At 40.4% G+C, this 57,671-nt stretch carries 51 protein-coding genes and 1 tRNA gene (1 of these 52 running past the window's edge); 32 read left to right on the forward strand and 20 right to left on the reverse strand.

The window, feature by feature from the left end:
* Window positions 1-80 precede the first annotated feature (80 nt).
* From DTW91_RS12990 to DTW91_RS05695, 8 genes are all read right to left on the reverse strand, one after another.
* Window positions 81-1,334 (reverse strand): RHS repeat domain-containing protein, encoded by a 1,254-nt coding sequence (locus tag DTW91_RS12990; protein WP_125202426.1) that lies wholly within the window; start codon window positions 1,332-1,334, stop codon window positions 81-83.
* Window positions 1,335-1,522: 188 nt separating this feature from the next.
* Window positions 1,523-1,858: a hypothetical protein gene (locus DTW91_RS05665; RefSeq protein ID WP_125202427.1), complete on the reverse strand. Its 336-nt coding sequence runs from the start codon at window positions 1,856-1,858 to the stop codon at window positions 1,523-1,525.
* A gap of 71 nt (window positions 1,859-1,929) precedes the next feature.
* Window positions 1,930-2,274 carry a hypothetical protein gene (locus DTW91_RS05670; RefSeq protein ID WP_125202428.1) on the reverse strand — a complete coding sequence of 115 codons (345 nt, stop codon included), beginning with the start codon at window positions 2,272-2,274 and terminating at the stop codon, window positions 1,930-1,932.
* Window positions 2,271-2,654: a hypothetical protein gene (locus DTW91_RS05675; protein WP_125202429.1), complete on the reverse strand. Its 384-nt coding sequence runs from the start codon at window positions 2,652-2,654 to the stop codon at window positions 2,271-2,273. Before DTW91_RS05675 ends, DTW91_RS05670 begins: the two co-directional genes overlap by 4 nt.
* Window positions 2,655-2,738: 84 nt before the next feature.
* Window positions 2,739-3,236 carry a hypothetical protein gene (locus tag DTW91_RS05680; RefSeq protein ID WP_125202430.1) on the reverse strand — a complete coding sequence of 166 codons (498 nt, stop codon included), beginning with the start codon at window positions 3,234-3,236 and terminating at the stop codon, window positions 2,739-2,741.
* 9 nt (window positions 3,237-3,245) lie between these two features.
* Window positions 3,246-6,896 (reverse strand): DUF6443 domain-containing protein, encoded by a 3,651-nt coding sequence (locus DTW91_RS05685; RefSeq protein WP_125202431.1) that lies wholly within the window; start codon window positions 6,894-6,896, stop codon window positions 3,246-3,248.
* Window positions 6,897-6,906: 10 nt separating this feature from the next.
* The gene (locus tag DTW91_RS05690; protein WP_125202432.1) at window positions 6,907-10,266 is read right to left on the reverse strand and encodes a hypothetical protein; all 3,360 of its coding nucleotides are present in this window, start codon (window positions 10,264-10,266) and stop codon (window positions 6,907-6,909) included.
* A 7-nt stretch (window positions 10,267-10,273) separates the two neighbouring features.
* Window positions 10,274-11,926 carry a T9SS type A sorting domain-containing protein gene (locus DTW91_RS05695; protein WP_125202433.1) on the reverse strand — a complete coding sequence of 551 codons (1,653 nt, stop codon included), beginning with the start codon at window positions 11,924-11,926 and terminating at the stop codon, window positions 10,274-10,276.
* A gap of 842 nt (window positions 11,927-12,768) precedes the next feature.
* Between DTW91_RS05695 and DTW91_RS05700 the strand changes: the two genes are divergently transcribed.
* The 24 genes from DTW91_RS05700 (at window position 12,769) to DTW91_RS05815 (ending at window position 39,782) form a co-directional block, all read left to right on the forward strand.
* A complete protein-coding gene (locus DTW91_RS05700; protein WP_125202434.1) occupies window positions 12,769-13,563 on the forward strand; it encodes a hypothetical protein in 795 nt (264 codons plus the stop codon).
* A 23-nt stretch (window positions 13,564-13,586) separates the two neighbouring features.
* On the forward strand, window positions 13,587-13,937 hold the full coding sequence (locus tag DTW91_RS05705) for a hypothetical protein (RefSeq protein ID WP_125202435.1): 351 nt from the start codon (window positions 13,587-13,589) through the stop codon (window positions 13,935-13,937).
* Window positions 13,934-15,403, forward strand: a complete 1,470-nt coding sequence (locus tag DTW91_RS05710; RefSeq protein WP_125202436.1) for a relaxase/mobilization nuclease domain-containing protein — start codon at window positions 13,934-13,936, stop codon at window positions 15,401-15,403. Before DTW91_RS05705 ends, DTW91_RS05710 begins: the two co-directional genes overlap by 4 nt.
* A gap of 2 nt (window positions 15,404-15,405) precedes the next feature.
* Window positions 15,406-16,059, forward strand: a complete 654-nt coding sequence (locus DTW91_RS05715; protein ID WP_031504716.1) for a ParA family protein — start codon at window positions 15,406-15,408, stop codon at window positions 16,057-16,059.
* A 62-nt stretch (window positions 16,060-16,121) separates the two neighbouring features.
* Complete coding sequence (locus DTW91_RS05720) at window positions 16,122-16,655, forward strand: hypothetical protein (protein ID WP_024565588.1); 534 nt, start codon at window positions 16,122-16,124, stop codon at window positions 16,653-16,655.
* A gap of 35 nt (window positions 16,656-16,690) precedes the next feature.
* On the forward strand, window positions 16,691-17,014 hold the full coding sequence (locus tag DTW91_RS05725; RefSeq protein ID WP_024565589.1) for a DUF4134 domain-containing protein: 324 nt from the start codon (window positions 16,691-16,693) through the stop codon (window positions 17,012-17,014).
* A 1-nt stretch (window position 17,015) separates the two neighbouring features.
* The gene (locus DTW91_RS05730) at window positions 17,016-17,330 is read left to right on the forward strand and encodes a hypothetical protein (RefSeq protein WP_031502054.1); all 315 of its coding nucleotides are present in this window, start codon (window positions 17,016-17,018) and stop codon (window positions 17,328-17,330) included.
* Window positions 17,302-20,376 carry a TraG family conjugative transposon ATPase gene (locus DTW91_RS05735; protein WP_125202437.1) on the forward strand — a complete coding sequence of 1,025 codons (3,075 nt, stop codon included), beginning with the start codon at window positions 17,302-17,304 and terminating at the stop codon, window positions 20,374-20,376. The genes DTW91_RS05730 and DTW91_RS05735 overlap by 29 nt, the downstream gene beginning before the upstream one ends.
* The gene (locus DTW91_RS05740) at window positions 20,363-21,082 is read left to right on the forward strand and encodes a hypothetical protein (RefSeq protein ID WP_228412662.1); all 720 of its coding nucleotides are present in this window, start codon (window positions 20,363-20,365) and stop codon (window positions 21,080-21,082) included. The genes DTW91_RS05735 and DTW91_RS05740 overlap by 14 nt, the downstream gene beginning before the upstream one ends.
* 40 nt (window positions 21,083-21,122) lie before the next feature.
* Window positions 21,123-21,839, forward strand: a complete 717-nt coding sequence (locus DTW91_RS05745; protein WP_228412663.1) for a hypothetical protein — start codon at window positions 21,123-21,125, stop codon at window positions 21,837-21,839.
* A 2-nt stretch (window positions 21,840-21,841) separates the two neighbouring features.
* Entirely contained in the window at window positions 21,842-22,507 is a 666-nt protein-coding gene (locus DTW91_RS05750; protein WP_125202438.1) for a hypothetical protein, read from the forward strand.
* 4 nt (window positions 22,508-22,511) lie between these two features.
* On the forward strand, window positions 22,512-23,342 hold the full coding sequence (locus tag DTW91_RS05755) for a hypothetical protein (RefSeq protein ID WP_125202439.1): 831 nt from the start codon (window positions 22,512-22,514) through the stop codon (window positions 23,340-23,342).
* Between the two features lie 2 nt (window positions 23,343-23,344).
* Window positions 23,345-24,595 (forward strand): type IV secretion system protein, encoded by a 1,251-nt coding sequence (locus DTW91_RS05760; RefSeq protein WP_125202440.1) that lies wholly within the window; start codon window positions 23,345-23,347, stop codon window positions 24,593-24,595.
* Window positions 24,596-24,631: 36 nt separating this feature from the next.
* On the forward strand, window positions 24,632-25,246 hold the full coding sequence (traK, locus tag DTW91_RS05765; protein ID WP_076782002.1) for a conjugative transposon protein TraK: 615 nt from the start codon (window positions 24,632-24,634) through the stop codon (window positions 25,244-25,246).
* 2 nt (window positions 25,247-25,248) lie between these two features.
* On the forward strand, window positions 25,249-25,602 hold the full coding sequence (locus DTW91_RS05770) for a hypothetical protein (protein WP_125202441.1): 354 nt from the start codon (window positions 25,249-25,251) through the stop codon (window positions 25,600-25,602).
* A gap of 34 nt (window positions 25,603-25,636) precedes the next feature.
* Complete coding sequence (gene traM, locus DTW91_RS05775; protein WP_125202442.1) at window positions 25,637-26,845, forward strand: conjugative transposon protein TraM; 1,209 nt, start codon at window positions 25,637-25,639, stop codon at window positions 26,843-26,845.
* A 2-nt stretch (window positions 26,846-26,847) separates the two neighbouring features.
* The gene (locus DTW91_RS05780) at window positions 26,848-27,717 is read left to right on the forward strand and encodes a DUF4138 domain-containing protein (protein WP_125202443.1); all 870 of its coding nucleotides are present in this window, start codon (window positions 26,848-26,850) and stop codon (window positions 27,715-27,717) included.
* 2 nt (window positions 27,718-27,719) lie between these two features.
* Entirely contained in the window at window positions 27,720-27,959 is a 240-nt protein-coding gene (locus DTW91_RS05785; protein ID WP_125202444.1) for a hypothetical protein, read from the forward strand.
* 6 nt (window positions 27,960-27,965) lie between these two features.
* Window positions 27,966-29,960 (forward strand): type IV secretion system DNA-binding domain-containing protein, encoded by a 1,995-nt coding sequence (locus DTW91_RS05790; RefSeq protein WP_125202445.1) that lies wholly within the window; start codon window positions 27,966-27,968, stop codon window positions 29,958-29,960.
* Between the two features lie 13 nt (window positions 29,961-29,973).
* Window positions 29,974-30,798, forward strand: coding sequence for a M23 family metallopeptidase (locus DTW91_RS05795; protein WP_228412664.1), 825 nt, complete (start codon window positions 29,974-29,976; stop codon window positions 30,796-30,798).
* A complete protein-coding gene (locus DTW91_RS05800; protein WP_125202447.1) occupies window positions 30,788-31,510 on the forward strand; it encodes a hypothetical protein in 723 nt (240 codons plus the stop codon). Before DTW91_RS05795 ends, DTW91_RS05800 begins: the two co-directional genes overlap by 11 nt.
* A 12-nt stretch (window positions 31,511-31,522) precedes the next feature.
* The gene (locus DTW91_RS05805) at window positions 31,523-33,895 is read left to right on the forward strand and encodes a JAB domain-containing protein (protein ID WP_125202448.1); all 2,373 of its coding nucleotides are present in this window, start codon (window positions 31,523-31,525) and stop codon (window positions 33,893-33,895) included.
* 75 nt (window positions 33,896-33,970) lie between these two features.
* Window positions 33,971-34,651 (forward strand): hypothetical protein, encoded by a 681-nt coding sequence (locus DTW91_RS05810; RefSeq protein WP_125202449.1) that lies wholly within the window; start codon window positions 33,971-33,973, stop codon window positions 34,649-34,651.
* Complete coding sequence (locus tag DTW91_RS05815; protein WP_125202450.1) at window positions 34,644-39,782, forward strand: helicase-related protein; 5,139 nt, start codon at window positions 34,644-34,646, stop codon at window positions 39,780-39,782. The genes DTW91_RS05810 and DTW91_RS05815 overlap by 8 nt, the downstream gene beginning before the upstream one ends.
* 74 nt (window positions 39,783-39,856) lie before the next feature.
* Here the strand turns inward: DTW91_RS05815 and DTW91_RS05820 are convergent.
* The 8 genes from DTW91_RS05820 to greA form a co-directional block, all read right to left on the reverse strand.
* A tRNA-Met gene (locus DTW91_RS05820) sits at window positions 39,857-39,930 on the reverse strand.
* Window positions 39,931-39,978: 48 nt separating this feature from the next.
* A complete protein-coding gene (locus tag DTW91_RS05825; RefSeq protein WP_125202451.1) occupies window positions 39,979-41,259 on the reverse strand; it encodes a peroxiredoxin family protein in 1,281 nt (426 codons plus the stop codon).
* Window positions 41,260-41,319: 60 nt separating this feature from the next.
* Entirely contained in the window at window positions 41,320-41,544 is a 225-nt protein-coding gene (locus DTW91_RS05830) for a hypothetical protein (protein ID WP_228412665.1), read from the reverse strand.
* 9 nt (window positions 41,545-41,553) lie between these two features.
* The gene (locus tag DTW91_RS05835) at window positions 41,554-41,976 is read right to left on the reverse strand and encodes a hypothetical protein (RefSeq protein ID WP_125202452.1); all 423 of its coding nucleotides are present in this window, start codon (window positions 41,974-41,976) and stop codon (window positions 41,554-41,556) included.
* Window positions 41,977-42,007: 31 nt separating this feature from the next.
* Window positions 42,008-43,495 carry a hypothetical protein gene (locus DTW91_RS05840; RefSeq protein ID WP_125202453.1) on the reverse strand — a complete coding sequence of 496 codons (1,488 nt, stop codon included), beginning with the start codon at window positions 43,493-43,495 and terminating at the stop codon, window positions 42,008-42,010.
* A gap of 73 nt (window positions 43,496-43,568) precedes the next feature.
* Entirely contained in the window at window positions 43,569-44,753 is a 1,185-nt protein-coding gene (gene clpX, locus DTW91_RS05845; protein WP_125202454.1) for an ATP-dependent Clp protease ATP-binding subunit ClpX, read from the reverse strand.
* A 48-nt stretch (window positions 44,754-44,801) separates the two neighbouring features.
* A complete protein-coding gene (locus tag DTW91_RS05850) occupies window positions 44,802-45,191 on the reverse strand; it encodes an HIT family protein (RefSeq protein ID WP_125202455.1) in 390 nt (129 codons plus the stop codon).
* Between the two features lie 56 nt (window positions 45,192-45,247).
* Window positions 45,248-45,715: a transcription elongation factor GreA gene (gene greA, locus DTW91_RS05855; protein ID WP_125202456.1), complete on the reverse strand. Its 468-nt coding sequence runs from the start codon at window positions 45,713-45,715 to the stop codon at window positions 45,248-45,250.
* A gap of 99 nt (window positions 45,716-45,814) precedes the next feature.
* On the opposite strand from greA, the gene DTW91_RS05860 reads away from it, so the two are divergent.
* The 4 genes from DTW91_RS05860 to DTW91_RS05875 all read left to right on the forward strand — a co-directional run bounded on the left by DTW91_RS05860 (window position 45,815) and on the right by DTW91_RS05875 (window position 48,927).
* Entirely contained in the window at window positions 45,815-46,267 is a 453-nt protein-coding gene (locus tag DTW91_RS05860; RefSeq protein ID WP_125202457.1) for a hypothetical protein, read from the forward strand.
* Window positions 46,268-46,303: 36 nt separating this feature from the next.
* Window positions 46,304-46,753, forward strand: coding sequence for a D-aminoacyl-tRNA deacylase (gene dtd, locus DTW91_RS05865; protein WP_125202458.1), 450 nt, complete (start codon window positions 46,304-46,306; stop codon window positions 46,751-46,753).
* A 45-nt stretch (window positions 46,754-46,798) separates the two neighbouring features.
* Window positions 46,799-47,314, forward strand: a complete 516-nt coding sequence (locus tag DTW91_RS05870; RefSeq protein WP_125202459.1) for a TlpA family protein disulfide reductase — start codon at window positions 46,799-46,801, stop codon at window positions 47,312-47,314.
* 155 nt (window positions 47,315-47,469) lie between these two features.
* Entirely contained in the window at window positions 47,470-48,927 is a 1,458-nt protein-coding gene (locus DTW91_RS05875; RefSeq protein WP_228412666.1) for an alpha-amylase, read from the forward strand.
* Window positions 48,928-48,958: 31 nt separating this feature from the next.
* Here DTW91_RS05875 and deoC read toward each other — a convergent pair whose 3' ends face one another.
* Both deoC and DTW91_RS05885 read right to left on the reverse strand, forming a co-directional pair.
* Window positions 48,959-49,702, reverse strand: a complete 744-nt coding sequence (gene deoC / locus DTW91_RS05880) for a deoxyribose-phosphate aldolase (protein ID WP_125202461.1) — start codon at window positions 49,700-49,702, stop codon at window positions 48,959-48,961.
* 102 nt (window positions 49,703-49,804) lie between these two features.
* On the reverse strand, window positions 49,805-50,275 hold the full coding sequence (locus DTW91_RS05885; RefSeq protein WP_125202462.1) for an Lrp/AsnC ligand binding domain-containing protein: 471 nt from the start codon (window positions 50,273-50,275) through the stop codon (window positions 49,805-49,807).
* 409 nt (window positions 50,276-50,684) lie between these two features.
* On the opposite strand from DTW91_RS05885, the gene DTW91_RS05890 reads away from it, so the two are divergent.
* Complete coding sequence (locus DTW91_RS05890) at window positions 50,685-53,498, forward strand: alpha-amylase family glycosyl hydrolase (RefSeq protein ID WP_125202463.1); 2,814 nt, start codon at window positions 50,685-50,687, stop codon at window positions 53,496-53,498.
* 55 nt (window positions 53,499-53,553) lie between these two features.
* On the opposite strand, the gene DTW91_RS05895 is transcribed toward DTW91_RS05890, so the two are convergent.
* Complete coding sequence (locus DTW91_RS05895; RefSeq protein WP_228412667.1) at window positions 53,554-54,084, reverse strand: SRPBCC family protein; 531 nt, start codon at window positions 54,082-54,084, stop codon at window positions 53,554-53,556.
* A 177-nt stretch (window positions 54,085-54,261) separates the two neighbouring features.
* Between DTW91_RS05895 and DTW91_RS05900 the strand changes: the two genes are divergently transcribed.
* Complete coding sequence (locus DTW91_RS05900) at window positions 54,262-56,301, forward strand: M3 family metallopeptidase (RefSeq protein ID WP_125202464.1); 2,040 nt, start codon at window positions 54,262-54,264, stop codon at window positions 56,299-56,301.
* A gap of 81 nt (window positions 56,302-56,382) precedes the next feature.
* On the opposite strand, the gene DTW91_RS05905 is transcribed toward DTW91_RS05900, so the two are convergent.
* On the reverse strand, window positions 56,383-56,619 hold the full coding sequence (locus tag DTW91_RS05905) for a VF530 family DNA-binding protein (RefSeq protein WP_125202465.1): 237 nt from the start codon (window positions 56,617-56,619) through the stop codon (window positions 56,383-56,385).
* A gap of 80 nt (window positions 56,620-56,699) precedes the next feature.
* On the opposite strand from DTW91_RS05905, the gene DTW91_RS05910 reads away from it, so the two are divergent.
* Both DTW91_RS05910 and hutH read left to right on the forward strand, forming a co-directional pair.
* A complete protein-coding gene (locus DTW91_RS05910) occupies window positions 56,700-57,353 on the forward strand; it encodes a GDSL-type esterase/lipase family protein (RefSeq protein ID WP_125202466.1) in 654 nt (217 codons plus the stop codon).
* Window positions 57,354-57,452: 99 nt separating this feature from the next.
* Window positions 57,453-57,671 carry the beginning of a histidine ammonia-lyase gene (gene hutH / locus DTW91_RS05915; RefSeq protein WP_125202467.1) on the forward strand. It continues 1,269 nt past the right edge of the window, so the window shows 219 of its 1,488 coding nt (coding positions 1-219); its start codon is at window positions 57,453-57,455; its stop codon lies beyond the right edge, outside the window.

The raw sequence follows: 57,671 nt of genomic DNA on the forward strand, positions 1-57,671 counted from the left end.
TTGTTCAGATAATATCTTAATAATCTGAACTTCTGAAAATTTACTGTTTTTCATAGTCTTCCAAATTAAAAACTATATTTTTAAATATTCCTATTTTTGGGGAAGATTACAATACTACCATTTGCATTTCCGGAAATATTATTGTTTTCTGTTCCTAACCTAGCCGATAAGTTTGAAGATAAGACAGAAGCTTCACCACCTAAGTCAAAAGCTAAAGGAAGCGCTCCTGTTCCTGTATTATTTGTATATGACGCATTAATTAACGTGGCATTACTTTCAAATCCTGCATACTCTCCATTTTTATTATATCCTGTACTTAAGAATTTATAACCTGCAGTATTTTCATTATTATAAGTTAAGTTCATATTTGCATATCCTCCATTTGCCTTTCCTAAAATTGAAACTTCCTCAATATCAGTCTGTCTTAACCATTCCAATTGAGAAGAGCCCTCACTAATACTAGCAGCACCATAGGTTTTTCCATCAGAACCAACCATTGTTTCACCTTCATAACCTGGCTTAGGACAATCAGGACAATCAATAGCAAACATGCCATCCGGATCAATAAATCTTATTGGATTGTTGTAAGCGTACGTGTAAGTAGACCATCTTCTTGATTTCTCCGCCAGTGGATCAACAACACCCCATCTTCCCAAGTCCGGCATATACATCCTTGCGCCATAATCATACATTCCTGTTTCTTGTAGCTCCTTTCCGTTGTACTTGTAATTATACGGGATCGCCATCGGATCATACACAGAAGACTGACCAACAGGTTTTAAAAAGCTCATCCCGAAAGGATAATAATCGTTTCTGTCCCTTATTTCAAGAGCGCCTGCGCTGTTCTTTACATAACTTACTCTCACGTTGCCTAAGTGGTCTTTGTACTGGTAAATGTAACGAAAATTCTCAAAATCGTAATAGCCTTCCGCGGTGGGGAAAAAGGAAAGTATCATATTGTCTTCCACAGGCGGGTTTCCTGTATCGACAAGGGCGATTTCCCTATCCTCATCCCAAGAGAAGGCTTCTTCCTCGCCTGCCTTGGATGCGGACATTGTTTCATCATCCGGCTCTTCCAACGCCATACGGATGGGTTCGGTATTCGGGGTAGAATACTGGAAGCCGTCCAGATATTCGGTATTGATGGTGGTCGTACCCGAGGCGTTGCTGAGGACGAATTTCTTTTTAATTTTTACGCCGTCTGCCCTGTAAAAGTAATTGGTCACATTGGCATTCTGGGAGATCTGTTTCGGAAGATTCAAAAAGTTGTATGCAATGGCAGAGATCTTCTTGTCCGGCATTGCCGTCATATTTCCGTTGGCATCGTAGGTCATCGTTTGCCCGCCTCCTTCGTAACCGCTACTATTGCCCCAAGGTCATTTGTTCTTGACATAATTTTGCCAATTTAAGATTAATAATTATATCTTAAATACTCCAAAAAAATTGTACGGTTTTTGGGGAGCAGCATACTGGAGCGCCAGATGCATCAGGCAAATACTGTTGCTCTGGGGATTTTTATTCGCTACTCTTCCATCAGATAGTTTTTATAAAATTCATATTTGCCTAATTGGTTTTTCCTGTAAATTTTAAAAGATTCCGTATTTGCTTCTTTGGATATAGAATCACCTATCTTTAAAGTATCTCCTTTCGTATCTGTGTTAGTTATACAATAATCATCAGTATAATAAAATTGCAATGACTTATTTTCATAGTTATATACTTTAATAATTTTTGAATTTATTTTATTTTGCTCAAAATATTTACTGTTTAAATAAACATATCTGTATAAATAAAAATAACAAAATGCTATCATCCCTAACAAAATAGGAATAAATCGATAATATTTCAACGCCTTCATTTCTATTTTATATTATTTGATTTGGAAAATAGGTTTCACAACAGGTGTATACTGGTAATTTAATTGGGCATTTATTGCTGTAAATGTACTTCCTTGTTCATCGATCCTCTTGTTGCCGCAGATGCTCTTGCAACAGATGTTCCTTTGAACAGCTTTGAGAACTGAGATGCACTCAAAGGTAATGACTTTGATATTTTAAGACTATTAGCAGGTAGCAGGTTTGCTTTCACTGGATTAAAAGTTGTTGCAAATGCTACCGACCTATCACCTGCATTATATTGTCTTGTGCCATCCAAATTAGAATACACTTGAGATCCGGTTACTCCTGAAATACCTTTACCGCCTAATGCATTAAATGTGTCGATGGATTGTAAAGCTAAATAGTAATTGTTGGCTACATTATAGCCTAATTTCAATACAAAACTATTAGAATCAGCCCAATTTCCAAAAAACCTTTATCTCCATCCCATTGAGAAATTGTAGGAAGTGATTTATCTGGGCAACAATCATTGAGATTGTCAAGAGCAGCAATTCCTGCTTGATGTATATTAGAAAAGTTTGTTTCTGAGTTTTTAGTATTGTTGCTGCCACTATCCGAGCTATCTCCAAAATGAGTAACATTAATAGCAGCAGTTCCAGCAGCTATTTTTATACCCGCCAACCCAATATCCGCCAATTCATTTCCATTAGCATCCCTTTCTATTCCATCACCACCACTACTTCCTGAGCCAGACTCTCCACCTACTCCGCCACTGTCACCACCTGCAGATTCTCCACCTCTAAAATCCGGATTCATAAAACGGATAAAAGCGTATAATTAAGAATTTAATCTTCTTGATTTTTTCGAAAACAGAACAACAGTAAACCATTTTATTTATAATTATTTAATATTTTCTAGATAATATTCAAACGCATTTAAATAATCATTATTGAAAGAAAGTATTCTAATTTTATCGTAATCAATCCTTTCTTCTTTAATAAATTTTGCTTTTGTACTTAACAGATTTAATATAAAGGATTTTTCATTTAATTTTAAAATGTTTCCTATTAAAGAATAAGAAGAACTCTCCAAACCAATTTCTATTAATTTAGATTTTTGTACATAAAAGTATTTTATTATATCATGTATCTCGGTAAAATTATCATATTCTAAAAAATAGTTGCCTGAACTAACTTTATAGTTCAGAATATCAAGTTTCAAAACATCTTCTTTTTCTTCCTCAATGACTTTTATATATTTTTTATTGATAATATTAATCCCATCTAAAACATAATCTACAGGATTATATAAAATTATTATAATATTGTTATTTTCATATAACTTGATACCACTGACAGGATTTGGGTATCTACTGATTTTTATATTTACTAGTTTCATATTTTTATATTATTTATATCTTGTTCTTCTAGCATCTCCTTTTTCTCCTCCTTTGTCACGGCCTTTTCTTGATTGCCCTTTTTCGTGTTTAGTTTTTGTGCTAGGTCTTGCTCCTTTAGTATGTTCTGCTTCGTCTCCATAGGTTTTCTTTGCTTCTAGCACTTGTGCTGGGGTTGTAGCACTTCCATCAATAGGCGTTACTGTGCCACTACCAGGAACAGCAACACCATTTGTATCACCGTCATCATCTTCTTGAGTTTTAGCTAGTGGTGGAGCTACAAAAGAATCATCGCTTTTTTGCATATCCCCATTTAGTATTAAAGGGAGTGCCCATAATGATCTTGTAAGAACCGTTGTTAAGGCTGTTGTACTAATTTGTGGAATAACTACAGATTTTAAGGCGTCATTAAGTGTTAGAGCAAACACAGTAACAGTCGCAACTGTTGATGATACCACAGGCCTGCCCATAGCAATAAGTTTAACTTCTTCTATTACGTGTGGATTATTCTCTCCTCCAGGTTTATTGGGGGCAATTTCACCTGGGCAACACCCGGTTGTGACTTGGCTTCCTTTGCCTGAATCCACGCCTGATCCTTTCCCTGTACCTCCCTGTGCAAAGCTATCTCCGCCACCAGCTTCGCCCATTCCGCCACCGCCTTCTCCAGTTTCTCCGCCACCACCGCTGTCGGAAGATTCGCCCTCCATGCCAGTCGGATCTAAGAATTTAATAGGATTATTCCATACATAACTATAAGATTCTTTAGTGTATTCACCTCTTGGGTCTATTGTTCCAAACCGTCCCAAATCGGGCATATAGAATCTTGCCCCATGGTCATACATTCCCGTTTCTTGGAGTTCTTTTCCGTTATACTTGTAATTATATGGAATTGCCATCGGATCATATACAGAAACCTGCCCAAAAGGTTTCAGGAAACTCATCCCGAAAGGATAATAATCATTCCTGTCCCTTATCTCCAGATCGTTGCCATTTTTAACATAGCTTACTCTCACATTTCCTAGGTGGTCTTTGTATTGATAAATATAACGCAAATTCTCGAAATCATAATAACCTTCTGCTGTTGGGAAAAAAGAAAGAATCATATTGTCTACCTCCGGTGTTCCAGGGTCTACAACTGCCACAACTTGTCTTTCTAGATCAGGCGCAAACGCTTCCTCTTCTCCTGCTTTAGAAGCCGCCATGGTAGCATCATCCGACTCTTCAAGTGCTTTTCTTATTGGATCCGTATTCGGGGTAGAATATTGAAAACCGTCCAGATACTCAGTATTGATAATCTCTGTCCCCAATGAGTTGGTCAAGACAAATTTCTTCTTGATTTTCATACCGTCTGCCCTGTAATAGTAATTCGTAACATTCGCGTTCTGATTAATCTGTTTCGGAAGATTCAAAAAGTTATAGGCGATTGCAGAGATATTCTTGTCTGGCATTGCTGTGGTATTTCCGTTGGCATCGTAGCCCATCAGTTGTCCCCCTCCCTCGTAGCCACTGCTGTTGCCGGAAGCATCTGTGATATTGGTCACCCTGTTTCCTGTATACTGGTAGCCCAAATCATCAATGACGGTTGGGGTATAGCGCTTTCCTTGTGGGGAGACCCTGACCAACGTTTTGATATTTCCGTTGAGGTCATAGGTCAACGCTTCATCATTGGCATGGGTTTCCGGCAATGTGGTTCCGGGATCCTGATAATTGCCTTTCAGCAACCTGTTGAGACCGTCATATTGATAGCCATAGCGTTTCAGAGAAACATCCCTTGAGATCCAGTCCACTTCAGCAATGTTGCCGTTATATCTTGCTGCTCCTAATAAAGGATTTTCCGGATTATTATAGCGGATATTATAGCCAAACAACTTTCCACCTGTGAGACTGTAGAATTCATCAGCTTGACTATATATAATATCTCCGCTGTTGATGCCCGTCATCCAGCCCCGGATGTTGTAGGAGAGGTCAACTTTTTGTAGATAACTGCCGGAAACACCGCCTACTTTTTTCCAGTCCAGCTGTCCAATTTCATTGTAATGATTCTCTACCAGAAGTTCCTTGGAAGTTTTTCCAACAACCTCGTGAGTATGAGTCAGGAGACGGTTTTGGTTGTCATATTCGAACTCTTCTTGTATTACTAGCTCCGTATCTGCATTTCTTCTTTTGTGATAGGTATTTGTTTTCTTTGGAACCCCTGCAAAATCAAGCAGATTTTGGGTTTTTGTATAACCTCCCAAATGATTGATAGTGTGAAGGCCAATGATTCTTCCTTTCGTATCATACCAGACGTAATTCTTTGTCCATCCATTATTTTCAACATTGTTGATATAAGAAGCAGTAGGAAGGCCTTTTGGGGTGAGGTTTCCTGTTTGTGGAAGAACATCTTGTGAAAGAATGCTTGTCGGGATAGTTGGAGTTCCTGTAGGATAGGTGTCAAAATAATTAACTGACAATAGTTTTGTGATGGTATTGGGATAATTTTTTGCAGTATCATTATCGTAATATACCAAAACTCCCGGTTGTGCAAAACCAGAGGTTGTTCTTGCAACATTGTTGCTACTCTTACCATTTACCTGTCCTTGCTCAAAATTTCTTCCTGTACTTCCATAATCTTGTGAACTAGTGTAGATACCAGTATAAGCTACTCTTCCAAATTGATCGTATTTTGTGAAAAGCCACTGCTTATCAGCTCCAAGATTGGCATCCTGCGTCATGACCAATCTGTCCTGATTATCATACACAAAATATTCCCAGCCTTTTCCAGGAAGCTTCTTTTCCGCAAGACGACTTTTTTCATCATACCTATACTGATAACAAAGCTCATTGATATCTGTGCTTGTAGTAAGTAAAACATTAGTTGCATTTTTATTTTTATCCGAAAATAATGGAGACAAAACATAAGCTAGGTCGTGATATTCATTGTATACATAATAGGTATCAGCATTTTCCGTAGCACTTACTACTTTCCGTACTAAAACGATTTGTCCCAGTCTGTCCTTAAATTCAACACTGACATTGTTGTCTTCATCCGTTGTTATGGTTTTATACAATTGGTTAGCTGCATAAGAACCGGAAACACTCAAAGCACAACTAGTAGCACCATTTGACCAAGCGGTAACTGCACTGTACTTTTTGACTTCTCCGGCAATATTAAATTTATAATCAGTTGTTACCTTTTTATTGTTTACATTCCAATCGCCTGGTGCCATACTAGATAGCGGACGATTAAGTGGAGAGAATTCGATTTCATTTTTAGAGTAAAATGGTGCTGTCCCCCCATACAAAGGATTTCCTACAAATTCTGTATATGGCGTGGTAGCGGAAGAATATATACCGCCGTTTGTTGTATTTTGCTGAGGCATAGGTAGAAAATCCAACAACTGCCTTCCAAGTGCATCATATTCCACTTTGGTCACAACATCTTTTCCTAAGGGTGAGGCTTTGATATTGATCTTTTGCTTCTCTCTACCCAAACCGTCAAAATAAGTCACAGATTGTACTTGTGGAACAGAATTGCTGCTTACAGAAGTTTCCGCAAGATATTCTCGGGTATAGATATAGTTTTCTGTGTCTGATATATTGGGTGGTGGTATTGTTATATTTTGAGAAAAACCAGATACAAACAAAAAACCTGTGCTGATTAGGATATATATCTTTTTCATGTTTATGGTTTTATGGCTTGTAGTTGTATTTGTATTCTTTAAGGATTTTTATCACATCATTTCCTGATGAATTTTTCTCTTTTATGTATACCGATTGCAGTCTTTTGGAATCATCATATATATAATACTCTCTAATTCCGGATGGTGGGGTAACACTTCTCACTCCAACTAAAGGATCATACGAATAAGTGGTGATTTGATAATTGGCAAAATCAGTTCCCCTCCTTAAGTTGTCTAAAGCATTAATCAATGCTTGCTCGGTTTGTTCGGGAGTCACTCCCTGAACTGCAACATTATCATTTTCGGCAGCATTAACAACGGCTGTTACTAAAGAATTTGCTTTAATATCATAGAAGGAAGCTCCTTCTATTTTAGCTACAGGTGCAGTCTTATTATATCCCCAGATTACGGAAACAGGAGTACCGGATTCTAAAGTATATTGTGTTAAATTTCCTTTTATGTCATAAGAATTATAGGTAATTTTTCTATCTTCTTCCATAGCGTTTTCACCTTTTTTAAGATAGATGTATTTTGGCAATATCATCGCATCGTTTCCGGTATTAAACTGATCGTATACTATTTTAATCTCTGATGTAGGAAGATTATCCGTATAGTTTTTGGTAATAACAGCATCAGAAAGTCGATTTTTAGAAACCAGTCCCTGCATCATCGTATATTGCGGATCACTGCTTGCAATATCTTGAGCATATTTGTAAATCGTTTTTAAGGTTTCTCCTATACTTCCTGTGGTGGTACTTTCTGTACGATAGGTATGCTTGTAATCAGGTATGGAATACTGGAAAGTTTTTACAGTTTCGAGAGCATCCGCTCCATTGTTAGCATACTCTGTAACAGTAGTTTTCTTTTCTGGAATCCAAGAATTTGTCAATGGGAAAGTAGTATATTCGAACGTATAGCTTGTTGTCCCACTTCCAAATTTTGATATAGGGACAATTCCTAAACCATAACCCATTGCCCCATTGTATGGAATATCCGGGGAATATTTAGTGTTGAAATGTGCATCATACAAATACTCGTTGACTGTCTTTTTTACTAAATGATTCGTGGAATCAAATAACAATTCTTCTTCTAACAATCCCCGATCTAAACCACCAACCGGCCAGTTCATATTGAGTGGTGTACCGGGATCATGATATTGGATGATTCTCTCATTTTTAAATTTATATTCTTTACGGTATGAATTCGCAGGTGTTGCATAATCAATATAATGTTCCTGTACATAATCGTACCCTACAGGCTTCCCACGAACAGTAGTTGTCTGCCAACCGGGATTGTTGGAAACAATAACCTCCATTGCATAGTGGCCCTGATCACTTAAAGGATATTTTTGAGTAGATCTTGAAAGAAACATTTCTTCACCTTGATTGACACCACTGGTCTTAGTATAAGGCAGAGTGTAATTAGGGTTGGGTATTTTATAACCATACTCTCTGACAATTTTACCATTATTATTATCAACTGATTCAATTTTGCTTACTCGTATTGTCCCTGCTGTTTGTGTGTAAAGTGTATCAATAGGTGTTTTTATGGTATTTACAATATCATAATATGCAGAACATTTTACAGAAGGATAATTATCATCTCGTGTAATCCACAATTCGTAATTTCCCGGAGGGTCACTTCTTGTAAACGAACCAGACAATTGACCTGATGAAACAGTTGTTTCCCCTACTTTTCTAATGTTCCATGTACATCTGCCAATAGTTGTTGTTGATCCAGCATTAGGATTACCAACAAAACTTAAAATTTTAGTAGTTGTATTATCGGAAATAGTAAACGGAATCTTTGTGGTTGGATACGTATTATCGTTAGCATTGACGATTTGATAATCGTCTTCATAATTGTAGATGATTACAGGATTGTCACTAATGTCATATTCATCTGCTTCGTATTGTATTTCAGAATAGCCACCTGTAGGATAGGTTATCTTTTTCAGATTTCCTAACTTACCGTAGTTGATATCAGGTTCTTTGTTGGCTCCGTAATATTCAGATTGGAGCGTTACATAATCATATTTTGAAACTGATATTGCTCTTTTGCCATTTTCTTTCCCATTATATACTCCCCAAAAATCCTGATCATTAGAAATTCTTATAGGCAATTTTTTTCCGTTATAAGATTCATAATATTCAAGACTGAATGTTCCGTTAGTTAAGTTATCTTTAACACTTACTAACTTTAATCTCTTGTCTAAGCCTTTATTATATGCACTTGTATATAATCCGGTCACTTCTGAAGGAAGGGTTGAAGACAAAGAGGTAAAATAATCATAACTTAATGTAAAATCCTTAATAGTTTCATCTTTTTCATTTTTTACTACAACACCTGTAAGATATACCTCCCCATCAAGATCCAACCTGGGATTTGTGGTTCTATTATTATAGGTAAATAATATTTCCCCCCCTTTGAACTGGATTTCTGATAATGGATTATCTCGTAAATCTGTTTTGTTTATACATTTTTGAGGCAAGGGCATAACTGGTTGACCGGGAGGAAAATATCCCGAAATGCTTACTCTTTCCTGAGTTGTAATTGATGGGATAAACTTTGAATTTACTGTATTTGGATAACCTGCATATATATACTTAATTTCCTGATTCTTTGGAGACTTAATTTTTGAAATCTTAAAATCCGGATCATCAAAATCAAACTCTGGGTTTACTTCTACACAAGTATTTTTAGTTTTCGTTGAAGGGGTCTGATTAAAAAAAGTATACTGGAATCCTTTTTCATCTATAATAGTATTTGGATAACCATATTGGGCTGTAATCTTGGTTTGGTTATATGGCATTGGAATTCCAAAATTACCGCTAGGGTTTAAAATAAATTTTCCAGAGCCATTCAGAAGAGTATAAGTGTATATATCCGGTTGGATATCTCTGGGACCATTGCCGTCCAACCCTAATGCAGCCAAGGCAATTAAAACAGATGGATCATTGCCATTACCGCCGCTATTATTAGGGTAAAATCCTGTTGTAGGAATGATAGGTCTTGGAAATATCCTATCTTGAGTCCCTATTACTTGCTGTGAAAGTGAAGGACCAGTATTCAAAACCCAGCCTAAGCCTACCCTTGTTGCAAGCTGACCTACTGTTACACCAGTTGTGGTATATCGTAATTCAATTGGGATTTTTTCTCCTTCGAATTCAATAGTATATAATGGAATGGAAAAATCCGCAACTCCGGTATAATTTCCCGCAGGAATATCTACAAATTTAGATAGAGCCACGGCTTCCGGCGTCTTAGGATACAAATCGATACTATAATTGACCGGATTTGGATTTGACCCAGCTTGTGCATTCATTGCAATAGTCAATAGTAAGAAGCTTGAAGTAATTATTTTTCTCATAGTGTTTTTACTTTTTCACAATTTTGGTGTTCACGGATTTATTTGAAGTATTTGCAGTCACAATATAAACTCCTTGAGGTAAAGAAGAAGTATTAATTTTTGTTACAGCGTTTTTGGTTTTGATGGATTGCACCTGCTTCCCACTCATATCATGTAATCTGATTTCAGCTTCTTCTCCTTTTTGCAATTCAAAGTCAATTTCAACGTAAGCATAATCTTCAACAGGATTAGGATATATTCGAATGTCTTTTTTTTCTACCAAATCATCCAGTTTCTTATCTCCGAGTTTTAAAATTTTCCAATTTTCTTCGCCTAGTTGTTGCGCACTAGTTCCTGCAAGTAGAAAAGTTCCGTCACTTTGCAGTTTTGCGGAAACCAAACGCTCTTGTTGTTTTTTGGATTTTCCTTCAACATATTTTCTCCATTCCTCCTTGCCATTAACATCGATATAAAGCATCCAGAACTTCTCATCATCGGATTTTACTTTTTCTTCCGCTTGAGTGTAACCACCAAGCAGAAAACCTCTGTCTTCACTAAAATTATCCTTGTTGGTTTTCCTTATCACGTCCAGACTCATCGCCACATCACGATTTCCGAAATTGTAGCTTTTCTGCCAGATCTCATTTCCCGATTTATCAAAATTTATTGCCCATATATCCGTTCCCTCCTTCACATTCTCTTTCTTAGTGCCTGATGATTGACTTCGGCTTTCACCTACCACGATGTATCCATTCAGCGTCTTGGCAACCGTTTTCGGTCTGTCGTCACCACTTCCACCATAGGTTTTCTGCCACTCGACATTGATGTTCTTGTCCAATTTTATGATCCAGTAATCGCCACTCCCAAAATTGTCTTCGGATTTACCGATGAATGTTTTTACGGCTGAAGTTATTTCGGGTATCATATTTTCGTTTTGGGTAGTGCTATTATCAGCATTACCCATGTTGTCCGTTTTTCCGGAAGTGGAATAAACAAGCAAAACTGCACCTCCATCCGGAGTTGGGATCATATCGATGACTTCATCCAAAGCATTTCCGCCAAGTATAGTGGTTTGCTTTAATTTTCCATCTTCATCTAATTTTGATACAAATACATCTTTAGAACCGAAAAGTTTTTTGTTATCGTTGATATTTCCCGCAACAAAAAAACCTAAATCACTAGATTGGACAATTGCAGAAGCTTCATCATTACTCTTAGTTCCTATTGTTTTCTGCCAAAGTTCCTCGCCATTTTCTGAAATGCGAATCAACCAGACATCACTTCCGCCAAGATTGTTCTCTTTTTTATCTCCAGATTGGCTCGAGAACGAAGTTCCTAAAATGGCAAATCCACCTTCTTGGGTTGAAATGGATGACATTAAATAATCATGTCTCGTTCCCCCGAAATATTTTTCCCAAACCTGATTGCCTTGCTGGTCGAGTTTTACAATATGGTAATCATATCCCCTGTTTTGCTGTTGGTTTCCAATTGAGAGCTGCTGGCGTTTTTGATTGATGGAACTTCCCGACAAAAGAATCTGTCTATCGATCGTGGAAGTCACTGTTGTAAGAAAGTCCTGCGTGGAGGATTGGATGTCTTTTTGCCACAAGGTTTTGGTTTGCTGCGCTGTAGCAGTAACGACTCCTAGCAAACAGAATACACCAATAGATATATTTTTCATATTGTTTTGGTTTTTGTTTATTTTCTAAAGTTAACAATTTTTAAGAATTATACAGCAGTTTTATTTTTCTTAACACAAAAATAATTCGTTAAGACGAGAAAACTAATTTGCTACACTAAAAATCAAAAAAATAATCATCTGCAAAATTTTTCAGCCCTCATAAATCTTCCGAACCTTCTGGTAAAAAGTACACTCCCGAATAAACTACTTGAGAAAAATAACCACACGTTCAAAATCAACCTGGGTAAAATAGACCCACCCTCATTTTCCTAAACGATAAGCAACATAACAAAATTTCAATGGTAAAAAAAGGCATACCTTATTTCCCAACCTGCACCAAATAGACTCATTTTTTTCAACTAGGTGGGTAATTTAGCCACAAGTTATAATTCAACCTGCGTAAATCAACCATACCCTACTTTCAAACGTGGGTAAAAAAGTAGCACCTCAATTCTCCCTGTTTTTCGTATTTTTTTCCTTCCAAAGCATTTTATCTTTAAAATCCGCAAAACAACCCTAATATAAGCATTCGAGATAACTTTTCAGACCTCTGAAAAAATCAGTACAATTTTGTTGCAAGATGTGTCTTTGTACCCACAAACCTTTCAAGTTTTGGGACAAAGACGGTCTTGCCTTTTTGCAAAAGGGGAAAAAACGGCGGAACTTGTTTTTTAATTCACCAAATCGGGTTCAAGAATCTAAACTCGTCTAAATTATTCTTTTTTAATCTTCGGAGAATCTAAACTCGTCTAAATTGTTCTTATTTAGCCCACGCCCGATGAACACTATTGTTTTCACGGATTTGATGTCCCAATTTTGCAACAGAAATTTTAATCAAAAAAATGAAAACAACCCTTTATCTTCTGCTGACGCTTTTTGCAATTAAACTCAATGCGCAGGTCGGAATAAACACACAGACACCCGAAACTACTTTTGATGTAGTAGGAAAACCAAACGACACCTCACATTATGACGGGATAATCCCTCCAAGGACAACGGGCGACCAGTTGGCGAACAAGTTTTACACACAGGCAAAAAAAGGTGCGGTTGTATTTGCCACCGATCCGGCTTCCAATCTTTCGGGGCAGGTCATCAATATTTCAGAAGTTGGAATGTATTATTTTGACGGCAACATATGGCAGAATTTCGCAAAGGAGAATCAGCCTGTCGAATATAGAATCGTGCTCACCTTCGATCCGAACAGCACTGCCGCACTTACGGCAACTTCAACTTGGTCTGCCCCTGTAAACTATTCGGGAAATAGCCACGCCTATTTTACCTCCTCAAAATACTATACCATCGGAACCAAAAATTTCGGAGGATTAAAGGGAGCGGTTTTGTTCAGAAAAGTCCATGGAATCGTCAATGTTTGGTTTCAGATGTATAGGTCTTCAGATTCCGCGCCGATTACGGGAAACGCCTTCATCAGCATTGCGAGCATCTACAGCGACATCGGATACATTCCCAACCAGATCGTTTTACTGCATACGGAAAACTCAACGCAATTTTTTCCAGCCCTGTTAGAGAATTACAGCATCCAAATCCCACAAACCTCCCTAAACGCGATGTCCACATCCTACTACACCTACGGAGAAGTTCAGGGATACTCCAACTGGATCAAGCCTTATCTGCCATAATTGATGAATCAACAAAGTCCTTAATGGAAAAAGAAGACTACATAAAATTCAGAATATCCAAAACCAAAAAACAAGACTGGAAGAAAATATGCAAAGAGAAAAACCTCACGTTGACCGACTTACTGACGGCATCCGTTGAGAACAGAATTTTAGACAACGAAAGGAGACAGATACTGGCGTTCATTGAAAAACAAGACAACGTCTTCATCAAGATAGAGACCAACATCAATCAGGTAGCGAAAATTGTAAACGGACAAAAGTTCATGTCGGAATCAGAACTGAAAAACTTCACCGCAAAGCTTTCAGAAATCACCAAATTGAAGAAACATCAAAACCAAATCTTCAAAAAGATTTATGAAATGTTCGCAAAATGATTGTCAAGATTATATCTGCTTCAGGCTCAGATTTTCACGGCGTGCAGTACAACGACAAAAAGGTGGAGAAAGGAACGGGAGAACTGATGCTGATGAAAAACTTTCCCTCGTTCATCAATGGGGAAAGCAGTCCGGAGCAGGTTCGGGACTACTTCAAATCCATCTCAAAAAATGAAAAGGTAAAGAAACCCCAGTTCCACGCCGTGATTTCTGCAAAATATCAGAATCATGGCAAAGAGGAACTCACCGAGATCGCCAAAGACTTCATGCAGGAAATGGGCTACGGAAAACAGCCTTTCATCGTGGTTTACCACAACGACACCGAGAACAACCACGTCCATATCGTTTCCACAAGGGTTGACAAGCAGACTGGAAAGAAAATCAACGACAGTTATGAGCGGCTGAAAGCCCAAAAAGCACTAGCCGACCTACTGGAAAAACGCTACGGATTAAGCTCTGAGAAAAAATTAGAAAAACTGCTGAACTACCAAATCGGCTCACTCAGCCAACTGGAACTCCTGTTTGAAAGAGGCGGGTTCAAACTAACTAAAGACACAAATGATGAAAATGACTTTTCCATTCTGAAGAACGGGGTAAAACTTAAAACCATCTATGGTAACCAAATCAGTTTTACCTCCACTTCGGATAACGGTCGAAAAAGGCAGCTGAAAGCGATATTGAGCAAATATAAAGACCTCTGTTCCAACAAAGTCTTCAAGGTAGAGGACAGAAGGGCGCAGGAATCACTGCTACCGGAGGAAAGACAAAAGGAGCACTGCAAATCCAAGATTGAATTTGAGAGCGAACTCCAGAAAAAGTTGCGGGACATCTTCGGACTGGATGTGGTTTTCCACCACAAAGACGGACAGAAATCATTCGGATACAGCATCATCGACCATAAGTCGGAAAGGGTGTTCAAGGGAAGCGAGATCATGAAGATGAACGAACTGTTTGAGATGACCGATGACAAAATAGACAAGAAACTGTTTGAAAGCCTAAAGGACTACAATCTGGCGGACAATGTTTCAAAACAAATTTTAATGGAGCACCTGAAACACCAAAATCCCGAAAATGCAGTAAAGGAATTTATGCTTTTCGAATCCAAGAAAATAAAAAACAAAGAGGTTTTCAACTCGATAAAAAACGATGTAAAGGATTATGTCGAAACACAGAATAACAAGGATGTCCACCTCATAAAATCGGAAGAAGGAAAATATTATGCCGTCCACTCCAAACTGCACTATGTGGGATCATTGGAAAATGTAATTGGCGAGAAAGCCTATCAAAGATTCCTCAATCCAAGCCAGGAATTGGCATCGGAAAATAGAGATGAAAACCTTGCCAAGGAACTGGACAGAAGCATAGACGACCTGATTTTCCAATTCACCAAACCATCGGGAGGAACAGGGAAAGACCCTGCCGAAGAAGAGTTAAGAAAAAGACGCAAAAACAAAAAAAGAACATAAGAATGATCATCACATTTGCCACGCAAAAAGGCGGAACAGGGAAAACCACCCTCGCCATCGCTTTCGCCAACTATCTTTCCGGAATTACCACAAGGAAGATCAAGGTGTATGATTTCGACTACCAAAAATCCTTTTTCAACAAATGGAGGGAGGATGCGGACTCGGAACTGCCCAAACTGTATGACGTAGAAGTTATCGGCGAAGATGACGATGAACCGCCTTTCGAGGACTTGGAACAGGTTGTCGACCTGAAAGAAAGCAAAGACCTGTTCCTGTTCGATTTGGCGGGAACGCTTGACCAGAGATACAGCGATGTCTTGGTGTACAGCGACTTTATCATCATTCCCTTCGAGTATTCCGATGTTTCCGTAAAATCGACGCTGGTATTCAAAAATCTTCTTGGTTTATTGGAAAGCGAGGCGGAAAGAATCTTCATCCGCTCCAAATACGACAAAGGCTACAAATATCTCAACCAAAAGGAAATGGATATAGAGTTGGCAAAATACGGAACTCTGCTAGAAAATCCGGTGTTCAAAAGAAACTGCCTCCAAACCATCGACACCCGAAAACTCACCTACGAGCAAAAATACGCCGTAAAGAAGCCGTTCGACGAAATTATACAGAAGATCAGCGAGGTCAAAAAAGTTGCGCTTTAAGGGAAGACAAAAGGGACAAGAAAAAAGAATCCAAAAAACCACAAACCTCAAATACAACCATCATGTTAAAATACTCACTCATCCTTTTAGGAGCCTACTTTCTGTACTATGTCGGAAATATCGTGTACGACCTTTTCCTAAAAAAAGAGAAAACCATTCTGACCAATGTTGCAGAAGAATACTCACTCGGCGACTTTGCACAGGCGGAGAATGAGGAACCCACCTTGATCGGCATTGAGGATGTGGAAAATCTCAAAACCCCGAAATCGTTCCTAAAAAGCGAACCCATTCCGATTCCGAGACAGAACAATTTTGAAGACAATCCCAGTCTGGAAGAATTGAGGAAACGGTTTGAGGCGGAAGAGGATTTGGATGAGACGAGTCCAAAACAGCCCGAAACCAAACACCATGAAACTCCTCCACAGGAAACCGAAACCATAAAAAAGCCAGAAATTATTGAACCAATAGTTTCCAAGAAAAAAAATGATGCACAGAACAAGAAAGACCAATGGAAAGAATTTGTGAGCCTCTCGGAAACCAATGTGAAACTGGTGGACAATATTGAGGGACAAAAGGTTTACCATTCGACAATGTAACCAATATACCCATATAACTAACCTAAATTTTAAAAATGATGAAAAATTTTATCAGAAAAAACGTGTCAAAAAAGAAAGTTCTAACCCTTGCATTGGTGATGCTGGCGATGACCCCGATGCTTGCGCAGGGCGGAGCGACCGCCATCTCCAACGCCGCTTCCGACATTAAGGACTATTGGGATCCCATCAAGCTGATATTAAAGGCAGTCGGTGGACTCGTAGGATTTATCGGAGGCTTGAGGGTGTACAACAAGTGGACGAACGGCGACCAGGATGTCAACAAAGAAATCCTCGGCTATGGCGGGGCGATGATCTTCCTTATCGTGGTTCCGGAATTTGTAACCGCATTCTTTGCTTAAGATGGGATATTACCTGTACAAGGGGCTCAAAAAACCCCTTGTATTCTTCGGACTCAAAGGCAAATACATCATTTATGCGGTAGCCGTCATCGGCGCAGGTGTCGTCGCGGCACTCATCTTATCCAAATTCGGATTGCTGGGTTCGCTATTAGGTTTATTGGTAACCGCGGGAGGTGTCTACCTTATTTTCAAGAGGCAGGACAAAAACGGACTCTACGACAAGACCAAAAATTTTGACCAGATATTCATTTTCCCAAAAAGACTCAACAACAAAAGATTTCTAAAAGATGGTAAAGACAAAGAAACAGGCATTTGACATTCCCTTCATCGGCTACGATTACGGAAAGGATTTTGGGTGGGATTTTGATGTCCTCTTCGGACAATACGGAAATCCAATTATCGGCATCAGGATCAAGAATATTGTGGAGCAATATTCCGCCGACCCCGACAACTACCTAAACTTCCATACCGTCTTGAATCAGGTGGTCTCCATTATTGGCGAAGGAAGAATCGTTCAAAAACTCGACATCTTTTCCAAAAAGAGATATACCGCCGAATCCTCCAACCAGTTCCTCCAGCAAAAATATTCCGAGCATTTTGACGGAAGACTATTTAAAACCATCGAAACGGTAATTCTTTTTACAGACATTGTGGAGGACAAACTCAAGAAGAAAAACAAGCACTACCAATTTTCCGAAAAAAGTTACACGGAACTCCGCGACAAATGCCAAAAGGTGTTGATGCTATTAAAGCAGAGCGGCTGCGAACCCCAATTCTTATTCGAGAAAGAATTTGAATACTACATTTCGGGCGTATTGTCGATGCAGTTTACAAAAACCCCGGTGTTTGACAATATTAAAAGCACCAACGAATATCTCCAAATCGGAAACCGCTTCGTCAAAAATATTTCCTATGTGGATGTCGAAAATATCGACCTGCCTTCAGAAATAGATCCTTTTTCCATATTGGGAGGAAACGGAGCAGCCTCGGAAACGGCGGTGGACAACTTCACCTTCATCAACGAATTGGAGGATTACGAAACCATCATCTACAATCAGGTCATCACCATTCCTCTGCAGGCGCAACAACAGCGGGAACTCGACAAAAAGAAAAAGAAGCACGAGGGAGCGGCAAACAATTCGCCATCCAACGCCATTATTGCTGAAGAAATACAGACGCTACTCCACAATATCGCCATCGACGGACAACTCGTGGTCAATGCCCACTTCTCCTTAATATTTTCAACAAATACGCTGGAAAAAATGGAAGGGATACAGTCGATGATCGAGAACAAACTCTTTACGAAGGGGATTATCGTTTCCAAGAACGCCTACAACCAGTTGGAACTCTTTCGCTCCGCCATTCCGGGCAATGCCACGGAACTTCGGGAATACGATTTATTTATGACGACAAGCGAAGCGGCCTTGTGTTTTTTTTTTAAAGAAAGTTACCCCGTGAACGAGGAATCCAATTTTTATCTGCGTTTTACCGACCGACAAGGCGTTCCCTTGAAAGTTGACCCGGCGGACTTACCGATGAAGACGGGAAGAATCAACAACCGGAACAAGTTTGTCCTTGGTCCTTCGGGTTCTGGAAAGTCCTTCCTGATGAACAATATCGTGGAGCAATACCTGACCTACAATTATGACGTGGTCATTGTGGACACGGGCGATTCCTATTCGGGAACCTGCAAATACAAAGGCGGGAGATACATCCAATACACCGAAGAAAAACCCATTACGATGAATCCCTTTCTGATGGACAAGAAAGAGTTCAACATCGAAAAAATTGAATTTTTGACCAATTTGATTTTCCTGATTTGGCAGGGTCCCGATGCCACGATGTCGTCCGCACAGAAATCCATATTGGACAATGTGTTGATGTCGTATTACCACCAATATTTCAATTCGGGAACAAGGTGGTATGAAAGCAAGACTTCGGAAGAACTCATTCTCTATCTGAACAAATACAATATCCACGAGGAAGACATTATTTCTGATTTTGAGAACCAGTCCAATGGACAAAACAACTACTACGACATTTTGGGAATCGCGTTCGATGCGGGTTCTGACGAGATTAAGGAGGCATTCCGAAAACTCGCCATCGAATATCATCCGGACAAGAACATGAACAACCCGAATTACGACAGCGAAAAATTCTACAAGGTTTACGAGGCGTATGAAACCCTGAACGATGAAGATAAGAGAAAAATATATAATGAGACGCAACTCATCCTCATCAAGTCCAACGAAATTATCAGGCAGCCGAAAACGGCGGAGGAATGGAACGAGTCCTTCCGAAAAACCATCGTCAAAAAAATTAAGGAACTCGAAGAAAAATTGGAGGCAAAAGAACTTTCCTTCAACGGATTCTATGACTACTGCGACAAATTTCTGCCCCTTTATCTGAACAACAAGAAACACCATATTACTGAAAAGGAATTTAATTTAAGGACATTCTTGTTCGTGCTGAAGGATTTCTACAAAGGTGGAAGATACGGGACGACACTCAACGAAAGTGCCGACAATACGCTCTTTGACGAACCATTTATCGTCTTTGAAATTGACAATGTAAAGGACAACCCGAAACTGTTTCCGATTGTGACGCTCATCATCATGGATACCTTCATCCAAAAGATGCGGCTTCGAAAAGACCGAAGAAAGGCACTGATTATCGAGGAAGCATGGAAGGCGATTGCCAGCAAACTGATGGGCGGATACATTCTCTATCTCTACAAAACGGTTCGGAAATTTTGGGGCGAAGCGGTGGTCGTTACCCAGGAATTGGACGACATCATCGGAAATGCCGTCGTGAAAGACAGCATCATCAACAACTCCGACACTTTCATTCTTTTGGATCAGACCAAGTTCAAGGACAACTTCGACAAGATTGCATCCCTGCTTTCATTGAACAAAGTGGAGCAAAACAAGATTTTCACCATCAATAATCTGAACAACAAGTTTGGAAGAAGTCGTTTCAAGGAATTTTATCTGAAGCGGGGTTCCAAAGGAGAAGTGTACGGCAATGAGGTTTCCCTGGAGCAGTATTTAACCTACACCACGGAAAAACCCGAAAAATCCGCAGTTGAATACTATGTCCAACAATACGGAAACTACAACGAGGCTTTGCAAAAAATTGTATCCGATTTGAAAAATTTTGGAGACAGCCTTGAAAACTTGGTATCGCTCGTCAACCTTTATCAAAAGCCGTTGGATAAAAAGGTGCTTTCCTATTACAGAATGATGAAGACGCACAAAGGGCAAAATAATATCTTCAAATTTATCTCGCAGGAACTGGAAAACCGAAATATCCACTTTTCAGAATTAATCGACAGCCAAAATCTAAAATATGAAAACGCATAAAACCTCTTTAAGGAACACACGCAAAACTCCCTCTCCTTTGGAGAGGGTTGGGGTGAGGCTTCTATTTTTACTTCTCCCCCTGTGGGGTACAGGGGTCTTCTCCCAAAACACCTACATCGACCCGACGGTAACGGCGGCAATGATTCTCTATTCAGAAAACCTGAAGGCAAAGCAGAACGATGTGATTGATGAAACCTCCAAACTGAAGGATGCCCAAGCGTGGGTGGGAACCCAGATGGTGGTTGCCAACGACATTCAGAATAAGATTCTGAAAGGTCTGAAGGAAGTTTCGGGAACATTGCAGAACGGCATACAGGTAAAGGAAATCTACTCCGAACTCAACAAATGCTATACCTATTCTTCGCAGGTAGTCCAGTTGGCATCGGCACATCCCCAATATGCCATTTTTGGAGTGAAGGCTTCACAGAAAACCTACGAACAGAGCCTAAAAATCGTGACCGATGTGTCCGACATACTCGCCTCGGGAGAGCTGAACCTTGCCACTGCGGGAGACCGATACAAGATACTGCACAACATTTCCGAGAACGTGAAAAACCTCAAGTTGTGGCTTCTGGCCATCAAGTTGAGACTGGAAAAGGCGAACCGTTTGGGATTCTGGAACTCCATCAATCCATTTGCAGGATACATCAATACCGATAAGGGCATTGTCGAAAATATCATGAACCGATATAAAAGAAATTTCTAGCCCCTGTCCCAAAGGGGAACAATGTAAAAAAAGATGAATAATGAAAGATTCAATAATTAACTTTTTAACCGCCTTAAAAAGCCCCCTTCGGGGGTTTGGGGGATTTTTCTTATATCTCATACTCACTTCATCCAGTGGCGGCTCCACGCCGTCTTGGCAGCAGGAAAACGTGTCCTTTCCGATGATGAATCTTGAAATCAAGGCGACGATGGATGAAAATGGTAGACAGAAGGAGATGCGGAAAAACCAGATTGCCAATGCCACGGTGGAAACCGCCAACAAAACCCAGTGGAACAATTTCAAGGACAAGGTGACCAAAATTCAGGACAGGCTTCGAATCGTATCATTCGCCATCCAAGCGATTCCCACAGGAATTGCGATGAGCAGGGAGATTACGAAAATCACCCAAAACCAACAAGCCATTATCGACGAAATCAGCACCGCACCTTATTCTATCATTGTGGTTCTCCCTTCACAGGTTCAGTTTGTTGATGATCTACAAATGGTGACGAGGCTGATTGTCGGAATCGTGGTGTCGTATGGAGCCATGAACCAGATGGAGAAATCGGAACGCAAGATTTTATTGGACTATGCTTTGGGAGAAGTCAAGACGCTCAGCAGAAATTCCACCCATATGCTTTTCAAGATTAGGGATATCAAGGCAAAGGTCTTACGAAACAAAAGAGCCTTTCAATACTATGTGAATCGGGACAAACAGGTGGTCGAAAACATTATGAAAAACATCAAATCCTTTTAAGAATGAGAAAAGTATTTATCGGAGGAATCTTGTTTTTTTCTGTTGGTTTGGTAAACGGACAGCAGATTGTCATCAACGACAAACTCTTGGTGCAGATGACTACCAACCACGGTGTAAGGTTGGGAAGCGAGCAGGCTTTTCTAAATTCTTATGAAAAGCAGAAGGAATTGTACGACGACATTAAAAACAAGACCGCACAGGTCATCGGCATTCAGGAATACATCTACCAGCAGTTAAAAAATGTGAACTCTGCACTCACGCAGAGCAAAAAATTAATCTACCTGTACCAGTATCTGGGAAAGGTGGCGAACAATTCCAACAAGATGCTTGACTTGTCGGCACAACATCCGGAATATGCCGTATTGGTTTCCAAATACTATGTCGAAATCAGCAAGCAGACTCTAAAGCTCAAACAAGAAGTCACGCAGGATATTTTGAATGAGAACAAGGATTTCCTGATGGACCCGATGGACAGGGAGATGCTCATAGAGAAAGTATTTACCCGAGTTCGGAACATCAACGGGAACATCCTCTACATCATACTGCGGTTAGAAAATGCCAAGAAGATTCCGTACCTGTACCAGGTTCCCGTGCTAAGAAACTACCTCAATATCGACAAGGCGATTGTCGGAGACATTATCCAGAAATACAAATACATATTCAATTAAAAAGATGAAAAAATTACTTAAAAAATTAGCCCTCGTTCCGCTTTTGCTGGCTGCAGTCGGCGTATTCGGACAGTTTATCGTGAAGCGGTTGAACGATCCCTCCATTGTTGCCCAGCACAAAAGGATGGTGTTCCAGAGTTGGGGCGACTGGCGTCCCTATCCAAAATATCTATTGGGGATTCAGACCAACTTTGCGTATGCCACAGTTTGGGGAATGTGGGCTCCCAGCAGAAACAGGGACTATAAGGATGGAGAAGACATTCGACCGCTAAAACCGACCGGACTTCAAAACCAGCGATTTGCCCAAGTGAAATTTCAGGAGGAAGAGGCAAAAAAGATCAAGGCAGCATCCGATACGATTTACAAACGGAGCGTCCAAGATTTCGCCCATTGGACTTCGGCGACGGTTGATGCGGACCCGCTCTGGTTGCTCTACTACAAAAGGATGCTGAAACCCATTACCGAATTTCCAGACACACCACAAAATTTTGTGGAATGGAGGCTAAAGAACCAGCAAACCTACGAAACGCTCAACACCACGGGAACTTTAAAGAGACTTCAGGAGGAACTGGACTTAATCAAGGAAAAGTATGCGATGTCCAGAACGATGGATATGCCGAGAGGAAAACGCTTTTTGATGTACCACGACACCCTGCTCAAATGGAGAAGGTTCGTGCAGGAATTAAGGAAACACAACGATAAGACGACGCTTCTTTTGGACTATAAAAATATTCTGAAAAACCATTCACCCTATGCGTTGCCACAGGCATGGACTCCCGCTTCCGACAAACAGATCATCCACAACACGATGCAGCAATACAAACACAAATTTTAGTGATGAAAAGAAATATTACACCCTTATTTTGCCTCTTGGCAATATTGCTGCCGATTATCGGCTTTGCCCAAACCGACGGCGACTACAGCAACCTGCTCCAATTTTTAAAGGGCGACGGTGCATTTGAGAAATGGTTCATGGAGGTATTCACCAAATTGGACAACAGCGTTCAGGACGGTGCTGTCGGCTCCGCTTTGGTCGGAAGGGCTATCGGAGGACTGGGAGCGTTGATGTATCTCGGATATATGGGTTGGCAAATGGCGGCAGGCGACCGGGAATGGGAAATTACCCCGATGCTCAAACCCATACTCATTGGATTTACCTTGGTCTATTGGAGTGGATTTGTCAATCTGATTCAGGCACCGTTTGAAGCCATCGCAGAACCGGGAATCGCCATCTTCAGCGACATCGAGTCCGAAGTCAATGATTTGAGGATTCAACGGTTCAAGAAACAGCAGCAGTTACTGGATGCCGTAATCAAACTGAAAGCCGACGAGGATGCGAAGCAGGAGGTCATCAACAATACCGGCAAAGATGCCGACGACTCTTGGTTCGACATCAGCGAGGGACTGGATAAACTCATTCAGCCAATCAAGGAATGGCAGTTACGGATGGAGTTCCAACTCCAAAAACTGGTTGCAGAAATTATCGAGTTCGTTTGCCTGTCCATCCTTCGAATCTGTGTCTACCTTATTTTCTTCATCCAAAAAATTTGGGCTTACATCCTTATTATTCTGGGACCTATTGCGGTAGGTATGGCTCTGATTCCGGGATTTGAAAATTCGCTATACAGTTGGGTTTCCAAGTTCATCAACATCAACCTTTACACCTTCGTCGCCTATACCATCATCAACATCGGTCAGCAACTCATCGCTTCGGGTTACGAGATGGAAATTGAGCGGTATGACACGCTTTTAACCAATGGGACCATCACCAATCTGGATGCCTTGATGGTCTATGTGAGCAATTCCGGAATGATCTACAACCAGCTCTTTACCTGCGTTGCCTATATCGTGACGGGAATCGGGGTATTGATGACGCCTACAATCGCCGACACCATCGTTACAGCGGGAGGCGCAGGTGCAATGACCAAGATGAAGAGCGCGGCAGGAAGAATGGCGAGTGCAGCCAAAACAACGGTATTAGCCGCAAAAACTGGCGGAGCCTCAGTGGCTGGAGCCGTCGCGAAGTCAGCCATATCAGGTTCCGCATCGGGAATGGTCAATACCGCAATGAAAAACAGAAGTAAATAAACCGACAACTATCAACCAACAACAATTAAATATACAATGCTGATTAAAAATATTGAACAAAGAATTAAAGTCAACAAGATTGTTTCATTGGGAACCGTGGCATTTGCCGTAATTATCTTATTGGCGAGCTTCTTTTTTGCTTATCGGATGATACAGGATTCCAGAAAGTCCATCTACATTTTGGACAATGGCGTTCCGGTATTGGCAAAACAGACCGATGTCCTGCTAAACCGTCCCGTGGAATACAAAGCCCAAATCGAGCTCTTCCACCGACTGTTTTTCACTTTGGCTCCCGATGATGCCTACATCAAGGAAAATATCCAAAAATCGCTGTATCTCATTGACGACAGTGGAAAAAAGGAATACACCAACCTCAAGGAGAAAGGTTTCTATAACCAGATTGTGGCTTCCAGTTCTATGGTGAGTATCCATGCCGATTCCATTCAATTGGATATGGAGCAAAAGAAATTCTCCTTCTTCGGAAAGCAGATGATTACCAGAAAGTCCGCCGTGATTACAAGGAAATTGATCACCGAAGGATTCTTTGACGACATCATCAGAAGCCCAAACAATCCTCACGGTGTGATGCTGAAGAACTGGAGAATCATCGACAACGAGGAAATCTCCAACCAAACCAAAAATTCTTATTAAAGATGAAAAATTTTCTAAAACAAAACGCAAAAAAGGGATTGGAATGGGCGGCAAAAAATCCGAAGAAGTTTTTCACCTATTCGATGGTATTTCTCTCCGTGTCATTTATAGGATCGCTGGTACAGGGAATTTTCTTCCCGAATGAATCGGCATTTAAAATTAAACCTCCAATGCTGTATTCCAAGAGTAACAAATCGGAACAGGTGGGCAAAAACCAAGAGAAAGAAATGGAAAAAATAGTGAATGAACTTCAAACTTTAAAATTGAAAAGAGACCGAAAGGAACTACAAAAAGAAGACAGCCTGAGAATAGAATACCTGTACAACCAATACCAAGAACTAAAAAACGGCCGGTAGCACCGGAGTCAATTTATCCAAAAATAACAACTCAATGAATAAAATCAACTTTAAGGAAAAAAAATATGTGATGCCCCTTCTGGCATTGCCGTTCCTGCTGCTCTTTGTGTATGTGGGTGCCCAATTTACCAAAGAGGACACCTCGAAAAAAAACAGACCGAAAGAACTTTCCCTGTCTCTGGGAGAAACACGGGACTCCATCATGACGAAGAACGATGCCTATGACGCCTTTTTCAGGAAGGACGACAACAGGACGATGCTCGGAGGATTGGACAAGGAACAGGACAGCCTGCTCAGTTATGAAGATCAGTTGTCATTGGACCAGAAAAGAAAGATTGATTCACTGAAGGCGGTCTCCAGCAGACAAAATCAGCACGCGTCAAAAGGAGGCAACTCTTCCTACTACAATCCTAAGCAGCAAAACGAGGACAAGGACCTTAAAAGGTCTTCTGAAATCATCCGAATGCTGAACGACAAATCCTACGGAAAACAGGACAATGAGCAACTATCAGAAAATCCAAAATCCAATAACCAAAATGCACAGCAAGACCCCGTAAAATATCTGAAACAGCAGATGCTCGTGATGGATTCCCTAGAGAAAGCAAGGGATCCCGAATACCAAGCCAAACTATTGGCGGAACAGAAACTCAAGGCAAACAAGGAAAAAATGGACGAGTTCCTCAATTCTACCTTCAATGTCGGCAAGTCGGGAATCAACAGCGAATTCAATGCCTTCTACAGGGAAAATGAGAACAGCTTCATCAAAGCCGTGATTGATGAGAATAACAAAGGATTTCTGGGAAGCAGAATCCGGTTCCGATTATTGGAAGACATCTTCGTCGGCAACAAAAAAATTGATAAAGGTTCCATCCTTTACGGACAAATCTCGGGATTTTCTATGCAGCGGGTTGACCTCAAGATTGTGTCGGTATTTACAAAGGGAGAAATTTTACCCGTCAATCTATCCATCTACGACATCGACGGAATGAAGGGACTTTATGTTCCGGAAAGCGTCTTCAGGGACATGATTCGGGAAATGGGGAGCAACTCCGTACAGGGAACACAGATGGATATGGGCGGACAGGGATTTTTCACGAGCATCGGCTCAAAATTGTTCACTTCCACCTCCAAATCCATAGCCAACCTCATTAAAACCAACAAAGCCAAACTGAAATACAACTCCTATGTATTTCTCATCGACGAAAAACAGCTTAAAGACTCACAAAACCAACAAAAGAAATAAAAATGAAAACAGCAATCAATATCCTATTATTCCTTATATCCAACCTTTTTATTGCCCAAACCGCAACCAAGGAACAAGTCATTTCGGAATTGCCCGAACTAGTGATTACGGAGGGCGTCAACCTGCACATCATCTCACCGGAACCCATCAAATATGTGGATTTGTCCACCCAAAAACTCACGGGTGATCTACCGAACATCAATATCGCGAGAATCAAGATCACGGATGCTCCTACCAACGTCGACCCAAAGGAAAAGGCAAAAACCACCTCTTTATTGAATGGCGACAAAATAGGAATAATAACCGTTGTAGGTCAGTCTTTTATTGCCCAATATAAGGCTATTTACAGAAATTCGGAAAATAAAAACACCGTGACCAACATTCATATCCAGCCGGAAGAGATGCAGCCGATTGAACTGGACAAAACCCGTTTTTCCAACTTGGAGCTGACCAAGTTTGCGATGGACATCATCCAGAAGAAGACGGAAGAAAATCCAATCAGGGAGCAAAAAGACCTTAAACTCAGTATGCAGCTCAACAATGTGTACGTTATCAGCGACTACATCTTTCTCGATATGACCTTCAAAAACAGCTCGAACCTGAGTTACGATATCGAAGACCTAAAATTTTCCATCGAGGACAAAAAAATCTACAAGGCGACCAACAATCAAAGCATCGAGATGACACCGATTTTTAGACTTTACGCCCCGAAACATTTCAGGAAAAATTTCAGAAACATCTATGTCTTCAAAAAATTCACTTTTCCGAACAGCAAGGTGATGATGATCCGCCTGATTGAGGAACAACTCTCGGGCAGAACCATCGAGATGAAGGTGAATTATTCAGATATTTTAAAAGCAGATAGATTTTAGTTATGAACCCATTACCAACAGAATTAATTATTGTCGTTCTCCTGGCGTTCATCGCTTTCATCGCTTCTTGCATATCCATATTTTTTTTATTCCGTCTCAGAAAAGCAAAGAAGGAAATAGAAAAGGAAATTATAAAAATGGCTTATCTGAAAGCGTGGTATAAGGAGATTGCAGTGAAGATTTATGGTAAAGACCGTATTGAGGAAAAAGAGAAAGAGTTTTTAAAAAACTACAATTTATAGGAAGTAATGCAGGAACAACAACACCAAATTAAGATTTACGGATTCCTTCAGAAGGCGGTTTATGCGGTCGTGGCACTGGATTGTGCGTCCCTTTTCTACCTCGATGCCGATATTCCGGTAGTTTCGAATCTATTGAAAAATTTTTCGAAGATGAGTTTCTTTTATCCACCCATCAACGCAAAGTTTGCGACCGTGATTCTGATTGGATTGGTCGCTGTCGGAACAAAGGCGAAGAAGAAAAAGGATTTGAACATCGCCACCGAAATCGTAATCCCTATGATCTTGGGCTTGTTGATGATTTTTTCTTCACTCGTTTGGCAAAACGAGGCAGGAAATTCCAAACTCCCAAAAATTTTTCCGGGGCTGAATCTTTATCAGGTCATTTATGCCGTATTGTCTTTTTTGGGTGCGGTTATCCTTCAAATGGGAGCAGACGCCATCTCAAAATTGATGCAGCAGAAAATGGGAAAAGACCGATGGAATGTGGAGGAAGAAAGCTTTGCCCAAAATCAGGAACTGGTAGAAACGGACACCTCGATCAATATCCCGTATCTCTTCAGATACAGTAAAAAAATCAACAAGGGATGGGTCAATATCAATCCATTTCGTGGGACTATGGTCATTGGAACTCCGGGAAGCGGTAAATCGTTCGGAATCATCAATCCAGCCATCAGACAAATGATAGCGAAAGGTTTCTGCCTCTGCATTTACGATTTCAAGTTTCCCGATTTGGCGCAGATTGCCTACTATCATTATCTCTTGAAGAAAAGCAAAGATTCAGGGTATGAATACGATTTTCATGTAATCAATCTGAACGAGGTAGAAAAATCCAAAAGGGTAAATCCATTCAAAAAGGAATACATCCAAACTTTGGCGGAAGCACAGGAAATGGCGGAGTCTATGGTGTCCTCTCTCCAAAAAGGCGGTTCCAGTTCGGGAGGCGGTTCCGATGCTTTTTTCACCCAATCTGCCATTAACTTTCTTTCATCGAGCATCTACTTTTTTGCCACCTACGAAGACGGAAAATATTCGGATTTACCACATATCCTTTCCTTTATGAACCGAAGTTACAAGGAGATTTTCGACACGATCTTTACCAACGAGGAAATTTTCTCACTGCTTTCTCCCTTTAAGACGGCGTATGAAAACAAAGCCTTTGACCAGTTGGAGGGACAGGTAGGAACGTTGAAAATCTTTCTCTCAAGATTGGCGACCAAGGAAAGTTTCTGGGTTTTTTCGGGCGACGAAGTGGAACTAAAAATTACGAACAGAGAAAATGCTTCCATCCTGATTTTGGCATCCGATCCGGGAACACAGGACATCAATTCTGCACTGTATTCATCGGTCTTGAACAGGACTTTGCGACTCATCAACTCCAAACACAATTTGCCGGGAGGAATTATTGCGGACGAATTTCCGACCATCTACATCCATAAAATCGACAACGTGGTGGCAACCGCAAGGAGCAACAAAGTAGCTGTCTTATTGGGATTGCAAGAAATTCCTCAACTCCGACAGTTTTACAAAAAGGAAGTTGCCGACACCATTTCCGCCATTGTAGGAAACATCCTTTCAGGTTCCGCAAGGGACAAAAATACTTTGGAATGGCTGGAGAAATTATTCGGAAAAATCAAGCAGAAATCCTATTCCCAATCCATCTCCCAGCAAGGAACGACGACCAGTATCAACGAAAAAATGGACTTTATGATTCCCGCAGGAAAAATTGCGACGCTCAAAACGGGGGAAATGGTCGGGATGATTGCACAGGGCGAAGAAAACGACACCGAGGAATACAAAACTTCGGCGATGAACGGCAAAATCAATTTGGATATGAAGGCGATCAAACAGGAAGAAAATAATTATGTGAAAATGCCTTCGTATTACTCATTTGTTGACAAAATGGGAAACGACCGTAAAAATGATGTCCTGATGACCAACTTCAGAAAAATCAATAAGGAGGTCGAATTAATCGTAAATGAATTTACTAAAAATGAAAAATAGAACTACAATAATAGTGTTAACGATTATCCTTTTTGCGAGTGGTTCTTCACTGGCTCAATTCAATACGTTGATGCCTACAAAACCACACAAAGCGGAAGACTTTAAAATTATGGAAACCCCAAAAGAGGAGAATTCCAACCAAAAAAAGGAGAAAAAATCGTGGAAAGAAATCTTCAACATCACCCCAAAATCGGAACTGAAAAACGAAACCGAAAGTTCAATGAAGATGTTAACGAGTCAAATCGACTCTCTAAAGACGATGCTTAAAAACTACCATAATGGAAACAATCAAAGTAACGTGGACTACAAAAAGATGAAAGATTCACTATTTGAACTGATGCAAAATTTTCAACCCGAAAAAAAGCAGGAAAAGGATTTTGAAACCACCTTTGAAGGTTTACGGAAAAATATCTCGATGCCTTTGCGCAATAGAATTAGCGTGACTTCGCCTTACGGAACAAGGATGCATCCAATTTTCGGCACTGCAAAAATGCACAACGGAATTGATTTAAAAGCTAACTACGAAGATGTTCACGCCGTTCTTGACGGAATAATTACCGAAGCAGGTTGGGATTCCAAAGGCGGTGGAAACTACATCAAAATCAAACATTTCAACCGATTTGAAACCTCCTATCTCCACCTCTCCGAAATCTACTACAAAGTCGGAGAAAAAGTCAGGGCGGGCTTCATCATCGGGAAAAGTGGAAACACAGGGAACTCTACCGGACCGCACCTGCATTTTGCAGTAAAGGAGTTTGGACAAAGCATCAATCCCTACCATTTCTTAAACGACCTAAACAAAGCAAACAATTTAATAGCAACCTACTATGCAAACTGAAAACCTACCTACCGAAGAACTTAAAAAGTTCGGAATCATCAACGAAGACTTGTCATTTTCAAAAAAACTGAAAGCGGACGACATCCAAAAATTTCTGCAAGGATATACCATCGTTGCAGACAACGACAAGAACAGGGCGACCTTCCAACTCACGGAAAACAACACCCGACTGAAAGTCATCTTTTTGGAGCGGGATAAGAGTATCTCCGAAATCCTCAAGAACAGCAAGGACAGAATTGAGTATTCCAATATTCAAGACCTTTCAAACAAAAATGAGCAAAACCTTTCTCTTGAGAAAAAGGCATTCATCTACGACAAGGAAAACAACATCGTTGCCGAGTTCGACCTCATTAAAAATGCGACCGAACTCACCGCAATCATTGCCGACAAAAAGGATGTCGTGGAAATGAACCGCTACAAGAACGAACTTCAGAAACTGAAAAATTTCCTGATGGATAAAATGAACCAATATCCCGAAATCGCCAAGGAAATTTCCAACGACTTGAACATTGTTTCCAGAGAAATCAACACCGTGAACAGCATCTCACCCGATGAGAAACAGATTTCAAAGGGAGGCAATTCCGAGATTGACCTGAACGTCAATGACAGGGATAGGTACGAAGACGCGAACAGAAACCGAGAAGAGCGGGAAGATGAAATCGAACAAGAAATCGAACAGGAACAGGAAAAACGCCATGGATTCCGCAGATAAATTTTTGAAATAATGGAAGCAGAAACGATCAATTACCAGAGCAAATATGGACCGAACACGAATTTCCAATTTCCGACGGACGAGGATACGCAATATCTTAAAACGTCGGCAGGCGAAGTATTACCCTACAAACTCTTCAGCGGGCGAAATGATGCTGACCCAAATTCCGCCCTCCTACGGGAAAAGGACAATCAGGGATACGCCAATGATTTTGCGCTCGTAGAGAGGCAGTTTTCAGAAAATAAAAGTCTTTCATTCATGGCGGGAACGAAAGTTTCCGATGTGAACGATGTGGCTTGGCTTTTCCGTGCGCTTGAAGACGAGGCGGTGGAACACACCTTTGCACTCTACAAATTCAAGGACGACAGCTACCTCGTTCAGCATCTTTCGACAGGCGGAATTACTTCCACTGTGGTGGATTTGCGTTTGTTGACGGGAAATGTGTTCAAAATGCAGCCCGATAGCATCACGCTCGTCCACAACCATCCGAGCGGACAACTGATTTCGAGCAAACATGACCGATTGATGTTGCAAAGATTGCACGAAATCTTCGACTATACCGGAATAAAGGTGGAAGACGGTATCGTCATCAATCTTCGTTCGGGGAAATATTTGGTCTTCAATGGGGATTTGGGAAGCGACAGAGTGTTGGAACTTTCGGAGCAAAACCAACAGCAGGGAAAAGTCAGCACCTTTTCCTTTAACAAGCAGATTTTCGCCGCCAATTATCAGCCGTTCAAAATCAGCAGCCCCCAAGATAGCGCCGCCTATATTTCGAGTCAAAAGTTTGGATTATCGGACAAGACCGAAGCCATCATCCTGAACAATGCGAACGATATCGTGGGAAAATTCATTCTTCCGCAGCATCGGCAATTCGAGAAACTGACGGAACTGATGACCATTCACGCCGGAACAGGAGTCATCCTTTATGGAAACAATGTCAACGAGCAGATGTATAAGGAATACCGCGAAAAACTCGAACTGATGGGGTTCACAGCATTGGATGCCATTTTATTAAAAAGCGGAAATTATCATTCCCTCTACGAAAAAACCAAAATTAATGTGTATGATCACCTCGTTGACAAGTATAGTAAGTCTGATCTGAATGCGGAACCCATTTTCGGCGTATCGGAAAACAACCCAAATAATAGTTACTCTAAAAATTTTAGAAATATGGAAGAACCACCACAAATGGATTACGTCAAACTGTTTATTGACGATTCCGAAGGTAATACCAAGCACGAATTTGAAATCTCCTTGACGGAAGACGACAAAGTGAACTACAGCCAGATTGCCTCAAAAATCCAGCTGTATCGAAAGCCGGAAGACCATGTTTTGCTATTCGTTGGCGGAGAACTGCTTACCTACGAGGGAAATGAGGAAACAGAAAAAATCATCGATTCCCTTAAAAGTCTTTTTCTTCCCGATGAGAAAAAACGGAGCAATTTATTCAGCCAAAGTAATTTTCATTCGAGATTTAAAGAAGAAATGGATGCCACAAGGTCAGGATTTTTGATAGACGACATCATTGGAGAGCCTTCTATAAAAGATTACGCCAAAATGAACGGAGATGACTTAACACAACACCTCAATAAAAACAAAGAATATTTTAACAATCAAACCCCAAACATTATGGAAACACAAAAAGAATTCAACCAGGTAGATTATCTAAAAAATCAGCTTAAATACCTCGGTTTCGGCGAAGATGAAAAACTTCACAAAGAATTGGAAAAAGGCATCAAGTCCAAAAACCAGCAATTCGAAATCAAAACTTCATCGGACAAGGCACTGCCCGGAAACAAGGTCGATTTTGCCTTGAAATTCAACAAGACGGAAAGCGGCGGCGTTTTCCTCAACTCCTACGACGCCAAATTAAAGAATGAGAAAGGCGAAGACATCACCCACAATTTTTCGGTAAACAGAGAAAACACCTTTACCGCGAAAGAAGCAGTAAACCTTTTGGAGGGAAGAAGTGTGAAAATCGAGTTCCACAACCCAAAGAGCGACCAGTCGGAAACCGCCTTCGTGCAGTTCAACTTTGAGGAGCCAAAGACGGAGAAAGGAAACTATATGTTCCAGAATTTCTACAAAAACTACGGTGTCGATACCGACAAAATCGTGGAAAAAGCCAACCTCGTTTTCGAAAAGCCGGAATACAGGGAAAACACCATCAAATCCCTTGAAAAAGGAAATGTGGTGAAAGTGAAATTTGAAATGGACGACAAAATAATGGAAGGAAAAGCGGTGCTCAATCCGCAATACAAGAACCTGAACCTTTACGACAACGACATGAACCGCATCAACACCAACAAACCCTTGCAGGGACTGGAAAATGAAGAAAAACAGGAAAAAGCCCATGTGAAGGAACAGAGCATCAAACGATAATAAATAATACCTGACTATTATCCGAAGGCGGTAAGTCAAATTTTGATTTGCCGCTTTTTTTTAAATGTAATCATTATGAAAATCAAATCCATATTTTTAGTCCTAGTTTCCATACTTTTTTTAAGTTCATGCCACAAGGAAATCAAATCCGAAAAAGGCGGAATAGACCTTATTTCTAATGTCTATTTTGATGCCTCCAGAGGATTGGACAAGATGCAGAGTTTCCACTTCTCGAAAATGAGTTATTCGGAAAACCAAATTATCGAACTGGTTCCAGACCACACCTTTCCCGAAATGAATCAAAATGCCTATCTCGTGAGAGATTCTTTGTGCTATCCATTGGATGCTGAAAACGGCAACATCATTCTTTCCGATATTCTTGAAAAACAAAAACCTTCACCAGTTTGGAACAAGAAGGACGGCGCCATTTTCTCAAAAGAAATGATTCCCAACTATAGGAACAGGCGGAAACTCTCCGACACGGTGTTATTCAAGAAAAAATACAGACGCTTCGAAGTCAATTCTCCGTGGAACTATACCCGTTTCTACATCTATCCAACCGACACGATTCTGCCTTATTCCCTCTACAGACACGCCGAAAAGGACTACGGCGGAAGATTGGAGCGCATCGACTCCTACAACAAGAAGACCGACATCTTTGTAAGCCTGCAACTTCTTCCAAGAAAAAACTGGGACGACACGGCGAAAGACATTTTTGAGTTCAACCACTTCGTAAAAAACAGAAAAAGTGAGTGAGACATCCTATTTAAACCATCCTAGTTCAGAAATTTCCGTTATCGAGGGAACTAAAAACGAACTGATTGTCTTTCACAGCAATAACGACAAAGATTCCTTTTTGGAACTTTTAAAACTGAACAATCAGAACAATGGCAGAACCCTTGTAACGGTCAATTCAGGAGAAAATATCGAAAAGTTTGTCGATAGGTTCAAAAACTACGACGGAAAGATATTTCTGTGTCTAACCGGTGATGATGACGGAAATAGGTCTACACAAAAAATCCTCAATGAATTTCAAAATAAAAATATCAAGGACATCCGCCTGCTGTATGGGATTTCTGAAAATGGGAACCAAAACTTGGAAGAATATTTAAAAAATAAACTCCAAGTTCAAGAGAAAAATACTACTTTAGTTGAACAAAAATCGATAAGAAATGAAGACGATGGAACTCAATCCGAAGGAATTTCCGACACTCAGCACTTGGGAGCCGAACTTCCTCAACGAAATTCTGGAGAACCTGTCCAAAGAAGCCAATCCGAGCAAAACGGAAATCACTTTGGAGGACAAACTGTGGACGGCAACGATGCTGGAGATGGACTTGAAGACACAATCTGGAAGCATCTGGTCGGAAAACCAGAGCGAGGATCCGTTGACGGAACACAACCGAAAAATGCTCCAAAAAATGAGGAGGAAGAACATTTCGTGGGCGGAATCGTATCCGGGAGAAATGTACCAGATGGAAGAAACGCAAAATTAGCCCGCCCCGGATCATCAAATTCAATGACAGGTATTGGGGAATTAGATACTCTGATTTCAAAATATCCGCTTCATAAAATCACCAACGAACAGGTTGCGGAAATTGTTTCCGCAGCTTGTTTTATTTCTGGCGACAAGGTCATTCTCAAAGAGAATCTCAACGTTACAGATGATTTAAAGGACATCTGCTATCAATACAAATCCGGCGGAACAGCTAAAGAAGGCAGGGGAATTTTGGATGAATACTACACCGATTCAAGGATTGTAGATGCCGTCAGAAATTTAATCAAAGACCAGTTTAAGAACAGGCAGGAAATTTCGGTATTGGAACCCAGCGTTGGAACGGGAAATTTTCTGTATGCAGTGAAAGAATTGGGAATCAAGTCCAATATCACTGCCTTTGAAATCAACGAAACCACCGCAAAGATTGCGAAAATCCTTCATCCCGAAGCCCACATCCATCTCCGCTCCTTTGAAACCGAGTTTATCGACGAGAAAGGCAACAAGAAGGAATATACCGAAAAATACGAATTGGTCATCGGAAATCCACCCTACGGCGACCATCGTGGATTATACAAAGGTTTGGGAGAAGAACCCAAACTATCCAAGTATGAGGACTATTTTGTTAAAAGGTCTTTAGATTCATTAAAACAAGACGGGATCTTGGCAATGGTTCTTCCGTCAGGTTGGCTGAACCGCCAAAAACAAATGAAAAATGCGGATATTTTGGAAGGTTTTCGTCTGCCCAATGGTGCATTTGCAGGAACTCAGGTAGGAACAGACATCATTATATTACGAAAAAATACTCAGAAAATTTCTACTGATATTTCCAATTATTTTGAAAAACATCCAGATAGAATTTTGGGTGAAATCCGAGAGAAAACCAACCGTTTTGGGAGGTTGGAAAACTATGTCTATGGAAATTTAGAGGACGCCTTATCTAGGACTGAGCAACTCAAAAATAAAAAGCAGACCGAAAGAATTGGAAACCTCTTTGAAGATTTGTTTTTGGAGGTTGATCAACCTAAAGGAGAATCAAAAAGCAAAACTTTAGAAAAAACCATTCCCGCTAAAACAGAAGAAATTGACCTTGCAGAAACGAAAGATAAAATTGAGCAAGTTCTTTCCAGACTTAATGAAGTAAAATTCAAATCTCCCGCAATTGAAAAGGAGATTGAGAAGTATTTCAAACTCCAAACCCAAATTTTTGATAATCCCCCAAATTTTTCGAAAGACCAAATTGATGAAATTCATCGTAAAGCGGATAAAATTATCCAGTCCCACAAAGAGAAAAATGCGGAATATCGAATTCAGACCAAACCGGAAATCAAGAAAGGGGTTTTAAAATACCAATTTTTCAAAGCCGATGAAATTTTGAATGCCTCGCTTCAGAACAGTACCGATATTACTAAAGAACAGATTGAGGCATTTCGGGACACTTCCTACGACGGCACATTAAACAATCACGGAAAGCACTACCAATTTGCCAACTATATGGACGGAAATTGGGTTCACGATTTTTATTACGCCGAAGGGAATATCTACGCCAAATTAGAACAACTGGAAATAGACTTTAAGGACAGGTTCTCGGTTGGCGGAACAGAAAATCAATATGAGAAACAAAAGGATTTACTCCTCAATGTTCTTCCAAAACCAAAAACTTTAGACGAAATCTCAATCAGTCCGAATCATGAATTTGTCCACCAGTTTGATTTGGGAACCATAGAAAAGGAACGCTGGAATCAAAACACAAGACAGACGGAAACTGTAACGGTTCCCTATAATCTTGCAGAAAAATTCAAGGATTTTGTCGGAACGCTTTCCAGCGAAGCGTTTGCAGGTTCTTCATCTTGGGAAGTAAGAAGTTTTGTAGATAACGAAGTCGTTACCGGAAGCGACAAGGAACGGAATGCCTTGGTTCGCGAAAGACGAAAAGTCGCCGCCAACGACTTGTTTCAAAAATTTTTGAGGGAAGAATTGTCGGACGCTTTAAGGAAGCGTTTTGTCAATGATTTTAACCGAAACTACAACAACATCTATGTTCCGGACTATTCAAAGTTTCCTTTGTTTTCAAAAATCCATTTGAATTTTAAAGGTCGAGAACTTAGATTAACTGAAGTTCAGAAAGCCGGAATCGGAAGGCAGACCACGAAAGGTGTCGGATTACTTGCACATGAAGTGGGATTTGGAAAAACAGTGTCTGGAATCTTGTCCATGCACGAAGCGATGGAAAGAGGAAATGCGAAAAGACCGCTGATTGTCGTTCCCAATGACAGCATTCTGAAACAGTGGGTGGAAACCATTTTTGAAACCATTCCCGAAGCCAAAGTGAATGTCTTGGGAAATCTCGGAAAAGACTTCGACCTCTCAAAATTCGACAACAAGGATGGGGAAATCACCATCGTCACTTACGAGGGTTTTAACAATATCGGTTTTTCTGAAAATATTACCCAAAATCTGGCTTCCAAGTTCTCCTATATTTCAGAAAATGAAATGAGAAGCGTAAACACCATCAGCGAAAGGGATTTCCAGAAAGAACTGGAAAAAGAAAAAGAATTGGTGGGTAAAATGAAGCGTGGAAAAATTTATGACTGGGAAGATTTTGGTTTTGACCACTTGACTTACGATGAAGTTCATAACGCGAACCATATCGTAGGAAAAGTAAGGATTGAAGACCGCCGATTTGCTTCAGACTTTAGGAATCAGAACCAGCAGACTTCAAAACTCGGCATTAATACTTGGATGGCTGCGCAATACATCCAAGAAAAGAACGACGGTAGAAATGTTACCTTGCTTTCTGCAACGCCATTTACCAATAAACCACTGGAATATTATTCTATTCTCTCCTTGATTGCGAACAAGAGATTAGAAGAATCGGGCTACTTCAATGTGAATACCTTCTTTGAAACCTTTATGGAGGCAGACAACGACATGGAGATTGACGCGAAAGGTGATGTGAAATTCAAGGCGAATGTTCGACGTTTTAAAAACAATTCGCTGTTTCAGCAACTTTTATCTGAATTTATTGATATCAAAGGCGAAGAAGACAATCCCGAGTTGGTGCGGCCCAACCGAATCAACAAGGAATATAAGATTGAGCAGAACTATTTAACGAGTGAGCAATACGAAATGCTCAATGAAAACTTTACCGAAACCCAAAAAGGGGCAATTCTTACGCATATCCTTAATGCCCGTTTGATTGCGATTTCACCATATCTTTCTCCCTATTATGAAGGAGAAGAACCGTCTTTAGAAGAGTTTATAGAGGATTCTCCGAAACTAAAACAAACGATGGATTTGATTCGGCAGAACAAAAACGACATTCCGGATTCGGGACAGATTATCTACTCTGAATTAGCTGTTTCGGAATTTCCGAAACTAAGGGAATATTTGGTACGGGAGGTCGGCTACAAACCGGAAGAAGTCGGAGTCATCACCGGAGCAACCAGCAAACCAAACCGTTTAAAGATTCAGGACGATTTCAATTCCGGAAAAATAAAGGTGGTCATCGGAAGCGAGGCGATTCAGGAAGGAATGAACCTTCAGGAAAATACGACGGATATTTACATGCTTTCTCTTCCGTACAACTTTACCTCTCTACGGCAAGTGGAAGGTCGTGCTTGGCGACAAGGAAATAGGAACGAAAATGTAAGAATCAACTTTATGTTGACCAATGACAGCATTGATGTCTTTATGCTTCAAAAATTGCAATCCAAACAGGCAAGATACTTGGAGGCAATGAAGAAGGGAGCCGATGTTTTAGATATTTCTGACATCAGCACGCAGGAACTGAAAACCGCCATCATCACGAATCCCGAAACCAGAGCGAATATAGAAATTGAACTGATGAAAAAGCAAATTGAAACCGAAAAAAATAAATTTTTGGCTGATTCTGCTTTTGTGCTTCGAAAATATGACAGTTTTATTAAAATTCAGGAAGAAGTAACTAAAGCGCAACATAACTACAACCGAATCTTAGGCTATTCCAAGGAAGAGGGCGACAATGCCGAATACTGGAAAAACCAGCTTCCATTTTATCAAAAAACGATTGATTTGACAAAGGAGAAAGTCCAAGAGGAAATTGACATTCTTTCACAAAAAGGCGTAAATGTGACGGAGATTGAACAGCAGACAAAAATTACTGAAGATAAGATTGCTGAACTGGATAAAAGGTTGGAGGAGTTGCCTAATGTTCGGGAACGGTTGGTTATGAAATATCGTGAGGAGAAGGAGGAGCAACTGAAGAATAATGAAAGTAGGGATTATTTAGAGGAGAGAAGGGTGGAAAATTCACAATTATTTAAAGCGAATATTATCAGGGCAATTTATAAAAATTTGGATAATGAGAATGTACAAAAAATAGAAACGCAAAATTATGGAAGAAAGAGATAATAAAAAAAACAGGGACATCAAGTCCCTGTTTTAGTCCCCGCTATTAATAAATCATTGATTTATAGCGTTGTTTGTAGCGAAGACGGGAATTGAACCCGTGACCTCAGGGTTATGAATCCTGCGCTCTAACCAACTGAGCTACCTCGCCGCTTTTTTGGTGGTGCAAATATAAGGATATTTTAGATTTTCGCAAACATTAATTCAGCTTTAAAAAGTCTATCACATCGGCGACGTGATTCGGCTTGCTGATGATGTTGTTATTCGCATCCAATATGAAATAAGTGGGCGTCGCCACCACATTGTACGTGTCGCCGTAAGAACTGTACCAGCCTTTGCCTTCCGAGTCGTTGATCCACGGATAGATGTTCGCTTTGTTCCTAAAATCTTCCAGATTGCTGTCTAGCGAGAAGCCGACGATCTCGATGTTTTGCGCTTTCATTTTAGCGTACTTTTCCAAGAGTTGGGGCAACTCTGCTTCGCAATGGGAGCAAGTAGAAGACCAAAAAACGACCACTTTCTTGGCAGTCTTGATATCGTAAAGAGATTTCGCTGTCGTATGAACCGGATTTACAAACTTGCTGTTTGGAAACTTCGCACCTACTTCGGTATTGTTGTTGGCTTTGAGGGTTGTCGCCAGCCTTTCCGTAATGGTACATTTGAGATTATTGGCCTGCGCAAGATATTTCGACTTCTGTTGATCCATTCCATAAGTATTGAAGATATCGATCAGTTCCGATAAAATCGTTTGGCCTCTGGGGGTTTCCAAATTAACTGCGGCCAGCAACTGGTCTACGTTGGCTTCGATGTTAGATTTTGAAATATTTAAAAAATTGATTAAAGACGGTTTCAAAATCAAAGATGTTTCCAAATATTCCCCCGATTTCGAATAGAAGTTGATAAAATCTGCAGGTGTAAGTTCGGCAGATTTTTCCTGAACGGCATATTTTTGATTTTTGTGGTAATAATCTAAGAAAGGGTGAGACTTGTAAAGCGATGGATCCTCTGTGGAAAGCAGTTTGATCTCACTGTCCAAAGATTTATAAAACGCTTCAGAGGGTTTATAGTAATCTTTGATTTGCATCAGCGCCGGAAGGATGAGCTCCTGTTTTCTTTGGCGTTCGATTTCGCTACTGAAAAGTTGATTGGCCTCATCCTCAAAAAGCGCATCAGAAATCTTGTTTTTGCTATCGAGATTGACCGTAAAACTGATGTCTTTGTTCTCTGAAACCAGATTGACAGAGGAATTTGCTTTTTGGAAAAACGCTCTCATCATTCCAATGTATTTTTTATCGACTTTGAAGGTGGCCGTATTCCCCGAAATCTCCGCTTTGGAAAAAAGAATTTCCTTAGAACCGTTGAATCCGTAAAGATAGATGTCGGAACCGGTCAAATATTGGGGAATCGTGGCCTTGACACTGAATTGTGCAAAAATAAATGCAGAGCACAAGAAGCTGCTTGTAAACAGTAATTTTTTCATAAGGTAAAAATAAAAAAAACCCACTAAAAAAGTGAGTTTTGGGTTGATAAAAACCAAATATTATTCAAGAATTTTTTTCCTTTTCCCCGCCATTGCAGTAATGATAAAAATTGCTACAAGAAATAAAACCAATATGTAAGAATCTATGGGAGAGGCCGGATATCCGCCGATATCACCGGATTCCGGATTCTCGGGAGGCGGTGGTACAGACTGCGCAAAACTTAGGAAGCCCACTAATAAAAATAAAAAGTGACATGCTTTTTTTAATAAAATATTTTTCATCATAATTGTGTGTTAATTAACTATCTTTTTTATTACAACTTCTCCTTTCTCGGAAACCGCTTTTACCACAAATACATTTTTCGACTGATAGTTTAGAGGAATTGTAAAATCTGAAGTTGTCGGGATTCGGGAGATGGAGTTCAAGAGTTGACCCGCTACGGAATAAACTTCTACAGAGGCTTGCTTCCAATCTGGTGCAAATCTCACCACCCAGTTGTTATTTTTTTTCGCAATTATCGTTTGAGAAATATTTGCATTGCCGGTTCCCAAAGTGCCTCCTTCCGGCATTTCGTAATATAATCCGAGATTCTGAGATCCGTTCATAGAAATTGCATCGCCATCGGCGATTTTTATATACTGCCCTTCTTGATTTTCTAAATAGAAACTGTTCCCATTGCTCAGTCCATCGGGCATCCGCTCTCCTTTTTCATACACCTCAAACTTCAGTTGATAGGGCTGTTCTGTATTAATTGATGGTCAGCGGGATGAGTTTTGATTTGAAACTGATTTCGTTGGCTTCGTTGATATACAGTTTATCGCTATAGTTGGCATCTTCGCCGCCTTCTTGCTTTTCTTCTTTGGTATAGATTTTCTTATCGTCTGGAGCATACGCTTGCAGATTAGTTGTCGAAGGGTTGTATCCTGTGGTAGCAGAAGGCGAAACAGCATAGTAAGTTCTATCGATTTCGTTACCTTCCAAATCGTACATCACGACCGCTACCTGCTTTACGATTTTGTCTGCAGGAATTCCGGAATCATCGGTTGTGCCTTTTGCCGCAGTTACCGAATAATCTACGCCGTCTGCTCTAGAATTACCTTTGAACCTCCTGGTTTTGGAAAGATCCAGCGTTTGAGCCGTATTGTCACTCAATTTTACCATAAACTCTCCCATTGGCTTGATAACCAACATGTTAGCCGAAATATCTCCACTTTGGAAAGCACCTCCTGAAACAGTTGCTATTATAGCGCTTCCATAAGTAGTGCCACTAAAAGTATTGGCAATCTGGTTAGATCCGTAATAGGCAATTCCTACAAGATTGGAGATGAAGTTGCCATCGCTCGGATTCCCGGTTTCATTGGTTGCAATAAATTTCAAATCGATATTGGTGAGAAAAGGATTTGCGAGTTGATATAAATTCAGCGCATAATCGGAAGCCCAATTTGGTGATTTTAATCTAAAAGGATCATCCAAGTAACTGTAATATTTTTCTCCAAAGTAGTTGGATGCATTTCCATTAGTTCCAAAACTGCCGGCATAAGCTCCGGAGAGGCTAAATACGACATTGGAAGTGGTCGCATCCGATACCGGAATCCCCGTAAAGGTTTTTTTATCGGTGGACGGCGACCAGAAATAAGTATTGTCTGCCCTTCTTCTGGGAATAATATAATAAGTGAGAGGTGTCCCGATAACGTCGGTATCCAGGCCTCCTACAATCTGATCGAAACGGGCTTTCGCATTGTTCCATTTAAAGATAGAACTCGGATTGAATCTTCCTGAAGTAGTGTTGGATCCATCTGTAAGATTAAGATTCCCATTGCCAAACGCAGCTTTTAGGTCGGCATACGTAAAATTATAAAAAGGCAAGCCTGTCTGTTGTCTTCCGGTGGTTCCGTTATTGTAATCGGCTGTATATTCTTTGTTTACCTTTCCGGTAATATTACTTTGAGTGATACCAGAAACATACAATTGTCCATAATCTGTTATCGATGCTAATCTGATGTTAAAGTTGGAAGTTGATGCAATACTCAATAGATCCGAAGAAGTGCCATTGATCATAACGTTACCGGAATTATTCACCACAGCATTACCTGAAGTTTGCAATCCCCCTCCGTTATAAAACAGTGTTTGCGACTGGACGGTTACCAGAGCCGAATTGCCGACATAGGTAAGGACTTGAGAAGAGACAACAACACAGAAAAAAATCGATTCTAAAATAAATAATTTTTTAATCATTGCTACAATATTTGTGTTTTATCTGGCAAATATAGTAATTTTTTGCTTACTTAAATAACTATAAAAGAAGATTTTATCCCGACTGCGATATCGAATCGATCTTCACCTCTTTTTTACCATCGATATCGAACATATAATCCTCCAGCACTTTCTCGGTAGTTCCTCTCAGGCCTCTCGCGCCAAGTCCTTTATTCATCGTTTCTTCCACTATTTCGTCGATGGCCTTTTCAGAAAATTCCAGTTTCACATTGTCCATTTTAAAAAGTTCTGTAAACTGATTGATAATAGAATTTTTCGGTTCCTTCATAATGCGGACAAGTACCTCTTTGGTGAGTCTGTCGAGATAAGTAATAATCGGAAATCGACCCAACAGTTCGGGAATCAAGCCAAAGGTTTTCAGATCTACCGCATTGACTTGGCTTAGGATATAATCTTCATCTTCGGTTTTATTCAATTTATCTTTTGAGAAACCGATGGCCTGCTTATTAAGTCTTCTTTCGATAATTTCCTTAATACCGTCGAACGCGCCTCCCGCGATGAATAGGATATTCTGCGTATTGACTTGGATATACTTCTGATCCGGATGCTTGCGGCCACCTTGCGGCGGCACATTTACGATGCTGCCTTCCAGGAGTTTCAAAAGACCCTGCTGGACGCCTTCTCCCGAAACATCGCGCGTGATGCTCGGATTGTCGGATTTTCTTGCGATTTTATCAATCTCATCGATAAAGACAATGCCTTTTTCTGCTTTGTCCACATCATAATCTGCCACCATCAGCAAACGAGAAAGGATACTTTCGACATCCTCGCCCACATATCCGGCTTCTGTAAGAATAGTCGCATCTACGATGCAAAAAGGAACATTCAGTTGCTTCGCAATGGTTTTCGCCAGAAGTGTCTTCCCTGTCCCGGTTTCGCCAATCATCAGGATATTGGATTTTTCTATTTCCACCTCCCGATTTTCGTCTTGCGCATGCAATATTCTTTTATAATGATTGTACACGGCGATAGACAGCTGTTTTTTTGCCTGATCTTGTCCGATGACATATTCGTCCAAAAAGGCTTTGATTTCCCGGGGTTTTTTTAATTCCGCCAGAGAGGCCGAGGAGGATTTTGATGCACCGACCGCCACATTTTCTTTCACAATCAAATGAGCCTGCTCGATGCAGTTTTCGCATATAAAACCATTTTGACCGGATATCAGTATCTGAACTTCACTCTTTTTTCTGCCACAGAATGAACATTGATTTGGATTCATAACTATTTTGAATTCTACTAATTAAAAAAAAGAAGCCTGAAACTTCTTTTATGCATTGATAATGGATTGTTGTATTTCTTTGTATTCTTCGGGGCTTAGCTTGAGTCTGACATTGCTGAAGTTAAGATCCGAAATTTCGTTGAGCGGCACGAGATGAATATGCGCATGCGGAACCTCCAGCCCCACCACGGCAATCCCCACTCTTTTGCACGGAACGGCTTTTTGGATCTGCTTGGCAACACTTTGCGCAAAAGCCCAGAGATCTTTGTAATCCTCGGTATCCAAATCAAAAATAAGATCTACTTCTTTTTTAGGAACCACCAAGGTATGACCTTTTACGAGAGGCATCGCGTCTAGAAAAGCAAGATGCTTGGCATCTTCTGCAATTTTATAACTGGCGATCTCTCCGCTGATAATCTTTGAAAAAATGCTGCTCATAATGATATTGATTTTTCGAATTTTTTCGCAACTTTTTTAAACCGTTCAAATCATAATTACAATGAAATTTCTAAAACCTCAAACGAAAGTTTGTTGCCGTTGGGCAAGACGATATCGGCCGTTTCACCAATACTTTTTCCCAAGAGTCCTTTTGCGATAGGTGTATTCACAGAGATTTTGCCCGATTTGATATCGCTTTCATTATCGGGAACCAGCGTGAATTTTTGTTCCCCTTTTGTCACATTATTCTTCAGCCTTACCGTGGTAAGGATAGAAACTTTGCTGAGATCCAGCTGGCTCACGTCTATGATTTTGGAGGTCGAAATGATGTCTTTCAATTTGGAAATCCTCATCTCCAGCATTCCCTGCGCTTCTTTGGCAGCATCGTATTCTGCATTTTCGGACAGGTCGCCTTTATCTCTGGCCTCTGCAATTTGTTGTGTTATTTTTGGTCTTTCGATGGTTTCTAATTGTTCCAGTTCGGACTTCATTTTGTCCAGACCTTCTTTGGTTACGTAGTTCATCACAATAAAATTTTATCGTTGGTATAAAAAAATAATCCGACCTTTGTCGGATACTATTTTGTCTCGAATTGAGTTTACAAATATATAATTTATTTTGAAATGAAACTAAAAAAAATCACATTTTTTTTTACCTTACTACTGACTTTCAGTTTATTAACTTTGAATAGTTCTTGTAGCGAAAGGAACGACACCGTGAGTTGTTTCCCCGATTCTGTGATTTCTGTTCAGCTCAATCTAAATTTGCCGTCTTATTACAGTTTGCAGACCGTTGGCTCGTGGGTCTATGTCAACGAAGTCGGTTCCGGCACCCGCGGGTTGATCGTGGTACGCATTACCAGCGGTTTCAAAGTTTATGACAGAAATGCACCCCACCTTTGCCCCGACGCAGACACCACTTTGGAGGTCAAGAACGGTACGGCGGTTTATTGCCCAAAGGATAAAGCCGAATGGATACTCATCACAGGGCAACCCACGGCCGTGGCAAGCGTGCCTCCTAAAACCTACGCCTACAGTTTTGATCCGAACAGTAATATTTTGTCCATATATAATTAATGTGGAGACCAAAATTAAAATAGCTTTTATTTATCAATGAAAATCGTGCTCCAGCGGGTATCGGAAGCCCACGTGCTAGTTGACAACGCCATCGTCGGAAAAATTGAAAAAGGATTGATGCTTCTCATCGGTGTCGATGAGGCAGACGAAAAATCGGATGCAGACTGGCTCGTCAAAAAAATTGCGGATGTAAGAGTGTTCTCGGATGACGACGGGAAGATGAATCTTTCTGTAAAAGATATCGAGGGCGAAATCCTTTGCATCAGCCAGTTTACCTTGATCTCGGATTACAAAAAAGGAAACCGGCCCTCGTACAGCAAAGCGGCAAAACCGGATAAGGCGCTCTCTTTATTCGAATATTTCAAAGATGAAATGAAAAAATCCGGACTTAAAACCGAAAGTGGAATCTTCGGCGCCGATATGAAGGTCTCGTTGACTAATGACGGCCCTGTAACGCTTGTATTCGACAGCAAAACGAAACTATAAGTATCTTTGGTAAACCCAAAAAACAGAGAACCATAAAATAATGTTATGAAGAAAATACTGATTTATACGATGCTCATAATCTGTCAGTTAGGATTTTCGCAAGAAGTCCCGAAAATCTTGAAAACCAAATTTTCCAAAGAAGCCTTGGCGGAAAAGCTCCAAGACCAGAATGGACAAGAAATTACGATGGGAGAAATATTAAACCGACACCAAGGTAAAATTTTAGTTTTAGACTTCTGGGCGGGCTGGTGCAAAGATTGCCTCGAAGCTTTCCCGAAAGCTAAGAAATTGGAAGCTGAAAATCCAAACGTCGATTTTGTATTCCTTTCTCTGGAACGGTCGAAAGAAGGTTTCCTCAAAAGCTTAGAAAAATATCAAATGGCAGATAAGGAAAACTATTGGTTCTTATCCGGATGGAAGAACGACTTCAATAATTATATCGATCTCAATTGGATTCCCAGATATATGGTGGTAGATCAGCACTCGGCTATTGCAAAATATTATGCCGTTGCCCCAGACGATCCAGATATTCAAAAAACCATTGATAGGCTTAGCAAATAAGAAAATTTTTTAGATTTTTATGACTAAATTATTGATAATTAAAGTTTTAAAATCTGAACTAATTTTTAATTTTTCCTTGGCTTGATATTTTCATAGACCAAAAATCAAAATCAAAATAAAACTGAAAAAATCTACATTTCTTTATGAACGGAACAATGATACAATTTTTCCATTGGTACACCGGTGACGACTCATTCCTTTGGAATCATACAAAAGACCAATCACAATATTTGGCCGACTTGGGCATCACCGCCGTCTGGCTTCCACCCGCATACAAAGGCAGCAGTGGCGGATATTCCGTCGGTTACGATCCTTATGATTTGTTTGATTTGGGAGAATTTGATCAGAAAGGAAACGTGCGTACAAAATATGGCTCCAAAGACGAATATCTTGCCGCGGTCAAAGCTCTGAAAGAGAAAAACATACAGGTAATTGTGGATGTGGTTCTCAACCATAAAGCCGGTGGCGACGAGTTGGAAACATTCAAAGTAATAAAAGTGGATGAAAATAACCGCGAAAAAGTAATCTCGGAACCTTTTGATATTCAATCCTATACCAAATTTACATTTCCGGGGCGCGGTGATACGTACTCCAACTTCAAATGGGATTTCACCTGCTTTACTGCTGTAGATTATGCGGAAGGAATGGAGCCCGGCATCTACAGAATTTTCAATGATTTTGCAGATGGCTGGGACACGATAATTGACAACGAAAAAGGAAATTATGACTATTTGATGTACAACGACATCGAACACCGGAATCCCTTCGTGCGCAAGGAACTCAATTACTGGGCAGAATGGTACCACAAACAGACCGACTTCGATGGCGTGCGGCTGGATGCAGTGAAACATATTTCGCCGGATTTCTACAAAGAATGGCTGAATAATCTGCGATCCAACACCGGTAAAAACATCTTTGCCGTCGGCGAATATTGGGCTCCTGGATTCTTGCCGCTCTTGGAAGCGTATATAGATTCTACCGAAGGCTGTATGAGCCTTTTCGATTCTTCCCTTCAAGACAATCTGCACGTGGCCAGCACGACGCCGGATTATGACCTCAGACAAATCTTCAACGATACCTTGGTGGCATCGCATCCCGACAAAAGCGTCACCGTGGTAGACAATCACGACACCCAACCGCTACAGGCCTTGGAAGCGCCCGTGGAAACGTGGTTCAAACCCTTAGCTTATGCGCTGATTTTATTGAGAAAAGACGGTTATCCGTGCGTTTTTTATCCGGATCTTTACGGTGTCAGCTACAAAGATACAGGCAAAGATGGCAATGAGTATGAGATCTTTCTGGACAAAGTGGACGCCATCGAAGAACTTATCAAAGCGAGAAGGGACTTTGCGCATGGCAATCAAAAAGACTATTTTGAAGATGCCCATTGCCTCGGCTGGGTGCGGGAAGGCGATGATCACCATTCCGGCTGCGCCGTGGTCTTAAGTAACAAAGATGCGTATCACAAGCCGATGGAAATGGGAAAACAGTATGCCGGACAGACTTTTTACGATTTTACAGGGCATTTGCAAGACAAAATCACCATCGATGAAAACGGCTGGGCAGATTTTCCTTGTCCTGCAGGGAACGTGAGTGTTTGGGTAGCAGAGTAAAGGGAACCTGCAGGGTTCGTAAATTATATTACTAATATCCAGACTCAGATTCCCCTTTTCCGAGTAATGCTTTTGCAGAGGACGTGCCAATTCTTTGAACGCCCATCGCAATCATCTTCTGGGCATCGGCTGGTGTTTTCACGCCGCCAGCTGCTTTTACGGGAAGCTTGCCTGCGTTTTCGAGCATAATTTTGACACCTTCGAAAGTCGCTCCGTTGGGTTTTCCGCCTTCTGTTTCATAAAATCCGGTGGAAGATTTTACAAAGATTTTGGAAAAATCTTTTTCTTCAAAATTTTCCTGCGCCCATTTCCAAAGATGAGCCGTCAAATCGGCAATTTGATCGTCAGAAAGTGCTGCGATCTCGATAATCCATTTGACTGTTTTGCCGAAATCGAGCCCAAGTTTTGTGCCTTCCACAAATTCTTTTTCCACCAGATCGAGATGACCGGATTTGTAGGCTTCATAATTGACAACGTAATCCAACTCGTCTGCACCATCTAAAATTGCTTGGTTGGCTTCCGCCAGTTTTTCCTCCAAAGAATAAGTGCCTTCGTGGAAGCCAATCACCGTGCCTACCAAGACGTCTGAGTTTTTGCTTCTCAAATAGTCTTTGATCAGTTTTACATAATTGGGACGAATCATCACTTCTTTAAAATGATACTTTATTGCTTCGTCCGTCAGCTCTCTTATTTTTTCGAATGTTTGCTCCTCCGTTAATCCGGATTGGGACGGAGTTTTTAGATAGGTTGAGTCTAAATATTGATTGATTTCCATAACACTGATTTCTTTTTTTTTGAGAATGAAAGGCTGTAATTTGCAAAAATAAAAAAAGGATACACATCATTTTGCATCCTTGTATTTGACAATCACATTTTTTTAAACTTTCAGCTGTCTGTTGATACTTTGCTCCAAAGAGAGAATGGTTTCAGTTCTGGTGACGCCTTTCAATTTTTGGATTTTGTTTAGAATTTCCATCAAGTGGTCATTGTCTTTGCAAAGTACTTTCAGGAATATCGTGTAATTTCCCGTCGTATAATGCGCTTCCACCACTTCATTGACTAAGTTTAGATTCTTGATGGCATCTTGATAATGACTGGGCTGATCTAGAAAGACGCCAATGTACGAAACCACTTTGTAACCGATTTTTCTGGGATTGAGAAACGAAATGGAATTCTCTATGACGCCCGCCAGTTCTAATTTTTTGATTCTTTGATGAACTGCAGTTGTGGAAATCCCCACGTGCTTGGAAATGTAGGCAAGAGAAGTTTTGGCATTATCCATCAGCATATAAACAATTTCTTTGTCAACGCCGTCCAAATGATAAGCAGAGTCTGAAGCACTTTTCATAAGTTTATTTGAATTTGAATTTTTGATAACGATCGGAAAAAATGATATTCCCACCAGCAATTTGGCTGAAAAATTACTTTTTAAATATAGAATTATTTTTCATTAAAGCTCACGATATCGTTGAAGTTTTTATATGATTGTAAAATTATAGAAAATAATGTGAAGAATAAAATAAACGCGCTGTCATTTTTTCAAAATAAATACTTTTCGGCCTATAATAAAGGTAAAATTAAGCCCACTTCAGCTTAATATTTGGTTAATCTTAATCCGCACTTTTGGGAAGTCCGAAACGAAAAATAAACAAATAAATAATTGATAACCAATTTATTATAAAAAATAAATAGGCTGATATTAAAATTAATTCCGAATGCCGAAAAATTGATATATTTGAAGCCTTATATATAGACCCATGAAAATATTTTACAATCTGATCGCATGTTTTATTGCGGTTCTTAGTTTCGGGCAGGTGCAGACGGTTACGCATTCTATCAGTCCTGCCACATTCAACGAAGATGAATCTATTACCATTACTTTTAATGGCAATAGCATTAATGAATCCGCTTGGAGCGTTTCCAACAACGCGCTTTATCTTTGGTCTTGGTCCTACGATACCAACGATCAGAACAGCCTCGATTGCCCTACCAACGGCACATGGACAGCCTCAAACGAAGCCAACCGCTTGACCTACAACCCGGGGAATGACACCTACACGATTTCTTTTGTTCCAAAAACGTTCTACAACAGAACCGGATTGGGAAAAATAGGTTTCCTCATCAAAACAAAGACGGGAAACGGACAGTCTCAGGATATGTATTCCGAAGTCGGGAAGTTCCAGTTTGTGACCACAACGCCGAAAAACGGCTCCGTCAACTTCATCTCTTCCGGCGGAAATTATCCCATCTCTTACAGTACTACCCTTCCTGCAAATTTTGTCGTCAAAGCAAACGGCAATACCATCTATACAGCCAACAATGTTTCCTCGATGTTCACGGCTTATAATATCACGACGGATAATCAAATGGAATTGACGGCTACCAGTGTTGCCGATGGTACGGTGCTAACTTCGAAATTCAGCATCTCTCCTACGCCTACGACGCAGACGGCGGCTATGCCCTCTTACATGAGGCAAGGAATCAACTACGATCCCAATGATCCTACCAAAGTTGGGCTTGCATTATATGCTCCTCTAAAAACTTATGTCCACGTCATCGGAAGCTTTAATAACTGGCAGGTATCTTCCAACTATCTGATGAAGAGAGACACCAATAACCCGAACCTTTACTGGATTGAAATCACAGGTTTAACACCTCAGCAAGTTTACACGTTCCAATATAGAACTAGTGATGGTGTTAAGGTTGCGGATCCATATTCAACTTTGGTTTTATCTCCTGATGATGATCCTTGGATTTCTTCCAATACATATCCTGGATTGCCAGCATATCCTGCGGGGCAGCAATATGATGTTTCTGTCATTCAAACAGCAAAACCAGCTTATAACTGGACTGTGACTAATTTCCAAAAACCAGCAAAACAAAACCTGATTGTTTATAAAGCTCTGGTAAGAGATTTTACGGAACAGAAAAACTGGCAGGCGATGATTGATAAAATCCCATATATCAAGGGACTCAATGTCAATGCCATCGAATTATTGCCGGTGACGGAATTTGATGGAAATAATTCTTGGGGTTATAATCCGGGATTCCATCTTGCGTTGGATAAAGCATACGGAACACCTGAAAAATTCAAGGAATTTATTGACAAGTGTCACCAAAATGGTATTGCAGTAATTTTGGATGTTGTACTTAATCACGCAACAGGAAGATCTCCGCTTGAAAGATTATGGTCCACGAGTTCCACTGGAGGTTATGGCGACGTTGCATCTAACAACCCATACTTCAACCAATTGCCAAAACATGCTTACAACGTATTTTATGATTTCAACCACTCAAAAGATGAAACAAGATATTACGTCAACAGAGTGCTGGAACAATGGATTACAGAATATAAAGTGGACGGATTTCGTTGGGATCTTACCAAAGGATTTACTCAAAATTGTACAGCCTCAGACGATGCTTGTACCAATGCTTATCAGCAAGACCGGGTAGATGTTCTAAAACTTTATTCCGATTATCAATGGTCGTATGATCCCACTTCCTACGTCATTTTCGAACATTTGGGTTCAGACGGAGAAGAGCAGCAGTGGGCGAATTACAGAATCAGCGAAGGCAAAGGCGTGATAATGTGGGATAATCTCACGGGGCCTTATGGTCAAAATACGATGGGTTACGAATCTAGCAGCAACTTCAACAGGGTTGATTTTGAAAACCACGGTTTCAGCGAAAGAAGAAATATATCCTACGGCGAAAGCCACGATGAAGAAAGGTTGATGTACAAAAACTTGACCTATGGAAATGGTAGTGTAAAAACACTTGCAACTGCGCTCGAAAGACAAAAAGCTTACGGCGCCGTCTTCCTCACTGTGCCCGGTCCGAAAATGATCTGGCAGTTTGGAGAAGTGGGCTACGACTTCAGCATCAACCGCTGCGAAAATGGGACAATCAGCAACGACTGCAGAACCTCGCCCAAACCGGTAGCTTTCACGTTGGGTTATGATGCCGACGCCTCCAGAAAAGCCATTTATGATACTTGGGCTAAAATCTTGGCTATCAAATTATCAAGTTCTGTTTTCGACACCACCACTTTCACAGTAGAATCCGGAAATCTTTTGCCGAGAATCTACATCTGGAAAGACGCGCTACCGGCCAACGCACTGAAAAATGTCGTGATAGTTGCCAACTTTACTACAACAGCGCAAACCGTGACGCCTAATTTCCCATATTCCGGAACTTGGTACAACTTGATGAATAATTCCTCAATGGCGGCCAGTCCCTCCACCACAGTACTTTTGCAGCCTGGGGAGTTCAGGATTTTTGGTAATCAAGTGGCTTTGGCTACCGATGAAACCAACATTACCACTAACAAAACCTCTTTGCAAATCGTTCAGAATCCTGCAACAGACGGGCTCTTAAAAATCAGATACAAAAACGCGAAAAACGGACAGATCAACGTGTTCGATCTCAACGGAAAATTGGTTAAATATTACGGATTAAAAGAGGCAAACGGAGACGAAACGTTTTCTGTAAACGGTCTAATCTCAGGCGTTTATATAGTTCAGCTGAAGTCAGACGAAGGCTTGGCCGTTTCTAAATTGATTATCAAATAAAACAACTAATTTTTTTCTTTAAAGGAAATCGCCCCAATTTTTTCGGGGCGATTTTTTATTTTTCAGATAATTCTTTCAATTTTCCGAGACCTTGCGAGAAGGACTTGTTCATCTGCGAATTCATTAGCGGCATCATTGGCTTGAAGTAAGGTTGGATGTCATAATCGATGCTCCAAGTCGCCTTTGTTGCAGAGCCCTCAGTGGTCAGGCGCAAGTTCGAAGTGGCCGTATCATCCATTGGCCGGATGAAATGCATTTTCGTAGACACGCTGTCATTGGGGACAAGCGCGGTAATTTCTTCCTCGCCTTCTCCTGCATCGGCATTTCCCTTCCAGTGGTAGCCGTCGCCCACTTCCCCGGGAGTTCCTTTGTAAGTCACTACAATATTCGGGTCGAATTTCATCCAAGGATTCCAAGTGTTGAATGCCCTCATAGAATTCACATTCTGCCATACTTTTTCCTTTGGCGCATTGATAAGGATGGATTGCTCGTTATGAACTTTGCTGTCAACTACCAACATCATCACTGCACAATAGATCACGATTACGGCCAAAATAGCACCTAAAATTTTCAAAAATTTTTTCATAAGATTTATAGTTTAAGTTTAAAACAAATCTAAAAATTATTTAAATACAAAAAGTTTTTCTACAACAATATTAATTCCGTGCAAGCCGGGGCGCAATTTTGTCACACTTTCAACTTTAGGTACTAAATTTGTGACTTCAAAAGGATTAAAAATTTACCGACAACCATCAACTATATTATGAATCCATTATTGCAAAAATTCAATACAAAATACACCTCAGCGCCTTTTGCCGACATCAAAGAAGAACATTATCTGCCTGCTTTTCAGGAATTAATCAAAATATCCGAAAATGAAATAGAGGAAATTGCCAACAATCCGGAACCGCCTACTTTCGAAAACACCATCGAGGCAATGGCATTTTCCGGCGAACAGTTGGACAGAGTCTCCAGCATTTTCTTCAATCTTAATTCTGCAGAAACCAACGATGAAATTCAGAAAATTGCGCAGGATGTTTCCCCACTTTTGACGGAATTCTCTTCCAAAATTTCTCAAAACGAAAAATTATTCGGAAGAATAAAAGCCGTTTATGACGAAAAAGACAAGCTGGAACTGAACGATGAACAAGAAATGTTGCTCAACGAAACCTACAAAGGTTTTGTAAGAAGCGGCGCTTTATTAAGTGAAGAAGACAAAAAGAAATTGGAGAAAATCAATATGGATCTCTCCATCAAGTCGCTTCAATTCGGGCAAAATGTGTTGGCTTCAACCAATTCTTATTTCAAACATATTACAAACAAAGAAGAACTAAAAGGCATTCCCGAAGCTGTTCTTCAGCAATATGAAGAAGACGCGAAGGAAAAAGGCTTGGAAGGATATGTGATTACTTTGCAATATCCGAGCTATCTTCCTGCGATGACTTATGCCGAAAATCGTGAGCTCAGAAAAGAACTGGCTCTCGCGAACGGAAAAAAATCCTTTGATGGTAGCGAATTTGACAATCAAAATCTCATCAAAGAAATCGTAAAACTTCGTCAGGAAAAAGCGGAACTGTTGGGTTATAAAAATTATGCAAATTTTGTTCTTGAAGAAAGAATGGCACAATCTCCGGAAAAAGTTTTTGCCTTCCTCAACGAACTTTTGGAAAAAGCAAAACCCTACGCCGAAAAAGAAATCGAAGAACTGAAAACTCTGGCAAAAGCCGACGGAATCGAGGAAATCCAAAGTTTCGACCACGCATTTTACGCAGAAAAATTAAGAAAACAAAAATTCGATATCGATGATGAAGAGCTGAAACCTTATTTCCAATTGGAAAAAGTTCAGGAAGCGGTTTTTGGATTGGCCGGAAAATTATTTGGTTTAGAGTTCAAGGAAATCAATGATATTCAGAAATATCACGAAGACGTGAAAACCTTTGAGATAACGGAAGTTGGAAACAAGCTCGACGCCTCAACCCACTTCAAAGCCCTGCTCTACGTCGATTATCACCCGAGAAAAGGCAAACGTGCCGGCGCTTGGATGACGAGCTATAAAAATCAATACAAAAAAGACGGCGAAAATTCCCGTCCGCATATTTCCGTGGTTTGCAACTTCACCAAACCTACGAAAGAGACGCCAAGCTTGCTGACTTTCCAAGAAGTGACAACTTTGTTCCACGAATTCGGACACGCACTTCACGGCGTTTTGGCAGATACCACCTATCCCAATCTTTCGGGAACATCGGTCAAATGGGACTTTGTAGAATTGCCTTCACAGTTTTTGGAAAATTTCTGCTACGAACCGGAATTCCTGAAAACTTTCGCCAAACATTATCAAACCGGAGAAATCTTGCCCGATGAAAAAATCGAAAAAATCGCCCAAAGCAAATCTTTTATGGAAGGCTATCAGACGATGAGACAACTCGGTTTCGGGCTTTTGGATATGGCTTATCACACAAAATCTGATAAAGTTTCGGACATTAAAACCTTTGAAGCCGAAGAAACCAAAGCAACCAATCTGTATCCTTCCAATCCGGAAACTGCCGTCAGTCCGAGTTTTTCGCACATTTTCCAAGGCGGATATTCGGCTGGATATTATTCCTACAAATGGGCAGAAGTTTTGGATGCCGATGCGTTTCAATATTTCAAGGAAAACGGAATTTTCAATCCGGAAATTGCAGCTAAATATAAAGTTTTATTATCTTCCGGCGGAACCAAAGACCCGATGACGCTGTACAAAAACTTCCGAGGAAGCGAGCCGAAAGTGGAAAGCCTGCTGAAAAGAGCGTTTGGAAGTAATTGATTATTAGAGAATTATAGAGAATGATTGGAGGTTGAAACTTTGAAAAGCAAGCGTTGTTCGGCTGAGATCGTCAGCGCTGCATCAATTATTTTTCTTCTTCTGTCTCAAAACATACAGATACAAACTTTCCACTTTTGCTCTCGCCCAATCGGTTTTCCGTAGAAATTTCAAAGATGAATTGATGCTTGGTTTTTCGTTGAAACATCGGATGTTAATCTGTTTGCCTAATTCTTCGAAACCATCATAATAATCGAGCAATTCTTCCAAAATAGTGTCGAGTCTTTTGCCGTGTAAAGGATCTTTCGAAGGTTTTTCCATTTTGTAAAATTATTAATTTTAACTTCAAAAAAGGAAAGTTGACGCTCAATATTTCCTATATTTGGTTATAAATCGAAACAATGAAAATTCTAACTTTTATCCTCGGATTATTCTCCACGATGTTTTACACGCAAGACTTTGCGAACTTTGCCAAATACGAAAAACAAAATCAGGAACTGAAATCCAGCCAAACGACGTCCGAAGCCGTTTTGATGGGCGATTCCATCACGGAAGGTTGGTTTGCCACAGATCCGGAATTTTTCATTCAAAATAATTTTGTGGGGCGGGGCATCAGCGGACAAGTTTCTTCTCAAATGTTGTTGCGCTTTCGCGAAGATGTAATTTTATTAAAACCAAAACGCGTCATCATTCTTGCCGGAACCAATGATATTGCGGAAAACCAGGGTCCGATTTCTCTATATAAAGTTATGGGAAATATCATTTCGATGGCAGAATTGGCAAAAGTCAACAAAATCAAAGTGGTGCTGTGCTCGGTGCTTCCGGCTTATGATTTTCCGTGGAAAAGCGGAATGAACCCTGCAGATAAAGTGATAGCCCTCAACAAAATGATAGAAGATTATGCCAAAAAAAATAAGCTGACCTATGTGGATTATCATACGCCATTGAAAGACGAAAAAAACGGTTTACCGAAAGAAACTGCAGAAGACGGAATCCATCCGAACAAATTGGGTTACGAAAAAATGGAAGCCATTCTGATGAAACATTTGAGGTAAAAAAACAGGATTCAATCGACGATGGTTGGAGACGATTTGTAGCAAATCCATCTTTATATTCCTCGCAAAAAGTGTATTTTTAAGCAAAATTTTTTAGTAATGATTTACGGAATCGATACACTTGAATATCAGGATGTTTTGGACATCGCTAAAGAGCCGTCCAAAGCGAAGCTCAATAAAAAATCAAGAGAACAAATCATCAATTCTTACCAGAATGTTCAGAAAATTGTAGCCTCCGACAGAACCGTTTACGGCATCAACACAGGATTTGGGTCGCTTTGCGATACCAAAATATCGGAGCCGGAAACGGCTCAGCTT

Origin of the sequence: Chryseobacterium sp. SC28, from assembly GCF_003932955.1 — a bacterium.
Classification (GTDB): Bacteria; Bacteroidota; Bacteroidia; order Flavobacteriales; family Weeksellaceae; genus Epilithonimonas.

Bases quoted from the DNA above. Each gene is read 5' to 3' on its own strand.
- DTW91_RS12990 (WP_125202426.1), bottom strand. From the start codon at position 1,334: ATGACCTACGATGCCAACGGAAATATGACGGCAATGCCGGACAAGAAG.
- DTW91_RS05665 (WP_125202427.1), bottom strand. From the start codon at position 1,858: ATGAAGGCGTTGAAATATTATCGATTTATTCCTATTTTGTTAGGGATG.
- DTW91_RS05675 (WP_125202429.1), bottom strand. From the start codon at position 2,654: ATGAATCCGGATTTTAGAGGTGGAGAATCTGCAGGTGGTGACAGTGGC.
- DTW91_RS05680 (WP_125202430.1), bottom strand. From the start codon at position 3,236: ATGAAACTAGTAAATATAAAAATCAGTAGATACCCAAATCCTGTCAGT.
- DTW91_RS05685 (WP_125202431.1), bottom strand. From the start codon at position 6,896: ATGAAAAAGATATATATCCTAATCAGCACAGGTTTTTTGTTTGTATCT.
- DTW91_RS05690 (WP_125202432.1), bottom strand. From the start codon at position 10,266: ATGAGAAAAATAATTACTTCAAGCTTCTTACTATTGACTATTGCAATG.
- DTW91_RS05695 (WP_125202433.1), bottom strand. From the start codon at position 11,926: ATGAAAAATATATCTATTGGTGTATTCTGTTTGCTAGGAGTCGTTACT.
- DTW91_RS05700 (WP_125202434.1), top strand. From the start codon at position 12,769: ATGAAAACAACCCTTTATCTTCTGCTGACGCTTTTTGCAATTAAACTC.
- DTW91_RS05705 (WP_125202435.1), top strand. From the start codon at position 13,587: ATGGAAAAAGAAGACTACATAAAATTCAGAATATCCAAAACCAAAAAA.
- DTW91_RS05710 (WP_125202436.1), top strand. From the start codon at position 13,934: ATGATTGTCAAGATTATATCTGCTTCAGGCTCAGATTTTCACGGCGTG.
- DTW91_RS05715 (WP_031504716.1), top strand. From the start codon at position 15,406: ATGATCATCACATTTGCCACGCAAAAAGGCGGAACAGGGAAAACCACC.
- DTW91_RS05720 (WP_024565588.1), top strand. From the start codon at position 16,122: ATGTTAAAATACTCACTCATCCTTTTAGGAGCCTACTTTCTGTACTAT.
- DTW91_RS05725 (WP_024565589.1), top strand. From the start codon at position 16,691: ATGATGAAAAATTTTATCAGAAAAAACGTGTCAAAAAAGAAAGTTCTA.
- DTW91_RS05730 (WP_031502054.1), top strand. From the start codon at position 17,016: ATGGGATATTACCTGTACAAGGGGCTCAAAAAACCCCTTGTATTCTTC.
- DTW91_RS05735 (WP_125202437.1), top strand. From the start codon at position 17,302: ATGGTAAAGACAAAGAAACAGGCATTTGACATTCCCTTCATCGGCTAC.
- DTW91_RS05740 (WP_228412662.1), top strand. From the start codon at position 20,363: ATGAAAACGCATAAAACCTCTTTAAGGAACACACGCAAAACTCCCTCT.
- DTW91_RS05745 (WP_228412663.1), top strand. From the start codon at position 21,123: ATGAAAGATTCAATAATTAACTTTTTAACCGCCTTAAAAAGCCCCCTT.
- DTW91_RS05750 (WP_125202438.1), top strand. From the start codon at position 21,842: ATGAGAAAAGTATTTATCGGAGGAATCTTGTTTTTTTCTGTTGGTTTG.
- DTW91_RS05755 (WP_125202439.1), top strand. From the start codon at position 22,512: ATGAAAAAATTACTTAAAAAATTAGCCCTCGTTCCGCTTTTGCTGGCT.
- DTW91_RS05760 (WP_125202440.1), top strand. From the start codon at position 23,345: ATGAAAAGAAATATTACACCCTTATTTTGCCTCTTGGCAATATTGCTG.
- traK (WP_076782002.1), top strand. From the start codon at position 24,632: ATGCTGATTAAAAATATTGAACAAAGAATTAAAGTCAACAAGATTGTT.
- DTW91_RS05770 (WP_125202441.1), top strand. From the start codon at position 25,249: ATGAAAAATTTTCTAAAACAAAACGCAAAAAAGGGATTGGAATGGGCG.
- traM (WP_125202442.1), top strand. From the start codon at position 25,637: ATGAATAAAATCAACTTTAAGGAAAAAAAATATGTGATGCCCCTTCTG.
- DTW91_RS05780 (WP_125202443.1), top strand. From the start codon at position 26,848: ATGAAAACAGCAATCAATATCCTATTATTCCTTATATCCAACCTTTTT.
- DTW91_RS05785 (WP_125202444.1), top strand. From the start codon at position 27,720: ATGAACCCATTACCAACAGAATTAATTATTGTCGTTCTCCTGGCGTTC.
- DTW91_RS05790 (WP_125202445.1), top strand. From the start codon at position 27,966: ATGCAGGAACAACAACACCAAATTAAGATTTACGGATTCCTTCAGAAG.
- DTW91_RS05800 (WP_125202447.1), top strand. From the start codon at position 30,788: ATGCAAACTGAAAACCTACCTACCGAAGAACTTAAAAAGTTCGGAATC.
- DTW91_RS05805 (WP_125202448.1), top strand. From the start codon at position 31,523: ATGGAAGCAGAAACGATCAATTACCAGAGCAAATATGGACCGAACACG.
- DTW91_RS05810 (WP_125202449.1), top strand. From the start codon at position 33,971: ATGAAAATCAAATCCATATTTTTAGTCCTAGTTTCCATACTTTTTTTA.
- DTW91_RS05825 (WP_125202451.1), bottom strand. From the start codon at position 41,259: ATGAAAAAATTACTGTTTACAAGCAGCTTCTTGTGCTCTGCATTTATT.
- DTW91_RS05830 (WP_228412665.1), bottom strand. From the start codon at position 41,544: ATGATGAAAAATATTTTATTAAAAAAAGCATGTCACTTTTTATTTTTA.
- DTW91_RS05840 (WP_125202453.1), bottom strand. From the start codon at position 43,495: ATGATTAAAAAATTATTTATTTTAGAATCGATTTTTTTCTGTGTTGTT.
- clpX (WP_125202454.1), bottom strand. From the start codon at position 44,753: ATGAATCCAAATCAATGTTCATTCTGTGGCAGAAAAAAGAGTGAAGTT.
- DTW91_RS05850 (WP_125202455.1), bottom strand. From the start codon at position 45,191: ATGAGCAGCATTTTTTCAAAGATTATCAGCGGAGAGATCGCCAGTTAT.
- greA (WP_125202456.1), bottom strand. From the start codon at position 45,715: ATGAACTACGTAACCAAAGAAGGTCTGGACAAAATGAAGTCCGAACTG.
- DTW91_RS05860 (WP_125202457.1), top strand. From the start codon at position 45,815: ATGAAACTAAAAAAAATCACATTTTTTTTTACCTTACTACTGACTTTC.
- dtd (WP_125202458.1), top strand. From the start codon at position 46,304: ATGAAAATCGTGCTCCAGCGGGTATCGGAAGCCCACGTGCTAGTTGAC.
- DTW91_RS05870 (WP_125202459.1), top strand. From the start codon at position 46,799: ATGAAGAAAATACTGATTTATACGATGCTCATAATCTGTCAGTTAGGA.
- DTW91_RS05875 (WP_228412666.1), top strand. From the start codon at position 47,470: ATGATACAATTTTTCCATTGGTACACCGGTGACGACTCATTCCTTTGG.
- deoC (WP_125202461.1), bottom strand. From the start codon at position 49,702: ATGGAAATCAATCAATATTTAGACTCAACCTATCTAAAAACTCCGTCC.
- DTW91_RS05885 (WP_125202462.1), bottom strand. From the start codon at position 50,275: ATGAAAAGTGCTTCAGACTCTGCTTATCATTTGGACGGCGTTGACAAA.
- DTW91_RS05890 (WP_125202463.1), top strand. From the start codon at position 50,685: ATGAAAATATTTTACAATCTGATCGCATGTTTTATTGCGGTTCTTAGT.
- DTW91_RS05895 (WP_228412667.1), bottom strand. From the start codon at position 54,084: ATGAAAAAATTTTTGAAAATTTTAGGTGCTATTTTGGCCGTAATCGTG.
- DTW91_RS05900 (WP_125202464.1), top strand. From the start codon at position 54,262: ATGAATCCATTATTGCAAAAATTCAATACAAAATACACCTCAGCGCCT.
- DTW91_RS05905 (WP_125202465.1), bottom strand. From the start codon at position 56,619: ATGGAAAAACCTTCGAAAGATCCTTTACACGGCAAAAGACTCGACACT.
- DTW91_RS05910 (WP_125202466.1), top strand. From the start codon at position 56,700: ATGAAAATTCTAACTTTTATCCTCGGATTATTCTCCACGATGTTTTAC.